Here is a 57671-nt window from a genome sequence, read left to right as displayed (position 1 = left end):
TCACAAACGACAACAAACGCCTGATCTGGTATCAGGGCGAAGAACACCTGATCGAAGAGCATCCGTTGTGCGACGGTGTCGACATTGTCAAATCTGCCGATCCGGACTGGCGTACCCTGAACCATGCCCATACCGCGATCACCATGCGCCCCGACAATCCCCATTACGGTATGGATGGCATCATCCGTCGTTGCGATCATTACGACGAACAAAGCCCCAACAGCAAATGCCAGACCAGCAGCGATGCTGTTTACGGTGAACTCAATCTGGCAAAATCCGCATCACCGGGCAGCCTAAGGCGCGGCACCTTCAACCCTGACTTCGTAAGCATGCTCGACAAAATGACCCATTTCATTGAAGTGTCACTGGAAGTCCCCGGAAAGACCGCAAATTGATGAACAGTCCTGATACTCCTACGACCGGATAGAAGTTCGCGAAGATATGACATTTGCCATTGATCGTTTCACCGGACAAAGCGGCCTGACATTGCGTTATGCCCTGCATTCTCCTGAAAATGCCCTTGGTCATGTCCTGATCCTTCAGGGACGTGGTGAATTTATCGAACGATATAACGAAACCGCACGCGAACTTGCCGAACATGGGCTTGGATGCGTCACCTTTGATTTTCGCGGTCAGGGCGGATCAACCCGCGAAGTATCCGAAAGCCACATGGGCTATGTCGGTGATGTCGGACATTATGTCGAAGATACCCATGATGTGCTCCGGAATCTGGCCGATCATCACGATATCCGCTGTGATCTGCTTCTGACCCATTCTACCGGTGGATTGGTCGGCATGCATATGCTGCTTGAAAAACCGAACCTGTTTGGCAGTGCTGTCATGATTGCCCCGTTCTTTGGACTTGGCGGGCCTGACTGGATTGCGCTTGCCGCACAGTTTCTGTCAGCCGGACTTTGTCGCTATGGATTCAACAAACAGTTCCTGCCGGGACAAAAGCTGCTTTCGCCATTGCAACCCTTTGCCGATGACAATCTCCTGACATCAGATCGTGCGCGCTATGAACGCAATGTCACCTGTTTGCAGGACAATCCCGATCTGGTGGTTGGCGGGGTATCGGCAGGCTGGCTTGATGCCTGCTTCCGGGCGCAGGCGGAATTGTCACGGCGCGTGTTACCCGACAATGACTTTGCGACCGCCACCCTGCCCCCAATTACCATGGTGCTGTCAGGCAACGATCAGGTGGTCAGCAACCGCGCCACACAGGAATTATTTGGCGATCACCCATCCGTCACCATGGTCGAAATCCCCGAAGCCCGCCATGAGATCCTTCAGGAAAGCGATCATTTGCGCGCTCTTTTCTGGCAGGCCTTCGACCAGCATCTGGTAAATCATCACCACAACTGGGCCCTGCCCCGTTTCTGACAGGCAATGTTCATCCTTAGACCACTTGCAGTATCCCCTTTTCAAACCGGTCCCGCCGGAAACGGCTCGGCGGCATGCCGCGGTGACGGGAAAATTGCCGGTTAAAATGCGATAGATTCTGAAATCCGGCCTCCTCCGCCACCCGATAGATCGGAAGGTCCGAAGACAGCAGCAGTGATACCGCCCGCCCCAGCCGCAACCCCATCAGATAATCCTGAACGCTTGATCCTGTATGGCGTTTGAAAAACCGGCGCAGGGTCCGTTCGCTCATACCGGTATGATCCGCGATTTGGCGGCTTCCGATTTGTTCGACATAGCGCAAATGCAGAATATCCAGCACCCGGCCAAGCCGCGTTGCCTCATGATAATCCGGCACCGTTGCGTCAAACCGCTCGGACGCCAGCGGGATCCGTTCCCGCGCATCCAGCAAAATCCGCAATACCTCTATCAGTAACAATAACCTATCAGCCGGATCACCTTCGTCAAACCGGGGGGTAAACGCCGCAACCTTTCGTGCAGTCAGGGCATCAAATTTCACCCCCCGCCGCGCATCTATCAGGACGGGTCGCAGTCGAGCAAATTCCGGCATGGTTGCACAAACATTATCGATCCACTCGGCCGTAAACCAGAATACAAAGGCCTGATGTGGCCGTTCGCCCGGCTTTGCCTGTAAATCAAGATCATAGGCTCCCATATCGATTTTTCCGGCTGCCGGGGGGGCCGCATTGTGCGAATGCCATGTATGGGGCAGGTTCGGGCCCAGCAACACCAGATCATCGTCACCGTAAGAACCAATATGATCCCCGACATAGCGTTGCCCTTCGCTTCCAAGCGTAAGGGTCAGTTCATACTCCGGATGGAAATGCCACTCGAACGGGATTGCACGCAGGTTCCGGTGCAGGCCGCGCCATGATCGGTCCGGTGCAATTTGCACATGCTCGAATAGAAGCTTCATTCAAATACCCGCTTATACGGCTATCACAATCGATTAATTTGGCCGAATAGTATCATATTATGTCCGCCCTGTCAGTGGGCGCAGTCATTGCAGGACCCTAGAATGGTTCCAACATCATGAACCATGCGGGAGGAAACAATCATGAGCATGCTGGCAAACGCAACCATGGCGACAATGGCCCCAATGGGCCCGAATGCAAACAGACCAGGCAATGCCTCGGTCAAGGAAGTCACCGGCACGCAATTGCGTGACCTTGAAAAAACGCTGCCGCTGCGCGTGCTATCTGATGCGGATTTCAAACACTGGCAGACCTATGGCTATGTTGTCGTGAAAAATGCAGTCCCGCAGGAACAGGTCAAAGCCACCGTCGATTTCCTTTGGGAATTTCAGGAAATGAACCCGAATGATCCGGCAAGCTGGTCACGGCCGCAAATGCGCGATCATGCCATGACCGAACTGAACAATTCCGGCATGGTCGAAGCCTATCACCATCAATCAATGTGGGATAACCGCCAGACACCACGGGTTTATGATGCCTTTGTCGATATCTGGGATCGGACCGATCTTTGGGTATCGATTGATCGCGCCAATCTTAATACCCCCAATGTTGGTGCGCGAGCCTTTGACGGTTTCATCCATTGGGACGCTGATACCAGTCAGAACCCGTTGCCGATCAATGTGCAGGGCGTTTTATCGCTGGTCGATACCAATGATGATATGGGCGGTTTCCAATGCGTGCCCGACCTGTTTGCCAATTTTGCCGACTGGCTTGCCACCGCGCCAAAGCATCGCGATCCATTCCGCCCGGACATCGCCAATATTCCCTATGAACCCAAACGCATCCCGATGCAGGCCGGTGATCTTTTGATTTTCAACAGCCTGCTTGCCCATGGCATTCGCGCCAACCGGTCCAACCAGACACGCATTGCGCAATATATTTCTATGGCTCCGGCAACACCCGAAGAACAGGAACTTGTTGATTGGCGGACCCAAAGCTGGTCGGAACGACTGCCAGCACGCGGTCACGCCTTCCCGGGTGACCCGCGCAATTGGGAACAGACGCGCTATGATCGTGCGAAACTGACCCCGCTTGGGGAAAAGCTTCTGGGTAAAGTTGCCTGGTAACAGAACAAAAAAACGCCCCGGATTTCTGGGGCGTTTTGTATTAGTTCGCATCAAGCTTTGCGATCAGTATGGCTTTCGTGTCCGCATCCACAAAGGCCGCCTCAAGGGCGGTACGCGTTATACCACGAAGCTCATTCTCGCTAAAACCAAACACATCTTTGGCGCGCTGATATTCCTCGGCCAATGTTGTGTGGAAGAACGGCGGATCATCTGATCCCAACGTAACCTTGACCCCGGAATCATAAAGCCTGCGCAAAGGGTGGGATGTGTAATCCGGATATACAGACAGGGCAATATTCGATCCGGGGCACACTTCCAGAACAATGCCGCGTTTCACCAGTTCTTCAACCAGTTTCGGGTCTTCGATGGATCGCACACCATGCCCTATTCGGGTCACCGGCAGTTTGTCGATTGCATCCCAGACACTTTGCGGACCTTCAATTTCACCGGCATGCGTTGTACATCCAAGCCCTGCATCGGCGGCAATTTTGTAGGCCGGGTAAAACGCTTCCTGCGAAAACATGCTTTCGTTCCCGCCCATGCCAAACCCGACGATATAAGGATGACCACACGCAACCGTATCAGCCGCCACGCCAATCGCCTTTTCCGGGCCGATATGGCGAACGCAGGTCATGATGATCCTTCCGATAATTCCGGTTTCCTTCCCGGCACGGTCAATCCCCTCAGCAACACCATTCAGATGATCATCAAAGGAAATTCCACATTCTAGCGCATGCGACGGCGAACAGAAAATCTCGACATAAAGTGCGCCGGATTTGGCCTGTTCTGTCAGGTACCAGTGGGTCAGATCGGCATAATCCTTTCCCGTGCGGATGGCCGCACTCGCCTTGTCAAAACTACCCAAAAATTCAGGAAAATTCGACCAGATATACCGATCCTGTTCATCATAAATCCCGTCCGGAAGATTAATACCGTTGCGGGCGGCGAATTTCCGAACCAACGCAGGCGTCAGCGCCCCTTCCATATGCAGATGCAACTCGGCCTTGGGAATGTGCTGTGTCATTTATGGGCGCTCCGGATCTTTTTATTTTCTTTCCTGATCCAGTTCTAACCTGAACAGCTTTGCCGGTCACGCCACAACCGTTTTCCCTCTGATTTTTTCTCAACTGATTTATCATCCACTGCCAAATCCACAAGCGGCCCGATATAGGGAGCAAATCGCTGCCATTTCCCGACAGCATCCCGATTGATTGGACGGCGCACCTGAATCATGCTGGCAGTACGGGCCGCCTTTTCCTCGCGATAGAATTCAAGACATTCCGGTCGCCAATCCAGTCCGCAATGCGCCAGATAGTCTCGTGCCATCTGCTCAGGCTCCGAGACAAGGTCCTCATAAGGCAGATCAAACAATGTCCCGTTTCGGTCGGTTTCAAACAGCACGGACATCAGTTTTTCGTAAGCCCGATAATAATCCGCCAGATCACCAAGATCATCGGCGTAGCGCATTGGGATGGCAAAGGGCGTGGTATAAAGCGACAGGCAGGTCGCCAGCGGATGGCGATGGGTGTGTAATATTGGCGCATCAGGGAATACACGCCGGATCAGCCCGACCCGCAGGAAATTGGCTGGTGTCTTATTGGTCACAAACTTCACATTCGGATCATAGGCACTCAGCGCCGCAAGATAACGTTTGCGAATCTCACCAATCATTTTGCCATCAAGGCGTTCCATCTGCTCCGAGATTTTACCCGTTCCCGTGATATCAACAACGATCTTTGAAAAATCGGCAATCTCTCCTGCTGCGAAAACATCGGGATGCGCCCCCAATATACGCTCGCTAAGCGTCGTTCCCGAACGTGGCAGACCAACGATAAAGATCGGCTTGGGACCGGTTTTCGCCATTATGTCTGCGGATATGGCACCCTTTCCATCCTCCCGCTTGGCTTCGGCCTTCACCAATTCACCGATACGCTCCATTTCAGCCAGCTCCATGGGCATATCAATCGGAGATACCTGGCGGTTTGCCTCATGTCCGCGACGATACCAGTCAAAAGCGGTTTCCATATTGTTTTCGGCCTCAGCCATACGTGCCAACGCAAAGCATGCTTGATAAATCTCACGCGCGGGGGCGTCATCCGAAAATGCGATCTTTGACAATGTATCGGCCGCCCCGACCGGCATGGCTTCCGGACGCAAAAAGGCAATATGCAGATAGGGTTGCGCACCAACATCGTCATAATCATCGATAAGCCTGATACATGCGGTTATTGCACGATCCACCATCCCCGACAGGGCAAGAACAGATGCCTGAAATATCCGCAACCCTTTGTCACCCGGTGCATCTGCAATCAGCTTGTCAAGCAGATCAAGCGCCTTTTGAATCATCTCGCAATGCATGTAAACACGAAGCAGCAGCCTGTGAACTTCGAGCAATCTTGGATACCCGGGTGCAATCCCTTCCAGAAGCCCGATTGCACGATCAATATTGGCAGAAACGCTGCGCCCTGAACCGAACCGTATTATTTCCTGACGGAAAAGAAGATCAGCCAGAATTTCCCTATAGGCCGGCTCCTTGGGCGCATTCAGATGCTTCTGCTCAATAATGTCGATTGTCGGTTTAAAGTCACCAGCGCGCTCTGAGAATTGCAACAAATTCTGGGCAACCGGTCCGAAATAACGGTCGCCGGGTTCCAAGTTGCGAAACAGACGACGTAACCTTTGACCTCCACGGGCAAAATCCGATCCCCGCATTTCCGCAACCGCCGTCATAATATGGATTTCGGTCCGTTTGGGATGGGTACATACGAGCTTCGCGCCGATGGATGCAGCTTTGTCGAATTGACCTGCCGACATGGCTTTTTTCATTTCGGCTGCAATATCTTTTTGTACCTGAGCCATCAGGACATCCCCAAACTAAAAGCACGATATAAATGAGTTGAAGTCACTTATATTGCACAACGCAGCCCCAATTTGGAAACAGAACATTCAGTGAGAAATGTCAAATTCAGGATGACACGGCGACTTTACGTCGCAACATTCTGATCGATGCCAAAAGCGCGCCGCCGACGATCAAAAGGCAGCCGACAATTACCGCCGGACTTGCATCGGCCTTGCCAAAGGCGATCAATAGAATCGTGCTGAGTAAGGGCGCACCATAGGAGGCAACGCCAAGTGCCTGTATGTCGCCGTGCTTGGTCCCGTAATCCCAGACAAAAAACGCAGCCCCCACCGGGCCAAGCCCAAGTCCGACAATCGCAAGCCACTGCCCGGTATCAGGCATGACCCAGATTTCAGTCACGCCATGCGTTATGAAGCCCAGCACTGCCGCCCCGGCGCAAAACCCGCAAACGGCTTCGACCGGAACATTGCGATAACGCCGGTTAAGCACCGAATAGCCCGACCACAGGATTGAACAAATCATCGCCGCCCCATAGCCAACGCCATAGGCCGGATCAAAATCAAAGCCCTGCCCTTTGGTTACCAAAACTGTCGCACCGCAAAGCCCAAGAGCCGCACCGGCAATGTGATACCAATGTAATCTTTCGCCCGGCAAAAGGGCCGAAAACAGCACAATGAAAAGCGGCCAGAGATAGGCAATCAGACTGGCATCAACCGCTGGCGCATTGGCCAAGGCAACGAAATAGAAAAAGTGATAGCCAAACAACCCGCCGACACCCAGCACCCAAGCACCAACCGGCTGCCTTAATGCCCCAAAAGCCGAAAAACCACTGCGCGCAATCCAGATGAAACTGAAAATTGCCGCAACGGAAAAACAAAGACTGACCAGCTGAAAAGGCGGGATGGTGCCGACTTCTGTTGTGAACAAAGCCAGCAATGACCAAAGCACAATCGCAATGCCTCCAATCATGGAGGCCTTCGTTCGATGATCAAGCAAAGTCATGGACGCCATCCCGGAGTTCAACTAAACGCAGCGGCGATTAAAGCAGGTCAGGATGAAAACGTCTTTGCCGAAACTCCGGATTTCATTCGAGTGAGATAAACCCGGAGGTCTTTAAGTTCGGCGGCGAAGCACAATCGGTGCATGCCCGAACCGCCGGGAAAAGGCGCGGGAAAACGCACTTTGATCGGTGAAGCCGACCTCGCGCGCGATATCTCCAAGCGGCACTGTATTTTTCGGATCATTCAGCATCGCATAGGCACGCTGTAATCGTTGTTCGCCCAGCCATCGCATCGGCGTTGTGCCCAGATACCTATGGAAAGCTGCAAATAGCGCACTTTCAGATTGCGCAGCGATCATCGCCATTTCAGGGATGCCGATTGGCTCGGAAAGGCGCAGCTCAATCCAGCCAAGCAGCCGTTGCAACTGCATCGGAATGCCCTGATCGGCATCAGCATCGCGGCCCTGTGCGGTTGCCGAATGGCCAAGTACCTCGCGCAAGGTTTTGCAAACAAAGGCGTTATCGGCAAAGGCACTTTCGCAGGTCGCAATCCCGGCGATATGCAGCAATGACAGATTTTCCGATTGCAGGTTTCCCTGCCCATCCGGGGAAATGCGCTGTATCCGTGATATCGCACGCCTTTGTTCAAGCCCCAGCAAAAGCGAGGTCAAGTGCCCTGCATATGCCGCGCCGACTTCAAGATAGGGCGACGCCCCTGCCTGATGCCAAAGCCTTTCAAGGCCGGTCTGTGACGCGACATCGGTATCGACATCAAGCACAAGAAACCGGTTCATACCCACCGCCCGATAGGCATGAGTATCCCCGGCCGGAACAAAAGCCAGCCTGCGGCCCGAAACACAACCACCGCGCCCCTCTATCTCAAGTTCAAGCATGCCAAGATCGGCAATGATGATCTGGTGAGAATCATCATGGCTGTGACTGGCAGCTTCAGACCGGTACTGGCGAAAACTTGTTTGCATTTCTGTTCCTGTTCAGGAGCCACACGATATGCGATTGCAGCAGTTCCGCAAAGCCCCTCGGCACCCGAAATCCGGACAAACAAAAATCCGGCGAGGCGTTTACCACGAACGCCTCGCCGGATTGCACCGGTCGCCCGGGAGGAAGTCCAAAACCCTATGAAAACAGTTCCCAGTTTTCTTCGACAATCTGCGGCAAACGTTCCATGGTTCCCGAAAGATGCTTTCGCATTTCCGAGCTGGCCAGATTTCCGTCACCAGACTGGATCGCTGCAATAACCGCCTTGTGCCCCTCAAGCACCGAAAGCATTTTGCCTGCACGCGGCAGATCAAGCATGCGAACGCGTGCCAGGTGGCCGCTTCGCGCCGTTACCTGCACATGCAGGTTGGACTGGTTCACACCGGTAAACAGGGCGGCATGAAACGTCTCGTCAAGCTGCTTAAACAGGTCGATCTGTTCGATATCGCCCGCAAGGGCTTCCTGCATTTTGATAATGCCCTTGGCTTTGACAACCGCGCCGGTTTCGCCCATTTCCGCCAATTGCCGAACCACTTCGCATTCCGCAGCAACTCGCAGAAAATGTTCCTCGCGAATGCGGGCGACATCTATCTTGGTTACAATGGTGCGCGACTGGGGATAAGACGCAACCAACCCGTCCTGTTCCAGACGCATGATGGCTTCACGCACCGGTGACTGGCTGACTTTGAAGCTTTCGGCCAGTTCCGCCCGGACCAGTGTTGTTTCTGGAGGAAGTGCCAGCGAAATAATCCGGCTTCTGATTTCCTCATAAACAAGTGCCGAGGCCGGAACATGCGCATTGGCCTTCATCCCGCCATCCTGAACAGGCATAAAACCGCCCATAAATGTGTTCATCTTCATTCAACTCCCCGGCAATTCCGCATATCCCTGCACCCTTCGGATCCCTAATTACATCAAGGCGTTGGGCAATAACAACGTCAAGCTTGGCACTGCCGCCATCAGAATGAAAAATACAGCCATAGCGATGAAGAACGGGATCGAAGCACGGGTATAAGCACCGGTTTTGACATCAAGAATACCGCAAACCGTAAACATGATGACCCCGACCGGGGGCGTCAAACCACCAAAGTTGATCAGTGTCACGATCAAAATCCCCATATGAACCGGGTCATATCCGGCATTGACCAGAACCGGCATGACAATCGGCGTGACCAGAAGAATATTGGCCGCCCCTTCGAGGAACATGCCGCTGATGACAAGAACCGCAACAACAAGGGTCAGGATCAGAACCGGGTTTTCGGTAAGCGTGGTGACAAATTCGGTGATCTGCTGGGGTGCACGTTCGATGGTCATGGCGTAGCCCAGAACGGCAGCCATAATGATCAGCAACATCACCATTCCAAGGTCGGAAACAGAGCCGGTCACCGCCTCGTGAAGCTTTTTCCAGTCAAGTTCCCGATACACAAAAAATCCGACACAAAGCGCATAAAAAACAAGAAAAGCGCCAGCCTCGGTCGCAGTAAACAGGCCGAACCGGAAACCGACAATCAGAATAACCGGAAAAGCCAATGCCCAGATGCTTTCCGAAAAGCTCGACCAAAGTTCTTTTGCACTCGGCACCGTTGGTAGATCGGGCTTGTAGCCATTTTTATGCGCCACAAACCAAGACGTGATCATCAGAACAATCGTCAGGAAAATACCCGGCAAAATACCGGCCAAAAACAAACGACCGATCGAAACCTCGTTCACAAACCCGAATAGGATTAAACCGATGCTTGGCGGAATGGTCGCGGTGATAACCGACCCGAAGGCCAGAACAGCAGCGGTCGACGCCTTGGAATATCCCTGCTTGATCATGCTGGGGCCCAGAAGGCGCGCCTCCATCGAGGCATCGGCAACAGCCGATCCTGAAATACCGCCCATCATGAAGCTTAAAACAATGGATACCTGTGCCAGCCCCCCGGCCATCCAGCCGGTCAGCAGACGGGCAAATTTGACCAGACGGAACGTAATCCCCGTCACATTCATCAGGTTTCCGGCAAGGATAAAGAACGGCACAGCCAAAAGCGGAAAGCTTTGTGTGGCCGTTACCATTTTCTGGATCACCACGGTTGGCGGCATGGCGCCAGTCAGAATGAAGACCGGCACCGAAGCAAGCGCCAGGGCAAAGGCGACAGGCATTCCGATGACTAGAAAAACCGTAAACAGTACTGCGATCAGTATCAGCATCAGAACAGCCCCTTGCTTCGAATTCGTTCGACAAGCTTAAACACCATGGTCCGCATCAAAAGGAGCAGACCGACAACCATCGAAGCATGGATGTAAGAGGCATGGATTTGCGTTGCGCCGACAAGACGGGGATGCATCAAAATCATGTTGCCCCACGCGTAATACAGCAGAAACGCAAGGAAGCTGATGATCACGACGATATTGAACAACTCGACCAGATCGCGTGCCTTGGGAGATATGTTGTCTTGCAGGATCTGAAGACCGAAATGCCGGTTTTCCTGCATGCCAATGTCAGCAGCCAGCATGCAAAGCCAGACAAAAATCAGCTGCGCCATTTCAATCGACCAGATAATCGGGGATCCCATGGCTCTGGCTATTGACGCAACGCCGACAAGAACGACGACCGCGACAAGCAGAATCCCGGCACAGGCAAACTCAATTTGCTTGAGCATGTATTCCATTCCATCTTGAAGTTTGAAGTGCGTTGCCCCGCATCCGGAACAACGCACATTCGAAAGGCACGTTACCGGTAACCGGGCAGTTAGCGGCCCAGCACTTTATTGACGATCTCGGCCTCTGCTTCGAGTTCGAGCAACTTGTAAACCGGTTTTACAGCTTCCTTGAACGGTGCAAGATCGACGTCGCTGACCTCAACCCCGCTTGCGGCAACATCTGCAAGGGCCTTTTCGCCAAGCTCGATGGTCAGCTGTGATGCATAGCGGCCATCCTCGACCGCAAGATCACGGACGATTTTCTGGTTTTCGGGGGAAATGTCATCCCATGCATCGGCACCGACGACCAATGCGGTAACAAGCTGAATATGGCCGGTCTTGGTCACATTCTTGATCACTTCATACAGTTTGGCATTCCAGATTGCAGTTGGCTGGGCTTCGGCACCATCAATCGTGCCTAGCTGCAAGGCAGTGTAAACTTCGCCCCAGGCAATCGGGGTTGGCTCGGCACCCATCGCGCGGATGGTTTCGATCCAGACTGGCGCACCGATTGTCCGCATCCGGACACCGGCAAGATCAGCAGGGCTTGAAACCGGGTGCTGCGTCAGGGCATGGCGCGCGCCCTGATACCAGTTGGATGCAATCATCACGAGGCCGGACTTCTCGCGAAGCTCGTCACCCCAGGCGATATATTCATCCGAAAGGGCAAATTTGTCGGCCTGCTCGTAATTATCAAACAGGAACGGTGCCGACATGATCGCCAGCGACGGAACGAAACTTGAAAGACGGGCAACATCGGTGACCGTTCCAATCGCGGCACCAGCACGGGCCTGATCGATCATCTCGGTGGTGTCGCCAAGCTGCGAGTTGTGGAAAACCTCGATTACCACTTCGCCATTGGTGGCTTTTTCCACATCAAGCTTGAACTTCTCAAGCCCCTGCCCCATCGGATCATTCGGTGCGAGAACAGTCCCGATGCGAAGCGTCGTTGCAGCCGTCGCAGGCATGCCTGCGGCAAGAGCCCCGGCAAGCACGGCGCAGATTCCAAGTGTTTTCACAGTAAAGTTCATTATGGAAGTCCTCCCGTTGGATTGGCGTTTTTGCCATTAATTGATATTTTAGTTTGTTTGAAATTTTAGATAGGCGAAATCAATCTTGTCAACTGATTTCTCAACTTGTTAAAATCAATAAAAATCAACAACTTAAATAGAATTCTCAATTGTTCAGGACGAAACTTGTAATAAAATTGGGAATGATTACCGCCCCGCTCCAAACGTGAAGCCGGTAATCCGGAGCCGCCATATTCTGTACAAAGCCCCATCACATTTACCGGTCATCTTCGACAGACACGAAATAATCCGCATTACACAGAACCGTGACTGAACCCTGCGTCAACACGACGCGTAAAACGTACAAAACAACAGGATCATACCGTGACAACGGATACCGGGCACGCGCACACCTCGACGCCCATTGTCGGGCAGCCAGTATCGGACAGCACCATTGCGCCCGGTCACACCATGCTTGTCCGCTACATTCTGTCGATGGCGGGCATGGCTTTCATTGATGTGTGTTTTTCCGGCGCTTATGTTCTCATCTCGGGCAACTTTTCGGTCATCTGGCGGGCGGCCATCATTAATGCCGTTATTCTGCTTGCCCTCAATACCGCCGGGGCAATTGTGATTTTCCAACCGATTTTGCGGATGATCAATGCACTGGCACTCAAACAGCCCATCAAACGCAGTACCGGCCTACGGCGCCTGCGCAAACTTCATGTTATTTCCGCAATCTGGGCCTTCATGGTCGGGCTTGCCTATTGCCTCGCCGCATTCGGCCTTGGCACCTTCAACGTCAATCAGGCCGACCTGCCAGAGGTTGATCTGGCAACCAAAATCTATGCCGCGTCATGGTTCAGCTTTGCTTATGCCGCACATTTTGCGATCTATGCGTTTTTCGCCTCGGCCGACTGTGCTGAGATCATCCGCAAACAAACGCATGATCTTTGGGGAATTGAATATCATCCCGGACGCGGGCGCATCGGATTACGCTTGGCCATTGTGATCCTGGCCCTGACCCTAATTTCATCGGTAGCCATTCTGCTTGATATTACGCTGTTTCGCGATATCCGTGCAGCACAGGGACTAAGCGTTGAGCAAGCCGTGATCCTTGATGTGATCGCAACGGAAACCGCCGCCGTTTTGTGTCTGTTCTTCATCAGCCGGACCCTCACCCGCCCGATCGGACAATTGACCGACGCCGTGCGTGAAATCGGCATAGGACAAACCACAACCCGTATCGCCGTCACCAGCGACGATGAAGTCAGCCGACTGGCATTCGAATTTAATCGAATGGCTGCGGGGCTGGAGGAAAAAGACCGAATGCGCCGAGCGTTTGAACGCTATGTCAGTCAGGATGTTGTCGAACTGGCCATGAAACGTGAACAAAGCGGCGATCCCCGCGCGGCCGGGGAGCTTCGCTTTGCCACGGTAATGTTTACCGACATCAGCGGCTTTACGCACCTGTCGGAGGATATGGAACCGGCTGATGTCATTGCCCTGCTGAACGAATATTTCGATCTGGTCAATGCACCGATCCGCAATCACCGCGGTGTGGTTCTGAACTATGTCGGCGATGCGCTGCATGCCGTGTTCAATGTCCTGCACGAAGACCCTGATCATGCTGCCAACGCAGTACGGGCGGCTATCACCATGCAAAACATCACCCGCCATCATAAATTCGCGAGCACCATGAACATCCAGACACGCATCGGTATCCATTCCGGGCCGGTGGTCGCCGGGCCTGTCGGATCGGGGGACCGGATCGATTTCACCATTCAGGGCGACACGGCCAATCTGGCATCGCGCCTTGAAGCCATGAACAAGGAAACCGGCACCGAAATTCTGGTCAGTGCCGCAACTCGCGAACTGGCCGGTGCGGTTACCAACGGAAAAATTGCCTTTAAAGCCTTGGGTTCCTTCGCCATTCGTGGCCGCCAGCAACCGGTTGACCTGTTCACCATTTCCGATGAACAAAATACACTTAACGATATCGCCAGTTCGCAGCGAAACACGTTATCCAGAATTTAGGCTTTTTTTGCCAAACCCCAATCCCATATGGTTTAATGAAAGAAGCCATTATCTTACAAGATGATGAGCCTTCGTGAGAGCAGGCAAATCTAAAAGCGGAGACGATTTTGACCTTCTGCGAGAAGTGCGATCAAATACCGGAAATTGCGCCAAGCGAAGGCCGCCTTTACCTTTGGCCACCCGTTGCACATACAACCGGTAAAATTCTTGCCAATATCAAGAAGTTTGGGCACCCGGCAGAAAAAAGCACATCCGTTGCAACGCTTTATCTTGATTATGTTCGTCCGGGCCTGCGCCCGCTGATTGATGCAATTTCCGAAAACCTGCTGCCCGAGGAAATCGCCGACACCAAGGCGTTGATTATGCCCGGCAAGGGGGAACCGCAACTTGACGACATTGCGCGCGTCACCTCGCTTGGTGCCATTCGCGCACAGATCGGTGCCGAATGGCTTGGTGATATGCTGCGGGAAAATCGCCTGAAATCCGTTTTCCAGCCAATTTTTGCCGTTGAAAACATCACAGAGCCCTATGCGCATGAATGCCTGATCCGCGGGACCGATAAAACCGGTAATGTCATCACCCCGGATAAATTGTTTGGCGCGGCTCAATCAGCCGATTTGCTGTTCCAGCTTGATCGGGCGGCCCGTGCGGCAAATGTCCGTAACGCGCACAAAGCGGGGATTTCGGGCAATCTGTTTATCAACTTCACACCAAGTTCGATCTACGATCCGGACTCCTGTCTGCGCACAACAATTGATGTGGTTGCGGAATGCGGACTGGATCGCAACAAGGTTGTCTTTGAAGTTATCGAAACCGAAAAAGTTCGGAGTATCGAGCATCTTGGCGCGATTTTGAAATCCTATCGCGATTCAGGATTTCGGGTTGCGCTGGACGATGTCGGATCGGGCTATTCGACCCTGAACATGCTGCCGCAACTGCAACCCGACATCATTAAAATCGACCGGGATCTGATCGACCATGTTGATCAGGATAAATACAAACAGGCCATCGTCAGCAAGCTGATTGCCTTGGCCAAGCAGCTCGACATTGACGTCGTTGCAGAAGGAATTGAACGCCAGGGCGAACTTGATTTCCTGACGGATCATGGCGTGGATTATGTGCAAGGGTACCTGCTTGGAAGGCCAAATGCCGTGCCCTTTGCCAGCGGCGCATAACACCCAATCCAATTCTTCTGCGACGCCATTTCTTGTCTGCAGGCACAGGGCATGGACGCCCTCGCAGTTATCGGGCGACGCTTCGGAATTTTGCCGGGGTCAGGCCGGTAAAGCTACTGAACCGCGTGGTCAGATGGGCCTGGCTTGAAAATCCGGTGGCATGCGCGATATCGGCAACCGACAATGCCGGATCACGCAACATCTGTTTTGCGGCCTCGATCCGGCGGCGCAGAACATATTTATGCGGCGCCTCGCCCACCGACTGACGGAACATGCGCGCAAAATGATAGGGTGAAAGCCCTGCCTCGGCCGAAATCTGCTCCAGCGAAAGCGGCTGATCCAGATTGGCCTCGATAAAGTCAAACACACGGCGCCTGATTTGCGGCGACAAGCCACCGCGTACCCGGAATTCCAGATCCCGTTTCGAGGAATAGCTGCGCAGCATATGCCCCATCAGCATCTGACCGGCACTGGACATTGCCATACGATCGGCTGGCGCATTCCAGTCCAGCGGCAACATCGCATGACGAATTGTCTGCTCGATCAGGGGATCGAGGAAAAAGGTCTTTTCAGGGACTTCGACAGCGTTGGGTTCGATATCAAATGCTTCGACCACCGCACGTTCCCATGCAGAATGCGGGATATAGAGGTGGAACAGCTCGACCTCACCATTCACCACCCAATCCGATGTCAGATGGGCAGGCATCAGGCAACAGCGTCCCGGTCCGCCACCGGTTAGCGGATCGGGTCCAATTTGCCGCTTAATGCCGGTGCCACCATTGACATACAGGCTGATGGTGTGATGGTCGGGATCGGTATAGCGGGTCATGACATCCGCATTGCGCCGCCAGTGTGCCGCCGAAATGCTGTCGCCAAAATCGCCCGCATTCAGCAGTTCGGCATCACCGATCAGCTGATTATAGACTTCAAAATTCTGGTATCGACCATTGGGCACAAACATCGGCACGTCCTGTTTCTGAGGCCTGATCATCGCATTGCGGCACCATATTGCAAAGCCCGTCGTGCGAATGGCTGTATTGAATTGCGCAAGATTGTGAAAAACACCGCAAGTTCGTGAAAGCCGTACATCACTCAAACAGTCTATAAACAGGCTTCGGATATGCCCCACATATCGTTCTCTCCCTCTCGCCACCGGAGTTTCCCGCATATCATGACCGCCCTGCTTTTTCTGATCGTTACAGCCTGCTGGGGATTTACCTGGTATGCGATCAAACTTCAGATCGGGCCGATCCCGATTGAAATGTCGATCTTCTATCGTTTTTTGCTGGCGGCCGTCGTGCTGTGCGGTTTTCTGATCCTGTCGCGCAAATGGCGGCCGGTTCCGTGGCGCGCCCATCCGTGGATCGTGCTTCTGGGCTGCGGGCTGTTTGGCATCAACTTTATCCTGATGTATTCGGCGACCGGCTACATCGCATCGGGTATTGTTGCGGTGATCTTTACCACTTCGACCATTTTCAACGCGCTTGGCAACTGGGCCTTTTATGGCCAGCGGCCGGGTCTGCGCTTTGTCTTCGGGGCGGCATTCGGCCTTGGCGGCATTGCATGTCTGTTTGCCAACCAGATTTATGCCCTGTCGCACAATCCGCATGCCATCACCGGCCTTTTGTTTGCCCTTGGCGGGACGGCGGTGTTTAGTATGGGCAACATGGTTTCGGTCAAACTGAACGCCATGGGCATTCCGAACCGTGATGCAGTTGCGCGTGGCATGGCCTATGGTGCCGTAATGCTGTTTATCTTTGCCATGCTGCGCGGGCAGACGCCGGTCCTGCCGACCGATCCGGTCTATATTGGCGGTCTTCTGTATCTCGCCATTCCGGGCTCGGTGGTTGCCTTCATTGCCTATCTCGCGCTGGTTCACCGTGTCGGTGCGGGGCGGGCGGCCTATGTCACCGTGCTGTTCCCGGTTGTCGCTCTGACCGTTTCCACCTTCCTAGAAGGCTATATCTGGACCCCGATTGGTGCCACCGGACTTGTCATGATCTTCCTTGGCAACATTACGATCTTTGCCCGCCTGCCCGGCGCAAAAACCAGAGCGGCCAAAGCAGCAGCAGAAGCCGCGAAGGCATAAATGAAAAGCGGCCACCGATGACCATACCGGCGGCAGTTTGCCATTTTGGGTGTGCTGATGCCAGACCTATGCCGGTTTGGCTTTGCTTCCCTGCCAGACTTCGGGGTTGATCATATGGATCGGATCGCCATTGGCATAGGCGACCACCTGATCGAAAATATCGCCAAACTGCATGTCCAGCTCGTCCTCGGTCACGAAGCCAACATGCGGGGTCGCCAGTACACTGGGATGGTTGGCAAAACGATCATCCGGGTCGGTCAGGGGCTCGGTATCGAGCACATCGACCGCAGCCTTTCCCGGCCGCCCGGCATCAAGGGCCGCCAGAAGCGCACCCTGTACCACCAGGCCTGCCCGCGATGTATTGACAAACAGGCTTCCGGGCCGCATCCGCGCCAGATCATCGCCGGTAATCGTGCCGCGTGTTTCCGGGGTCAGGCGCATATGCACCGTGATGATATCGGGTGCGGCAAAGAATGCTTCGCGTGACGCGGCAACATCCAGCCCGTCATCAGTAGCGGCCTTGCGCGATGCCTCAGACGCCCAGACCAGCACATTCATGCCGAACGCCTTGGCATAGCCCGCCACCACGCGCGAAATCTTGCCATAGCCGAGAATGCCGATCGTCCGCCCGCGCAGCGTCTTGCCGATCCCCATCTGCCACTGTCCGGCTTTGAGTGACGCGTTCTGTTCCACGATCTGGCGGGCGGATGCCATGATCAGCGCCCATGTCATTTCCGCCGCCGCATAGGACGGTGCCTTGCCCGCCCCCTGTTTTGAGCAGAGCAACACGCCACGTTTCGTGCAGGCACCGACATCAATATGCGGATAGGCGCTGCGCTGGCTGATCAGTTTTACACCCGGCAAATGTGCCAGCAATTCATCGGTGATTTTGGTGCGTTCGCGAAAAAGGACGACCGCCTCCGCATCGCCAATTGCGCCCGCCATATCGGCCGGATCATCATATTTCTGTGTGAGGATGGTTACGTCATGCCCGGCCAGTTTTTCATAGCACGGCAGATGAAAAATGCTGTCGAGATAGTCGTCAAGAATTGCGATCTTCATTCCAAATCCTGCCATGTTTTACCGTATGTAACGGCATTTATTCGCCGTGATCACGGCACTTTGGGCAATACTCGCATCACGGGAATAGCGGTGCAAGACAGATCGCCATGATCCAGTTTCATCGCCCTTTCCACCTTTGCTTTTCCTTCTGGTTTGACACGATGCGATCCTGCAAAAACCGTGAAAGCCGCCAAGCGGGATTGTGCCGATTGGCCAGAAGGCTGCGTTTCGCCGCGATGATATCGCCATGCCCTACCCCATAGATGTCCTGCAGCATCCAGTCTTCCATCGCCAGCATAGCCTCAACCTCGCGCAGGTTCCGCCGATACGCCGCGCGACGCGCACGCCAGTTGGTCCAACAACCCACCACTTTGGCCCACAGGCCATCGGACGTGCGGGTCACATCGGTTTTGGCCGCTATCGCCGGTTCGCATGAAATTTGCGCTGCCATGACCATCATCCTTTTCAAGTTTTTCCAATCACTGGTAGCATGACGATGAGGATTTCTTATTGATGAGACAAACGAGAAGATTTAACATCTTCCATTGGAAAAACTCACAAATTGGCAATCATACATGTCCTCCATGCCCGGAAATCTGCCAAATCTTGACCTTGATCTGGCACGTACCTTTGTCGCGATTTGTGAAACCGGCAATTTTTCGCGCGCGGCCGAACGGGTCAATCGCAGTGCCTCTGCCATCAGTCTTCAGGTCAAGAAGCTTGAGGAAATTGTCGGATGCAGCCTGTTTGAACGCGAAACCCGCCGGGTGCGACTGACCACGGATGGCGAGGTTTTACTGGGTTTTGCACGACGTCTCTTGCAGCTCAATGATGAAGCCATGTCGCGCTTCCGCACCCCGGATTTAGCCGGAAAAGTGCAGCTTGGCGTGCCCAATGACAATGGCATCATCGCCATTCCCGAAATCATGCGTCGTTTTGCCATCAGCCACCCGCATGTCGAGGTCGATGTGTTTCTGGGCCCAACCGCAAGCCTGCGCCAGCGCATTGCCGACGGCACCACCGATATCGCCGTTTTCAGCTATAACCCCGAACTTGATCCGCAACCGCCAATCCATAGCGAACCGCTTGTCTGGCTTGGTGCACGCAACGGAATGGCGGTTGAAAAACGGCCACTTCCGGTCGCACTGGCCGAACCGGGATGTTATTGGCGAGCGATGGCACTGCGTGCGCTTGACGAAGCGGGGATCAATTACCGCGTTGCCTATACCAGCGAATTTTGTCAGGCCCAGATTGCCGCAACCGAGGCCGACCTTGCCATCTGCCCGGTCCCGATCAGCGTGATTTCGGACCGCCTGATCCACCTTGATGCCCGCCACGGACTGCCCGATCTTGGCGAATACCGCATGACCTTGGCCAAACGCCCCGGCACCGGCCCGGCCGAGGATGCGCTGGCGGAGCATGTCGTGGGCAGTTTTAAAATGGCGGCAGAGCGCGGCATGCGGCTTTTTGCCTGAGCTTTTTTGCCATCCGGCGTTGATGTCCGAATCTGGCCAGCCAGCCACGCCAGCACGCTTTAACATCCATTCCGTCACCACCCCATTTTGACGGATCATGGATATGAGCACGGATACCTGGATTGCCCTTTACCCGGAATATGATCGCGACCGCAGACTGGTTCGCCGTATTCCGGAAAGCCCCAAAACACCGCCGCGCCCACCCGAAAAACGAAAGGAATCCAACGGCCTTGCTCCGCGCATGGATGGGCGGAGTTGGTTGATGTTGATTGTGCTTTCGGTACTTTGGGGCGGGTCGTTTTTCTTTACCGAGATCGCCCTTGTCGATTTGCCACCCTTTACCCTTGTCTTGGGGCGGGTGGCGATTGCGGCGATGATCCTGTGGTGGGTGGTTCTGCTGCGCGATATCGAAATCCCGCGCGACCCGCGCATATGGTTGAGCTTCCTTGTCATGGGGGCGCTTAACAATCTGATTCCCTTTTGCCTTATCGTCTGGAGCCAGACCCATATCGCAAGCGGCCTTGCGGCGATCCTGAATGCGACGACGCCGCTTTTCACCCTGATCATTGCGCATCTGGCGACCAAGAATGAAAGGCTGACGCGGCGTAAAGTGATTGGCGTGCTGACCGGTTTTGCTGGTGTGGTGATCGTGATCGGCCTGCCTGATGCGGTTGTGACAGCGATTGAGCCCGGCGGGGCGAGCAGCGCGTCGGAGGATGTTTTCGCCCTCGCGTCGTTTGCTCCATTTGCCCCTGTCGCGGTGCTGATCGCCGCAATTTCCTACGGCTGCACCGGGGTGTTTGCGCGTCGGTTCAAAGACACCCCGCCGATCCTGACCGCGGCGGGACAAACCAGCGCATCGACCCTGATGCTGATCCCGATCTGTATACTTATCGATACACCCTGGAACCTGTCGTTTCCAAAAACCGACACCATCCTTGCCGTGCTGGGCATTGCGGCATTTAGCACAGCACTTGCCTATATCCTGTATTTCCAGCTTCTGAAACGTGCCGGGGCCAGCAACCTTCTGCTCGTCACCTTCCTGATCCCGGTTAGCGCGATTTTGCTAGGCGTGCTGTTCCTCGGCGAAACGCTGGCGCTGCGACAGATTGGCGGGATGGCCGTGATCGGATTGGGGCTTGCCGTGATTGACGGGCGGCTGATCAGGCGCAAAGGGGGCTTGCGAAAGTCTCCGGCTTAACCAGCAGGGCAGAACAGCGAGGTTGCGAGTGTAAACCAAATGCAACAGACCGTAAACCAAACGCAACACCCTGCTCGCCTGCCCCCCTTTTCTGCCCCCTATAACGCCCCCTGAAAAAGTTCTTGATTTGTTCTTTTGTTTGTGGCATAAGAGAAAAATCAACGGGAGAAATGCACCCGGACCAAAACCCGCAAGGCCTTGTGCCTCGCGGGTTTTTGCGTTTCGGGCTGGATGAAAGAGGTGATCAGGATGCAGGGACAAAGACACAAAGCGGGCGGCGGAGCGACCCGCAGGATATTGGTCGGAGGATGGCGGAGCCATTATGGCGGCGTTCTGTAAGGGGGCTAACCCGGTCATTTGTCATGACGGGAGAGGTGCGTCTTTTTGGCAAGGGAGCGTTAAATTCGCCGGGAGCGGCGGCAATGGCAGCATGGGCGGCAGCGAGCAACAGTGATTTGGGGCCCGCCGACGATGGACAGATGGGGGCCGTGCGCCCGAAGACCGTCTGTTGGTGAGAACAGCGCATGCCCGAGATTTGTCCGGGCTTCACTGGTTGCCGGAAATGTCGCCAGGGCGTGAATGGCAGCCGTCAGCAGCCGTGAGCGGTTGCCCGTTGACGGCGGACAAGTGGGTGCTAAGAGCCCGAATACCGCCTGCTGTCGGGAATGATGCAAGCCCGAGGTTTGTCTGAACGCTAGGGTGACACGTTGTTGCCGGGACAGGAAAGTGATCGAGGTGGGCGGTGCGCCCGGCGGTGGTCCATTGGCGAGGTTGGTGAAGGCCCGGAGTTTGTCCGGGCCTCGGTGGTTGCGACATATCGGGTTTTGGGTGGCGTCTTGTTTCCGGGTGAACCGCTGGCACTCCGCCAGATTGGCGGGATGGAGATTATCGGTTTGGGGTTGGCAGCAAGTGACGGGCGGCTGCTGTCAGCCCGGAAAACAATTCATCACACAAACCGGATCACAGGTATTCTGGCCCACCAGCTACAAATAAAACAAAACATTCGCACAATAAACTGAAAAGCAAAATTTCGTAACTAATGCATATCAAGAAAACGAATAATTTTTAAATTGCGTTGCACGCTAAATACAATGAGCGCACGATGAATTTGTTGTTCATTATTTTTTGTCTGGCACATCAAAATTCATACAATACTTGAATAATATGCTTATGGCCTGTGCTTTCCTGTCGATCTGCTTGCCCGACATCCTTCCGGATCATCCGGTTGCAGCGCAAAGAAGATGCGTGCCGTCGCGCACCAACGGATCGGCAGAAACTTTTAACTTCATCAATATTGGCGTTTGCGTGGTCCTGCAAAAGACGACGAAGCGGCAAATATGCCCGCTTCGACGACGCACCAATATTCAGTCCGGGACCCCACATGACAACCACATTATCAACCACCACCCAGAATGCCGAAAATGTTGTCCAGATGCACGCGGGCCCACATTCCGCACACCAAGACACCCCCACCACGCCAACCGCGATTGTCTATTGCGAGGGCAATTTCGGATTGCCCGACGGCAAAACCGCCAACGGGCTGATCCGGCATTCCGAAAAATATGAAATTCTTTCGGTCATCGACAGCACACAGGCAGGCCGTGATGCCGGTGAAGTCCTTGACGGAGAAACCAATAAAATCCCGATTTTAGGCAGCCTGGACGATGCATTTGCCGCCCACCTGCCTGTGCCGGATTATTTCATCTATGGCATGGCCCCGGCAACCGGGATGCTGTCCGCAACAGAACGCCAGATCGTTCTTGATGCGCTGAAACGTGGCATGAATGTCGTGAACGGGCTTCATGAATTCCTGAATGACGATCCCGAATTTGTCGCCGCGGCGCGCGCAGGCAATGTCGCGATCATCGATATCCGCAAACCCCGCCCCAAAAACGATCTGCGCCTGTTTAGCGGCAATATAGACAAGGTCACCTGCCCGCGGATTGCCGTGCTTGGCACGGATTGCGCGATTGGCAAGCGAACAACCGCAAGCATCCTGACGCGCGCCCTGATCGCGCGCGGCATCAATGCGGTCATGGTCACAACCGGCCAGACCGGGATGATGCAGGGGTCGCGATATGGGGTTGCCCTTGATGCGGTGCCGTCGCAGTTTTGCTGTGGCGAGCTTGAAGCAACCCTCATCGATGCCTTTACGGGTGAAAACCCCGACATCATCATTGTCGAGGGCCAGGGCGCGCTCAGCCATCCGGCCTTTTGCACCTCGGCCTTTATCCTGCGCGGCAGCGTTCCGGACGGCGTTATTTTGCAGCATGCCCCAAAACGCGCGCATCGCTGTGACTTTGACCAGATGCCGATGCCCGAACCGAAATCCGAAATCAGCCTGATCGAAGCGTTTTGCGACACCAAGGTCATCGGCCTGACCATCAATCACGAGGATATGAGCGACAGCGAAATATCGGACAGCATCCTGTTTTATCAGAAACAGCTCGGCATTCCTGTCACCGATGCGCTTGCCCGTCCGGTCGAGCAGCTTGCGGAAATGGTCCTGTCGTCCTTCCCCGACCTGCAAAGGAAGCTGATTCTCAGCGTGCAGTGAGCATGCCGGGACTGGTCATCGACCTTGATAAAATCCATCACAATGCAAAAACACTGGTCATGCGCCTTGGGGCGCATGACATTTCGGTCACCGGGGTGACAAAGGCATTTTGCGGCGCGCCGCAACTGGCAAAGGTGTTACTGCGCGCGGGCGTGACCTCGCTTGGCGATTCCCGGATTGAAAATATCGAACGCCTGCGCGAAGCCGGGATTGACGCCACGATCACCCTGATCCGGTCGCCAATGATCAGCCAGGTTGACCGGGTCGTCGCCGCCGCCGATATCAGCCTGAATACCGAACCCGCCGTGATCCACGCCCTTTCGGCAGCGGCCCGAAAGGCCGGTAAACAGCACGGCATTATCCTGATGGTCGAACTCGGCGACCTGCGCGAGGGGATCATGCCGTGCGATATCGAAAACATCCTGCAATCCTTGCGCAGACTGCCCAATATCAACATCATCGGCCTTGGCACCAACCTTGCGTGCAGAAGCGGCATATCGCCCGATGATGACAATATGGCAAGTCTGTCTGCACTGGCGGAGCATATCGACGCCGGGGATGCCGTGAATGCCACGAATGCCGGGGGTACCGAAGCTGGACCGTTCATGCCGCCCCTGTCCGTTATTTCGGGCGGCAATTCCAGCAATCTGGACTGGTTTTTCGCGGGCGGCACGGTTGGCCGGATCAATAACCTGCGGCTGGGCGAAGCCATCCTGCTTGGCCGTGAACCGCTGCATCGCCAACCGATCCCCGGCCTTCATACCGATGCGATCCGGTTGATCGCCGAGGTTATCGAAAGCAAGACCAAGCCATCAAAACCGTGGGGCACAGCGGCACAGACCGCGTTCGGGACGCCCGCCGCGATAGATGACACCGGGGATATTTTCCAATCAATCCTTGCCATCGGCCAACAGGATGTCGACCCGAACGGCCTGCGCCCGCCGCACGGCATCAAAATCCTTGGCGCCAGCAGCGACCATCTTGTGCTCGATACCGGGGAGCACCCGGTCCCGGTCGGCACGGAAATAGCGTTTATGCCCGATTATGCCGCCCTTCTGCGGTGCATGACCTCGCCCTATGTCGATACGACCTATATTGGCAAGACGGCAACACCGCGATCAGTCTTCAAATCCGTCCCGGTTTTTCAGGGATAAATGACGAAAACAGGGGGATAAATCCCCCTGCGCGTTATCCTTCGAAATAATAACCCTGATCGATATCGGCCAGTAATCCGGCCTCTGTCGGGGACCACTCCAACTGCCGACGGGTGATGTCACTTGCCGCCGGGCAATCGCGACCTAGACCGCGCGCACATAGGCCAGAAGCCCGATGACCGATGTCACGACAAGCGGCTTTTGCGTGTCCTCTATCGCCTCGCCAAGGGCGGCAAGGTGTTTGAGGCTTGAAGCCCATTCCAGTTGCACAACTTCTCATCGGCGTCATACGCATAATGCGCATCATTCCATTGACTACCGCACCCGAAATGCGCATAATGCGCATATACTCTGATGGAAGGAGCCTATGGACAGCAAAACCATCCTGAAAAGGCTTCAGGCGGACGGTTGGGAAATCGTGCGCACGAAGGGCAGCCACCATCAATTGAGCCACCCGACAAAGCCGGGGAAAGTGACGGTCCCGCATCCGAAACGCGATTTGCCGATTGGCACCATCAAAAGCATTGAAAAGCAATCCGGGGTGAAGCTGCTTTAGGCAGCCTCCCGGAAGCACCGCAAAATTGATGAAGCTTGGGCATCCAAGTGGAGAAAGCGAAATGAAACAGACCTATTGGGGCTTGGTCCACAAAGACGGCGGCAGCGATTTCGGAATTTCCTTTCCGGATTTTCCGGGCTGCGTCAGTGCGGCATCAACCATGACCGAACTGGTTGAAATGGGCACCGAGGCCCTGACCCTGCATATCAATGGCATGCATGAGGACGGCGAAACCATCCCCGCCCCATCGCCGATGATCGAACTGCCGAAAGACGCCGACGGGATCGTTGCGATTACCGTCGCCGTGCCGGGCAAGAAGCGCCGGATCAATTTGACCATTGATGCCAATCTGATTGACCAGATTGAAGCGAAGCATGGCAAGGGAGCGGTTTCGGGGTTTCTGGAGGATGCGGCGCGGAAGGCGCTTTAGTCCGTCTCCTTTAGAGAGATTGTTCTATTGCGGCATTTTTTGAAATTATTGAGCAACATTTTATCGCGTGCTTTCTTTCTCCAAACGACGAATCAGGTCATTTCCTTCTCGTGATAAGTTGATGAGATCGTCCGTAGCTTTGTTTGCCTGAACCAAATACTTACTCGCCTCCTGTCGGATAGAAATTGTATCTTTCTCAATATTTTGAGATTCTATTTCTTCAGCACGGTTGTGGCACATATTGAATTGATTAAGATTACCGAGTATTCGAGTTCTTATGATAGCAATGTTGGTAATGTATTTTCGCAAATCCCCTCTTAACTCTGGAGATAGACGAATTGAGTATTCTCGATTTCGTCCGAAAACAGCTAATTCAGCGTCTATTAAAGCCAGAAGATCTTGATGGATTGCTTGGCTCCTTTCACGAGCTTCAGCAAGCTGATCAATTGTTGACTTCAAGTTGCGAATAATGTCGATACTCAGGTCAATAAAGTTATTAGTCCACTCCGATTTTAACTGCTTTGACTGTATCGATCCTAACGCATAAGCACCTATAATAGATAGAACTAGCCCAACAATCGTTCCCCAAAAGTAATCACTAAAGAATATGGCATATAACTGCTTTTCCAACAGAGCCCCCAATCAATAACAAAACGCCATCAATATATATTCTATCACTTTCAACCAAAAGCAGAATTCTTATTAGAAAACCCTCAAGTAAAATCAGATAAAATATTGATATTGTTCATGAAAATTTGATTTCGGTATTTCATCCTTGGCTACCATTTACACATTCTCGCACATTGATACTCGAACAAAAAAGTTCGAATATCTTTTGATAAATACGTTGTATTAGGGAAAACATCTTACGACCGTAAAAGGAAATCAATCCAGTAACGGAGAATGGAAATGCACTTTATTTATCCCGTGGACTTAAGCGACGATGGCGCGGATGGTTTTCTTGCCGTTGTGCCCAATGTCACCGGCTGCGCAACGGATGGCGCAACAGAGCACGAAGTCTTACGCGAAATCGCCGATGCGCTTGATGAAGCCATTGCGGCGGCCATAATCGCCAAGGAAGACATTCCCCTTCCCTCTCCCGCCAAGGGCCACCCCACGGTGACGCTGGGTATGCTTATGGCGGCCAAAGCCGCCCTTTACATCACCATGCGCGAAACCGAAACAAACAATACCGCCCTTGCGGCAAAGATGGGACTGGCCGAAACCGAAATCCGCCGGATGCTTGATCCGCGTCACGCAACGAAGATCGGGCGATTGGAAGACGCGCTTGCCTTGTTGGGGCGGAGGATTTCGGTGGTGGTGGAGGCGGCTTAGTTGGGGCGTTTTGGATAGAACAAGCAGGAAATAAATCTGCCACCTTTTTTGAATTCGCAATATATTGCAGATACTTATCGAAAACGACCTTGGCACCTTTGTTCACCTTGGATTTACGCGGCATGGGTAGCCTGTCCATAAGAGTAGAACCCATTGCAACCGCTTGACGCAGCTTCATTGTTACCGAACAATCCTTCCGGGCGGATTGATACAATGGGGAAGTTATGGACAAAATTGGGGACTGGTTGAACAGCGTGCCTTTGGTGGGTATTGCTAGCGCTTCGTTTGCAGTAGGTATTTTGTATGGCAAGGGACTGCCGTGCGTTGAATGGGAAACGCTTATCGCAGGAGGTCTCGGGTTAACAGGCGGCAGCTTTGCCTACTACGCGGCCAGAGTTCAATTGAGAACAAACGAACGAAATAATACCTTTGCAGCCAAAGTGATAGCACGACAGCATACCCTCAAAATTGGTGAGCAACTTCGCTTTGCGATCAGACTTGACGAATACCCAGACATATATGTGCCTTATTGCAACAGCCTGACTAAAGATGTCGAAAGACTGATTGAGGCAGTAACAAATAAAGGTCCATTTGAAAGTAAACTCGCAAATGCAATCGCCAATCTGGCAGATGCAAATTCTGCCTGGATTTCGGCAACCACGTTTTTTGATAACGGAAGCGAAGACCCTGCCGAGATGCAGGAGGAACCCCGATACAGCTTTAAAGAAGTGAAACAAAAAACTAGCGAAATCGAAAAGGCTATGGACGGACTATACGCAGTCATTTACTAGCGCCGACTTATCCAAGGGAACAACACGGTTTAACGGGTGCATAAGCAAGCAGTCTTGAAATGGCGACGCGGCCAATGCAGTCCTTTTGAACTGCGCGTCTGCACCAGCGTTCCAGCTTGGCGCATAACATCGGAATGTCTTTGCCATCGCCATCGCCGAGGAAAATCCGTTCGTGGCATTCCCATGACCAAAGCATCCCCGCGGGCCCTATCGGGCACGACAGCGGGCAAACGACGGCTCCCGTCACAGGGATGACTATCCCTCCATCAGGCAAGCGCCGACAAGGTTATCGAGCGAATAGGAAGACCAGCCGGAATGACCAGAAACCATCATGCCGGAATAGGCCGTCTCCCCCCTCGCCACCGTCCACCACCTAGACTGGTTTGCCAAGGCGTATCGCCGGACAGCAAACCAAATCACCGCTCAGGTAAACAAACCGGAGGGAATTGTAAAAACCAGCCTTTGGGCTGCTTTTTATCCTTGGGCTTTGCCCGGCGGACCGTTGCGCTGTGCACAACGTCTCTCGAAAGCTGCGTGCCTCGCTTTCTCGCGAACCCACGGGGGCAAGCCCGATCCAAGGAAACCAATTTAAAACCCCCTCAGGCGGAGCCATGAGGGGGTTTTTAATTGGTAGCCGAGGAGGGACTTGAACCCCCGACACGCGGATTATGATTCCGCTGCTCTAACCAGCTGAGCTACTCGGCCACAGAGTATGTATAGGGTATCTATTCTGCGGGTTCCGTAAGCGCCGGAACGGGGCGGTTTTTACGTCAGGGAACCGCCCCCGTCAAGCGCCTTTTTGACGTTTGACGGAAAAAAGATATCCACAAAACCCTTCCATAAACCTTGGGACGAACGGTTCCCGCCCCTATCCCCACCCGCAGCAGGAAGCGATTGTCAGTCAGGGGTGCCATAGGCCTGATAATAATGCTCTTTCCGGCGTGTCGCGTCGTAATCAAGATAAACCGCAAGCGCGATCATATAAATCGCCACCACCAGATGGAAGAACAGGGCAAAGGAGGTTTCAAGCCATGCATAGGTCGGGGGTATGGAAATGCCCGGCACCATTCGCACAACCGTCGCGGCAAGATATACCCAGCCAATCAGGTGGGCCAGACGGCGTTTCCAGCGGCGCGGCACAATCGCGTGCCGTGCGGCGCGGAAGGTGCTTATCACCATGAACAGCAGAACGGCAATCTGCAAAGGCGACGCGTAGGAGTAGCTTAGGCCACCATCCTGCCAGAGATGGGCGGCAGGAAGCCACGTCACAGGAACGGTGCGTTGCACATACTGTCCCGCAACCCGAAAACCGTACAGGCCGGTCAGCAAAGCCATGAATAAAATATAACACCACCGGATCATGTCTATCCCCCGTCAGACATTCCGTGGCCAACCTGCATGCGAAAAGCACGTCGCATCTTTTTATTATCGGGGTTCCCCGAATATTGTTGCGCACATCATAGCACAGTCAGGAACGCGAAAGAATCTTAATTACCGCAACGCAAAAGAAAAGGCCGGGATGGATCAGAGCCGTCATTCCGGGCGACGCGGCGCGCAGGCCCGGAATCCATATCCCATTGGAATAGAATGGATTCCCGCTTTCGCGGGAATGACGATCTGAGTGGAAATGCGTCGTCAGCAGCCTGAAGATCAGGCCGCTGTTGGCGCATGGGATGCCAGAAGTTCCTGACGGGTGATCCAGCCGCCGCCCATTACCCGGTCGCCGGCATAGAAGACTCCCGCCTGCCCCGGTGCGATGCCGAACTGCGGGTCATGCAGTTCGATGCGGGCAGCACCCGGCCCTTCGGGGTAGATGGTGGCCGGGGCCGGGGCCATGGCGGAACGCAGTTTGACTTCGACCTCGACCCCGTTCGGGTCAATCGCGTCACCATCAAGCCAGTTCAGTTCCTTGACATAGACCATCTGGATCGCAAGGGCCGATTTCGGGCCGACCACGACCTGCCGGGTTTCGGGCAGGAGTTTGACGACATAAAGCGGTTCGGCCGTGCCACCGATGTTAAGACCGCGCCGTTGGCCAATCGTGTAATGGATCAGGCCGCGATGATCACCCAGCACATTGCCATCCAGATCAACGATCTGGCCCGGTTCACCGGCTTCGGGGCGGAGCTTTTCGACCAGACGGGCATATTTGCCATCCGGGACAAAGCAGATGTCCTGACTGTCGGGCTTGTCCGCCACTTCAAGGCCGAATTTGGCGGCAAGCGCACGGGTTTCGGCCTTGCTCATCAGATGGCCCAGCGGGAAGCGCAGGAAATCGAGCTGTTCCTGAGTGGTGGTGAACAGGAAATAGCTTTGATCGCGATTGGGATCGGCTGCACGGTGCAGTTCGGCATGGCCGTTGACGCCGAGTTTGCGCTGCACGTAATGGCCGGTCGCCATGCAATCGGCGCCAAGGTCATGCGCGGTTTCCAAGAGATCGCGGAATTTGACCGTCTGATTGCATTTCACACACGGGATCGGGGTTTCGCCGCGCATATAGCTGTCGGCAAAATCATCGATCACTTCTTCGCGGAAGCGTGATTCGTAATCGAGCACGTAATAGGGAATGTCGATATCCTCGGCCACCTTGCGCGCATCATAGATATCGCGCCCGGCACAGCAGGATTTGGCGCGTGACGGTGCATTGGCCCCCATATCGTAAAGCTGAAGGGTAATGCCGACCACGTCATAGCCTTCGGACTTCAGAAGGGCCGCAACGGCGGAGCTATCGACCCCGCCCGACATGGCAACAACCACGCGGGTATCTTTTGGGGCTTTGTCAAAGCCAAGAGAGTTCATTTTTCCCACCCATCCGCGGGTCAAGGCCGCGGCGACAAGAAGTTGATGTAAAATAGCGATGGGTGACGTTCAAACCACCCGTGAATTCATGTTGGGGCATATATAAGGCATCTGCGCCTATTTTGCCAGATCAAGCCCCATCTGCCAGAAATCGGCTTCAAGGCGGCTTGCCTTGGAGAAGATTTCCGTCAACCCCGCGATCCTTGCATCCCCACCGCGGGTTTGCACGGTATGTTCCAGAAGATCGATTTCGGCCTTTGCCACATCCTGGAATTCGGTCGAGGCATACATCTCGATCCAGGGGCGGTAGGGATTTCCATCGAGCCTTGTATCAGAACTTGCCATCAGGCGGTTTGCGATTTCGGCATAGCCAACCATACAGGGCATCAGGGCGACCTGAAGATCAACCACATCGCCCCGTCCGCCGCAATCAAGCACATAGCGGGTATAGGTGATGCAGGCGCGCGCCTCTGGCTCCGCCAAGATGTCGGCCTCAGACAGGCCCCAGCCTTTGCAGAAGTCGAGATGCAGGCTCATTTCCATATCAAGGATGGCGTGCACGGTGCCGGAGAACTGGCGCATGGCACGCAGATCATCGGCCTTATAGGTCGCGAGTGCATAGGCACGGGCAAACTGGATCAGGAACAGGTAATCCTGAATAAGGTAGTGCTTGAAGGCGGCCTCTGGCAGGGTTCCGTTGCCAAGCTGTTTGACGAAGTCGTGGCAGACATAGGTTTGCCACGCATCGGGGGCATTGGCACGCAGTCGGCCAAACAGGCTTTGGGCCGGGATGATATCGGTGAAGGTGTCGGTCATGGTTGTCAAAGCCCCTGCCCGTGGTGATGCCAAAATACGGATAAAACAAAGCCAGCCTGCGGAAGGATCCGGGCTGGCTTGTATCGATGCGGGTTCTGCTGTCTGGATTCCCGCCTTCGCGGGAATGACGTGTTAGCAGGTCCTAATCGTCGCGTTCATCGATCCATGCCATCTGGATGGCTTCGAGGATCTTCTCGTTCGATTTCGCGGGATCGTCGTCAAAGCCGTCAAGTTCACAGATCCATTTATGCAGATCGGTATACCGCAGATTGACGTTATCCTTGTCGGGATGGGCTTCTTCAAGCTCGATCGCGATATCCTGAATATCTGTCCAGCGCATGGGTGTCCCCCTTTTGGCTTGGGCGGAAATCTTGGTGTTACTTGTCAACCATCATGTTGCGCGTGGCAGACGGCAGCATGACGCGCAGGCCGTCGAGCTCGTCGCTCATGATGATCTGACAGCCAAGGCGCGAGGTCTCGGTCAGGCCGAATGCGAGGTCGAGCATGTCTTCCTCGTCTTCGCTTGGCTCGTCGAGCTTGTCAAACCAGCTATCGTCAACAACGACATGGCAGGTCGAGCAGGCCAGCGATCCTTCGCAGGCACCTTCAAGGTCGATGCCATTCTTGTGGGCAGCTTCCAGAACGGACAGACCGTCGGCAACGTCAAATTCCTTTTCGGTGCCATCGGGTTCAACAAAAACGATCTTAGGCATCTGTGCCTTTCTCCTCGGTAATACTTTTTCGTTCGATCTCTGGTCCGACCTGACCTTGGCGGTTGCACGGGACAATCGCCGCAGTTGGCCGGTTTGTCAATTATGTCTGGTCCCTAATTCACCTGATCGACATTGCGACCGGCAAGGGCCTGACGGATGCGGGCGTCCATACGGGCCTCGGCAAAGGGACGCGATGCGTCTTCCAGGGCCTCGGCCTGTTCGTTGATAAGGTCACGATCCTCGCCCGACATGGCGGCTTCGAGTTTGGCAATCGCGGCTGCGATATTGTCTTCGTCTTCGGATGTCAGAAGTGCTCTGTCGGCATTCATTGCGGCCTGCACGGCCAGAACGTTGCGGCGTGCTTCGACCCGGGCTTCGGTCAGGAGGCGCATTTCCATATCCTCGCGCGCATGAACCATGCTTTCGCGCAGCATATTGGCCATATCAAGCTCGTTAATGCCATAGGTCGGCTTGACGGCGACTTCCTGTTCGGTGCCGGTGGTTTCCTCGCGCGCCGAGACAGTCAGAAGACCGTCGGCATCGACATTAAACGTCACCTTGATGCGTGCAGCGCCAGCCGCCATTGACGGAATACCGGTCAGCGCGAAGCGCGCAAGCGAGCGGCACTGATCGACCATTTCGCGTTCGCCCTGCACCACATGGATCATCATGGCCGACTGGCCATCCTGATAGGTGGTGAATTCCTGTGCCTTGGCGACCGGGATCGGGGTATTGCGGTCAATGACCTTTTCGACAATCCCGCCCATTGTTTCAAGGCCGAGCGACAGGGGCGTGACGTCGAGCAGAAGGTTGTCCGAGCCACCTGTCAGGGCCTCTGCCTGCAGCGCGGCACCAAGGGCGACGACCTCGTCCGGGTCGATATCGGAAAGCGGGTCCTGTTCGAACAGATCAGCGACGGCCTTGCGGACGGCGGGCACACGGGTCGAACCGCCGACCAGCACCACGCCCTTGACGTCATCGGCCAGAATATCGGCGTCATCAAGGACCTGTTCGGTGATCGCAATCGTGCGCGATACCAGTTTGGCAATCATCGCATCGAACGCGGCACGGGTGACTGTGTGGGTGGTGTCCGCGCCACCGAGCGAGACGGTAACGCTGGTTTCATCGGCATCGGTCAGGGCTTCCTTGACCTTGCGAGCGGTTTTAAGCAGGCGTTTGGCATCCGACGCATCGAGATCATCGGTGGTGCCGCCGTCTTTACGCTCCGCCAGAAGATGTTCGGCAATGGCGTGATCGAAATCATCACCACCGAGTGCGGCATCGCCCCCGGTTGCCTTCACCTGGAAGACGCCCTTTTGCATTTTAAGCAGGGAAATATCAAACGTGCCGCCGCCAAGATCGTAGACGGCATAAAGGCCCTCCGCCCCGTTATCGAGGCCATAGGCAAGGGCGGCCGCGGTTGGCTCGTTCACCAGACGCAGGACTTCGATCCCGGCCAGACGGGCGGCGTCCTTGGTCGCGGTGCGCGCGCCATCATCGAAATAGGCCGGAACGGTGATGACCGCCTTTTCGACAGGCTTGCCAAGGCTTGCCTCGGCACGCGCGCGCAGGGCACGCAGGATATCGGCGGAAACCTCTACCGGGGTCAGGACGCGGTCGCCGACATTGAGCCGCACCATCATCGGTTCACCCGATTTTTCGGCGTCCTCAGCCGGGACTTCGACATGATAGGGCAGCGTGCCGGCGATGGATTTGACATCAGCAATGCCACGGCCCATCAGGCGTTTGACCGACGATACGACGCGATTGGCATTGTCGTTGATCTGATCACGGGCCGCCTCGCCCACCACCGGATCGGCATCCGCGCCATAATAGACGACAGACGGCACGATGGCATTGCCACCGGATGTATCGCGGAGCACCTCGGGTTTTTCATCGTTCGAGATCGCGACGACGGAGTTCGTCGTGCCCAGATCGATGCCAACCGCAAGCTGGCGTTCATCTTCGTGGGGCAGCGGCGTCTGGCCCGGTTCGTGGATCTTTAGCAAAGCCATGAATTCTATCCGTTCTTTTTAAATGATCAGGCGGCGGCAAGACGCGATTTCTTCGCGCGCGCTTCCTCGGTCATTTTCATCAGGTATCTCAGCCGGGTTGTCAGTTTTTTGGCCCGGTCATATGCGTTCTGTTCGAGTGCGTCGGCAACGTCCTTTTCACACGCACGGGCGGCCTTGCGGGTATCCTTGATCATGGTGTCGACCGCGTTGCGGTCATCGGCATCATGCAGGGCTTCGCGCATTTCCATGGCTTCCATCAGAAGCTCCGGATCGTTGACCGTGTGCCCCTCGCCGCCTTCGGGTTCGTGGCCTGCCAGACGCAGAAGATATTCGGCACGTGCAACCGGGTTTTTAAGGGTTTCGAACGCACCGTTAAGGGTTGCCGCCTGCTGGGATGATAATGCCTGTTCGCGGGCGGATTTTGATGCAAAGCGGTCAGGATGCAGCAATTGCTGCTGCTTGAGATACGTTGCCTCGATCGCATCGACATCGATGATGAAGGTGCGTTTAAGCCCAAAGCGCGTGAAATGGTCAAGCTGGCCCGGGGGCTGAATGGCATTGCAGGTTTCGCAAAACAGGGAAGTTGCCCCGACCGGGCCCTTGCAGGACCAGCAGACTTTATGCTGCGGCTGTTCTGCGGTGCGCGTTTCTGAGGTACCGGTGTTGCTCACGCTATGCACTTTCGAGATTTAAAAACAAACGACAAAACGAATAAAGACGGACGTCAGATGCCGGAAAATAATGACAAAAATAACGGCGACCGCCCCTTTGTCAGTCGATGGCCCCGACGATATCGGTCGATATCACCGGGGCCATGACAGTCAGAAAGCAGGGAAAACCCGGCGGGCCGTCAGACGTGGAAGGATTCTCCGCAGCCGCAACGCCCCTTTTCATTGGGGTTACGGAACACGAAACCTTCTTCCATCTTGTTGACCTCGTAATCCATCTCGGTGCCAAGCACGAACATGATGGCCTTGGGGTCAATCAGAAGCTTCACGCCATCCTCCAGCTCGACGACTTCTTCGAAGCCCGATGCATCATCTGCATATTCAAGCGTGTAGGACAGACCCGAGCACCCTTTGCTGCGCACGCCAAGGCGGATGCCTTCGGACGGTTTGCCGCGGCTATCAAGCAACGCCTTGATATGAACAAGCGCCTCCGGGGTGACACTGATCGGGGACGGTAATGCCATAGTCTTCTCCTGAATTCCCGAAAACGAGCGGGGTCGTGAAGCTGCTTATTCAGCAGCTTCGACTTCGACCTGACCGTTTTTGGTTTTGTAGTCGGCGATCGCTGCCTTGATGGCATCTTCTGCCAGGATCGAGCAGTGAATCTTCACCGGCGGCAAAGCCAGTTCTTCGGCAATCTGCGAGTTCTTGATCGATCCGGCTTCGTCAAGCGACTTGCCCTTGACCCACTCGGTGATCAGCGAGCTTGACGCAATTGCCGAACCGCAACCAAACGTCTTGAACTTTGCATCCTCGATGATCCCGTCTGCGGTCACCTTGATCTGCAGTTTCATAACGTCGCCACAGGCCGGTGCGCCGACCAGACCGGTACCGACAGACGTTTCGTTCTTGTCCATCGAACCGACATTGCGCGGGTTTTCGTAATGGTCGATCAGCTTTTCACTATAAGCCATGGTAAAAGTCCTCCTAAAAGTCCTGTTTCTCTCTCACGAGAAGGAATAGTTCGTTACGCTTAGTGTTCAGCCCACTCGATCGACTTGATGTCGATGCCTTCCTGGGCCATTTCCCAAAGCGGGCTCATTTCACGCAGGCGCTCGACCGCAACGCAGATTGAATCAATCGCCTGATCAAGCTCTTCGCGGGTGGTATAGCGACCGATGCCGATACGAAGCGAGGTATGGGCGAGTTCTTCGTCAACACCGAGCGCACGCAGAACATAAGACGGTTCCAGCGAGGCAGAGGTACATGCCGAACCCGACGAGACCGCAATGTTCTTGATGTCCATCAGAAGGCTTTCGCCTTCGACATAGGCAAAGGAAACATTGAGGTTGCCGGCAACGCGCTGCGTTTCATCACCGTTCAGGTAGATGTCGGCAAGGCGGTCACGGAAACGCTTCATGGTGTAGTCCCGCAGCTCCATGATGCGGGCATTTTCTTCGGCCATTTCGTTCATGGCGATGTCGCATGCCTTGCCCAGACCAACGATCAGCGGGGTCGGCAGCGTACCGGAACGCATGCCGCGTTCCTGACCACCACCGGTGATCTGTGCGATGACGCGAACGCGCGGACGACGGCGGACATAAAGCGCACCAATGCCTTTCGGGCCATAAATCTTGTGGCCGGAAATCGACATCAGGTCGATTTTCATCTCGTCAACGTCGAGCGGAATCTTGCCAACGGCCTGCGCGCAGTCGGTGTGGAAGAACACACCACGTTCGCGGCAGATTTCGCCGATTTCTTTCAGCGGCTGGATCACGCCGATTTCGTTGTTGACCGCCATGACGGACACAATCGCGGTTTCGTCGGTGATCGCGGCCTTGAGCTGTTCAAGGTCTATCAGGCCGTTATCCTTGACGCCAAGATAGGTGACTTTGAAACCTTCCTGTTCAAGGTGACGGGCACTGTCGAGCACGCATTTATGCTCGGTCACGACCGTGATCAGGTGCGGCTTTTTCTTGCCGTAGAACTTCATCACGCCTTTGAGCGCAAGGTTGTTCGATTCAGTCGCACCCGAGGTGAAAATGATCTCTTTGGACGAGGCACCAATGATCTTGGCGACCTGGTCACGTGCGACCTCGACCGCGTCTTCCGCTTCCCAGCCAAAGCTGTGGTTGCGCGAATGCGGGTTACCGAACTTCTCGGTGAAGTACGGCAGCATGGTTTCCACCACGCGCGGATCGGTCGGCGTCGTTGCCTGGTAATCCAGATAGATCGGCTTTGCTTTAAGCTCGTTCATAGTTAAGGCTTCCTCACTCACTCTTTTTCAGGCAGCGTGGCGCGCACTTTTCTTACGCACTGCATTGCCCCGCATCCGGCTCCAAACGCGGATAAATGTATCAATCTCGTCATCGGTGGTTTCCAGTCCCAGACTGACCCTTATGGCCGATCCGGCATCGGTAACCCCCATTTCCTTCAATACGTGGCTTTCACGTACCTTGCCTGATGAACAGGCTGATCCCGAACTGATCGCAATCCCTGCAAGATCCATGGCCATAACCTGGGTTTCCCCCGGCATGCCCGGCAGGATCAGGCAACTGGTATTGACCAGTCGATCCGTTCCTTTTCCGGCGATCAGAAGCTCGGGAGCTTCTGCTGCCAAAACCGTTTCCAGACGGTCACGCAAACCGCGGATTTCGTCCATTTTCGACCGGGTGGCCTCGCACCGTTCGGCCGCAGCGCCAAAGCCCGCGATCCCGATGGTATTTTCCGTACCACCCCGTCGGTATTTTTCCTGCCCGCCGCCGCAGATTTGCGGCACCAGCATCACGCCGGGCGCGATAGCCAGGGCACCGACACCTTTGGGTCCGCCGATCTTGTGGGCCGAAATCGACACCATATCGACCAGAAGCTGGCCCATATCGACCGGCATGCGGCCCAATGCCTGAACGGCGTCGCAATGGACCTTTGCGCCATATTCACGGGCCAGCAGGCCGACTTTGGCAACCGGCTGAATGACGCCGGTTTCGTTGTTGGCCAGCATCACCGAAACCAGAACCTTTTGGCCGGCATCGGATGCGGCGCGCAGCATGGTTTCAAGGGCGGCCAGATCAATGACGCCATTGGCATCAACCGGAATGCGTTTCGCATCCGACCGGGCTTCGATCACCGAAGGATGTTCGACCGCACTGGTCAGCACGGTGACATCCTCAAGCCCGTTCAGGGCCAGATTGTTGGCCTCAGTACCGCCGCTTGTGAAAATCACGCGTTCGGCGTCACCACCAACCAGATCGGCAATCCTGCGCCGGGCATGATCGACGATCTTGCGGGCCGCACGACCGGATGCATGAACCGATGACGGGTTACCCGCGACGTCCATCGCCACAAGCATCGCCTGCCGTGCTTCGTGGCACAGTGGCGCGCTGGCGTTGTAATCAAGGTAAACCGGGTTGGTCATCAGTTTAAAATCATCCTTATTCGCATTCTCTTATTCTGCCCTCGATATAGAGGACAAGTTACTGGGCCGCAACCTGGCTCGGCTCTTTGATTTTCGTGGTCCGCGGTTCGAACATCCGGGTCGATCCGGAAACACGGCGATCCACAACGTCGGCCAGGCTGACAGAGGCCAGATAAAGATAAATCTGGTTGCCAAGTTCTTCCCACAATTCATGGGTCAGACACCGGCCCTGATTGGATTTGCAGCCCTTTGGCGATCCCGACTTGCAGCGGGTTGCACGGATCGGCTCGTCCACGGCCAGGATCACGTCGGCGATGCGGGTATCCTCGGCGGTGCGGGCGAGCAGATAACCGCCACCCGGACCACGCACGGAACGGACAAGCCCGCCTTTGCGCAATTTGCCAAAAAGCTGTTCCAGATAGGACAGGGATATTTCCTGACGGTCCGCAATATCGGCAAGCGCGACCGGCCGGTCCCTGCTGCTATCAGCGAGATCGACCATCGCCATCACGGCATAGCGGCCTTTTGTACTCAGCTTCACGGTTCGTCCTCCTACCTGTCGATCAAGACCCGACCTGACGGGTAACGATCACAAGCTCTGTATTTCCTTTATGGGCGATCAACATGTCGATTTGATGCCCCTGTCTGTACCTGCCCGATTTCGGGCGGAACAAAATCACTCGGATGCCGCAACAATCCGCGGCTTTGCCGGTTTATCCGCACCGGCAACAGTGCCCGCCTTGTCGGCTTCGAGGGCGGCAACCTGATTGCGCAGCGTCTGGACTTCGCGTCCGAGTTCTTCAAGAGCGCGGGCAACCGGATCGGGCAGATCGCCCAGCGGCGTGCCATAGGCACAGAAACGATCATCTTTTTCCCGGCGTACGATGCGGGCGGGAATACCGACCACGGTCGCACCTTCGGGGACTTCGGACAGCACGACGGCGTTGCCGCCAACACGCGCATTCTTGCGAACGATGAACGGACCAAGGATTTGCGCGCCAGAACCGACAATCACCCCATCTTCAAGCGTCGGGTGACGTTTCAGCCCGCGTTGGCCGTCGCTATTGACACTGGGCGACGTCCCGCCAAGGGTTACCCCCTGATAAAGGGTCACATCATCGCCAATCTCGGCGGTTTCGCCAATCACGACCCCCATACCATGGTCGATAAAGAAGCGTTTGCCGATGGTCGCACCGGGGTGAATTTCAATCCCGGTAAGCCAGCGCAAAATCTGTGACAGGAAGCGTGCGGTTAAACGGAAACCGCGCTTCCACAGCCAGTTTGTGCCGCGATATCCCATGATGGCATGGAACGCAGGATAGCTGATCACGACTTCCCAGCGGGAACGCGCCGCAGGATCACGGGCGATCATCGCGTCTATTTCCTGACGAATTAGCTTGAACATCGGGCTGTCCACTGTGTAATTAGTAGCTTCGATTCCCGGCAGCCGACATCGTTGCCCGCAGCGCGAACCGCGCAAAACGGACAGCAATGATGCCATCGGGTTAGCCGGAATATAGGATAACCGAGTAACCTGGTCAAGTATTTGCCCAAAGCAATTTATGCACAAAAACGAAAAAACCTACAAAAATACTCGGATATATTCTTCACTCACCCCATTCCATTCGTGGACAGGAGCAGTCTGATCCATGCCTGAGGTCATTTTTAACGGCCCCGAAGGCCGCCTTGAAGGTCGCTATCACCACAATGGCGCAGACGATTCGCCCATTGCACTTATTCTTCATCCGCACCCCCAGCAGGGCGGCACGATGAACAACAAGCTGTGCTTCAACATGTTCAACATGTTCAAGGATCGCGGCTATTCGGTCATGCGTTTCAATTTCCGCGGTGTCGGACGCTCGCAGGGCGTTTATGACCAGGGGATCGGCGAATTGTCGGATGCGGCATCCGCACTCGACTGGATGCAGACCTATAACGCCAATGCACGCGCAACCTGGGTTGCCGGTTATTCGTTCGGTTCGTGGATCGGCATGCAGCTTTTGATGCGCCGCCCGGAAATCGACGGCTTTATTTCGGTTGCGGCCCCGGCCAGTGAATATGACTTCACCTTCCTGGCCCCCTGCCCGTCATCCGGGATCATGATCCACGGGTCACACGACACCAACATCCCGCTGTCTTCGGTCAACAAGCTTGCCGACAAGCTGAATGCCCAGAAAGGCATCGAGGTTGATATGTGCACCATCGAAGGTGCCGATCACTATTTTGCCAAGCAGCAGGACGAAGTGATCAAGAAAACGGCTGCCTATCTGGACAAGCGCAGCGCGTAATTACGCGCCGCCAGCCAAAAAGACCAAAGGCCGCCTGATCAGGCGGCCTTTTTTTATTACAATGAACTCTTAAACAATTTTCTTTCATCACTCTGTCCGGATGCTACGCTCAACAAGCGTTCATAAACCCTCCATCTAAAATAGAGGCTCTTGATCGGATGATCAGTGAGGATAAGTATCTAGAACGAATTGTTGCTGGCATTCACAGCGCCACAAGCGAAGGTGCTGACGTAACATGGAATGAGATCATTGATGACAGGCAATTTGACGTTACCGTCCGGTTTCAGATTGGAACTATGCGATATCTCGTTCTTGTGGAAGTGAAGAACAAAAACAGGAAATCCTCTGCCTCAGAAATTGAAGCCTTCGTAACAAAGACGAGGGACTACAACTCCAACAAATCAGTTTTTGTTACCGCAGCAGGATTTCAATCCGGAGCTATTAAAGTTGCACAGAAACACGGTATCGAGCTCTTTACCGTTAAATTCAACCAAGAAAAATTCGTACTCTCCGAAGCGCAAAGCCATGTATTGATACGTCATAGAAAAGCTCAGACCAGCGAAGAAATGAAAATCGAACTTGGCCCACCAACACCGGTAGAAATAATCACTGACATTGTTTTGCACTACACAAGCGGCAAGAAAGCAAAACTCCCGCAGGACCCCTCCCAACTAGAGTATTACGTTGCCAATACAGTTCTTAGCGACGGAAAAACAATTGACCAAGTCATTAGGGAAATCCCTATCGATTTTGATAATTCAAATGGCAATGAGTCGCATTTAATTAAATTTCCTGCACCAACGTTTGCGAAACCGATTGATGATTATTTTTTTCCGAAAGGATCCATACAATCTCTGGAGTTTAAGATCACACGATCAATGGGACACCCTATTCGTGGGAATACACAGATAGAGCCAAGCGCCTTTTCTCATCCTGTGGTTTATAAGAACGCATTAACCAACGAGGAAATTGAACTACAACTTGACCAACTTCCCCTAGGTGACAAGCAACTCTCTATCGGGAAATTTTACTTTCAAGTCCACCCGCTGATTTACTATTACTGCAATAACATCACAGACGATGAACAAGAAATGTTCATCGTGGAGAGCTTCCAAAATAGACGACTCCTCACCACACAATTTCGCCAGCACACAAAGTTTTCCAATCGCTATATACCCGTTGCACACAAACCCACGATCAAACGACTGGAACGCAGGCTAAGTGACTTCAAGAGAAACCGGCATTTAGACTGAAGAGACAGGGTGCAGCGCCTTATATAACAGCCCCCCGCAACAAGGATGCGGAACACCGGTTGTCCCCGGAAAGCTTAGCGGCAGATCGCAAAGGTGGCGTACCGCCAGATAACCGAAACATTCGGCCTCGACCGCGTCGCCATCCCAATCCAGTTCATCAACGGATCGCACCGGAACACCCAGCCGATTATTCAAATGTTCCATCAGATAATCATTGTGCCGCCCGCCCCCGCAGACAAACCATTGCAGGGGGGCAGATGGCAGATGATTTACCCCGGCAACGACTGCGGCCACCGTGCATTGCGCCAGTGTTGCCGCCCCGTCGGCAACGCCCAGCTTTGCCTCTGCCACCAATCCATCAATGCGGGATGCTATATCCTCGCGATCAAGCGATTTGGGCGGGATGCGGTCGAAATACGGGTCTTCGAGAAATCTGACTTCGATCATCGGGTCCGGCAGGCCGGATGCGGCGGTTGCACCATTCAGGTCAACCGGCGTGCCGGTATGGCGCAGCATCCAGTCGTCAATGCGTGCATTACCCGGTCCACAATCAAAGGCCAGCAGTTCTTCGTTCGGGCCGATCCATGTCACATTGGAAACGCCCCCGATATTGAGAACCGCGACCGGCATATCAACACCGGCACTTTTCATCAGTGCCGCATGATAAACCGGGGCCAGCGGCGCACCCTCGCCCCCGGCGGCAACATCGGCCAACCTGAAATCGGCGACAACCGGAATGCCGGCTTTTTCGGCCAGCATATCGGGTGTGCCGATCTGGCGCGTGATCCCCGATGCCGGTTCATGAAACACGGTCTGGCCATGAAACCCGATCACGCCGATTTCAGAGGGTGAAATCGATGCACGATCCAGCAACATGTTAACGGCATCAACATGCACAAGCGTCAGATCGTCGGCCACGACATGTTCGGTATTGGTGGCACTGCGATTGCCAAAGCAGGCGCGCATGCGTTCGCGCAATTCGGGGCTATACGGCACGAAAACGGCATGACCGGTACGCCTGACTTCGACGCCATCGGTTTCAATCAATGCCGCATCCACCCCGTCAAGGGATGTGCCGCTCATCATGCCGATGGCCTTGATCCAGCCGGTTGTCATTTTGTACTCCATTCCCGTATGCGTTTTTGCGTCTGTTGGTACTGCAAGAGCGCAGATTAAGCCCGATTTATCGCGAAATCGTTACCATGCATTGCAAACAGGGCGTCGATGCGTTGCCGTGGGGATATTTTCTGTGCTAGATCATCGCGTCCGCCCTTTGGGGTGCTCGTATTTTTACACTCACAACCAACATAGCGCAAAAACCATGACTGAACTGAAGTCTGATTTTCTCCGCGTCATGAATGACCGCGGTTACATCCACCAATGTACTGATCTTGAAGGGCTTGATGCCTATGCGTCAGAAAAAAAGGTGGTGTGCTATGTGGGCTATGATTGCACTGCAGACAGCCTGCATGTCGGGTCGCTTGTTTCGATCATGATGCTGCGCTGGTTGCAGAAAACCGGCCATAAGCCGATTGTCCTGATGGGCGGCGGCACGACCCGCGTTGGGGATCCGACCGGCCGCGATGATGCCCGCCCGGTTCTGACCGATGAAATCATTGCCGCCAACATGGCCGGGATCAAAAAGGTCTTTCAGCAGTTCCTGACCTTTGGCGATGGCCCGACCGATGCGGTCATGGTCAACAATGCCGATTGGCTCGACAAGATCAATTACATCGAATTCCTGCGTGATTTCGGGCGTCATTTTTCGGTCAACCGGATGCTGAGCTTTGATTCCGTCAAGCTGCGTCTGGAACGTGAACAGTCGCTGAGCTTCCTTGAATTCAACTATATGATCCTGCAGGCCTATGACTTTGTCGAACTGCAGCGCAAATATGGCTGCGTCCTTCAGATGGGCGGTTCGGACCAGTGGGGCAATATCGTCAATGGCGTCGAGCTTGGCCGTCGCGTTGACGACAGCGCATTGTTTGGCCTGACCACACCGCTTATGACCACCGCATCAGGTGCGAAGATGGGCAAGACGGCGTCGGGTGCGGTGTGGCTGAACGAGGAACGCCTGTCGGCCTATGATTATTACCAGTTCTGGCGCAACAGCGAAGACGCCGACGTCATTAAGTTCATGCGTCTGTTCACCGAGCTGTCGCTTGAACAGATCGAAGAATACGCGAAGCTTGAAGGGGCTGGCATCAACGAAGCCAAGAAGATTCTGGCATTCGAGGCCGTCAAGCTGTGCCGCGGTGAAGAAGCCGCCCTTGCGGCAGCGGAAACCGCGCGCAAGACGTTTGAGGAAGGCGTTCTGGCCGACGATCTGCCGACTGTCGAAGTTCCGAAATCGGAAATCGAGGCCGGTATTCCGGCATTTGATCTGTTCCGCCGTGCCGACCTTGCCAAATCGGGGGGCGAAGCACGTCGCCTGATCAAGGGTGGTGGTGCCAAGATCAATGACGAGAAAGTCGATGATGAAAACATCACCATTGGCGGGGAAGCCATCAATGCCGATGGTGTCATCAAGCTTTCGGCGGGCAAAAAGCGCCACGTTCTGATCAAGCCGGTTTAATCCAGCTATCCGGTCTTATCGGATGGGAAATCAAAGGCCCCGGGCATACGTCCGGGGCCTTTATCTTATCCCGGTTCGGCCCCGGTGATCAGGTTGCGGAACACGCCAGGCACAAAGGTCGATAGCGGATTGACCGTGACGTCGGGGTCTTCAAGTGCGCCTTCGATGGTGTAGGTCGGGGCGAAAATGCCGCCGCCTTCCTCCCCCACCAGCAAATCGCCCAGAAGCGGGATCGCGCCAAGGGCGGAATTCAGCGCATAGATCGGCACAATCGAGCCTGCCAGCCGGATTTCGGATTTGGCCAGATCAATCGACCCATTGCTGGTCACGCCAACCGCCGATCCGTTGGCGGCGAATTTGCTAAGCGAGAGCACATCATTGGCATAGGTGAAATCGCCGTTCAGTTCGGAAAACGCAATCCCATTCCCACCCAGCACATCGGCAAGCCCGGTAAGCGACGCAGCACCAAGCACGCGGGCGGCAAGCGGTGCGTTCACCGCACGAAAGGCGGTAATATTGACCTTGCCGGTGAAGGGTTGCGACCATGTGCTGTCATCGACCGTGCCCTCGATGGTCAGTGCCCCGCCCAGCAGGTTTTCATAAAGATCGACTGCACGCAGGAATTTGCCCGCATCGTCGCTGGTCAGGCGCACGTTGCGCGTTTTCGGGTCCTTGCGTTCGACCTGGGCAAAGACATTGGCGCGATCTCCCATCATTCCGTTCAGGACAAGACCATCCCATTCGTCACCAACAACGTGAATGGATCCGTCAATTTCATCAACCAATTCACCATTGGCCATGATCAGCTGATCAATGGACAGGAAGATATCGGTTCGCCCGCCGGTCCGGGATGCGTTTTGGCCGATGCCACCGCTATTGGGGCTTTCGGCGGGGCCGGGTTCGCGCGGGGCATCGTCATCACCGACAAGCCATGGCTGGGCATCGGCCTGCCGGGCGGTGATTTCAATTTCGCGGTTTTCGCCCGTCTGATGCAAAAGGATTGATCCATCGCGCAGAACCGGACGTTCACCCTTGATCAGGAAGTCGGCTGCTTCGAGGCGGATGTCCATCGCATCGAAATCCCCCGCCGGGCTTGCGGTTTGTTCCGAACCATCCGCCGGTTTATCTTCGACAAACGGACGCAGATCAAACTGTTTGCCCTTCAGGTCGACCAGAAGTTTGCCGCCCTGATCAACCGTAATGGCACCTGCAATCGCAAGGTTTTCGCGAAACCGCGTATCGGTCAGATTAACCGTGAATTTATCCGCAATCGGGCTATCACCGCGCCAGCGGCCCTTGGCCTTGGCGACCAGTTCGGGTGCCATCAGATTAAACGACCGCACTTCACCCGCCCCATTGGCCTTGACGGTGAGATCGAAATCAAGGCTGGCATCCTGCCCCGGCGTTTTATGATAATCGACCATATCAAGCGCAATATCAGCCGCTGACAGGCTGGTTTGCGCCTTGATGGCGACCTCGTTGCTGCGCAGATGTTCGATGGTGACCTTGCCGGTCGCGACACCGCTTAGATACGGATCAGCAGCAAAACCGACCTGTTCGAGTACGGCGAGATCAAGATCGCCTTCAAGGTCATAGTGGCTGATGACGGGGGTATCGTCGGCAAAGCTTTCGACCCATTTAATGTTGGTTCGCCCCTTGCCTATCGCGGCCTCGCCCGACAGTTCCAGCCCCTTGGTATTGACCTGCAATTCAAAGGTGCCATCGGAAATATCAAGGTCGCGGAACGCATCGGTAATGGCGGCATTTTCGATGCGGGCGGCAGCGGCGACTTCGACATCATCGAAAGACAGGTCTTTGAGCAACGGGAAATGCAGTTTGACGCGGGTTGCCTGTTCGCCTTCGACCTGTGCGGGATTGATGCCAAGCTTGGTTGCGAAACCAAGCGGCTCTTCGTCGATCATTTCAAGCGCATTGCGTGCCCCGCCATGGGCGACGATTTCGAAATCGGCCATTTCGCTGTCGGTATCGAGCTGCGAGAAAACAAGCGTTGCCTCGTCCACGACGATCCCGTCGGCTTCGCCTTCATTAACAAAGATGCTGAAGCTTGACTGATCAAACTCCGCCCGACCGCCTGCGCCCAGAACCGATGGCATATCGCCAAGGTAATGCACGGTAACGCCGGTCATGTTCATTTCGCCGTCCAGATGATCGACAACGATATTGCCGGTTTCGTCCTGATGCAGTCTGGTGCGCAGTTCGGCCTGATGAACAATGCCCTCGGTCAGGTTTTCGACCACCCAGGTGCGCGCGTTATCGCCAATAGTTTCGGGCCACAATTGCGGCAGATCGTTGGTCCGCACATCGGTTGCCGTCGCGGTGATATCGATGGCCCACTGGCCAAGCGGGTTTATCGCCTGCCCTTTCAGGACCGCCGCGGTTTCGCCAGCCTCGATCCGGACATCATCAAAGCTTAGCCGACCGGGCACGAAACTTAACCCCACCTTGCCACCAGTGACGTGATAGGCCGCAACCATTGGGGCGGGAAGATCGACCCGGCCTACACCAAGGTCAAGATCGGTACCAAGTTCGATGACACTGCCATCCGCGCCAAGCTTTGCCGTAAGCCTGCCGGATACCGGGACATCAACCCCGGCCAGATCAATAAACGTATCCGATATGCTGGTCAGGTTTGACGGGATCACTTCGCCAATATCGGCCACCATGTCGATTTCCTCGACCCGGCTGTCATATTCGGCCGAGACATTGACATCGGTTGATACCAGCCCGGCATTGACCTTCATCGTTGCTTCGGCGTGAATGCCCATCGGCTTGCGCGACAGACGGATATCGGCAGATGGTGCCGCCCAGACAAGATCAAGGGCCTCGTCCCATACTTGAAGATCCGCGCCAGATACGCCGAAGCTTTCGAAATAGGCGGCGGCGGGAAAATCGGCCATCTCGCCCGACAGGATCGCGACAATTTCGCGCATGGCCGCACTGCCATCGCGAATACCGCGTTGCGCATCGCTAAGTGATTGATCGGGTTCGGTCCCGGTGCCTTCCGATGGCGACGGCAGAGGCATATTCACGCCCGGCTGTTCGGCATTGTTGCCGCTGGCATCACCGGATGCCGGGGCGCCTGGATTGTTTTGTGCCGGTTTTGGCGCTGTTTCGGGTTCAGGTTCTGTTTTGGGATCAGGGACTGGCAGGGATTGCAGCGGGGCTTCGGCCTGTCCTTCGGGATTATAGCCGATATCGATCTGGCCGTTGGCGTGCCGGACCAGACGCAATTTCGGTGCGATCAGGTTCAGTTCCCGCAGGGCCAGAACCCCGTCAAACAGCGCCTTGCTGGAAAACACCACGTCGGCCTCGGGCACATGGAGCATTTCACTTCCTGCCCCGTCGCGCACCGACACATCCTGAAGACGGATATCAAACCGTTCTTCCCATCCGCGCCAGAACAGGACCATGTCGCCGACTTCGAATTTGGTGTCACCGCTGCTTTCATTCAGTTCGGCAACCACATAAGGTACCAGCCGATGCAGGGAAACCGGGCCCTGCGCGATACGCCAGACCAGAACACCGGTGAAAACGCCGACAAAAAGGATCACGGCCGCAAGAAACAGCCCACACCAGCCAGTAAAGATTTTGATGCGACGCACCTGCCTAAAGATCCCGAATTTGCGATGCCATGAATGACATTTCCAATCAATGTAACAACGCCGTCAAGCCAATGATGTTTCCCGGCCTGCGAAAAACCCAATAAATGTAAACTGATACTGTTTCCCTGTCCCCTTTTTGGTATCGTCGGGGGCATAAGGAAACCTTTCCGTGTCATGTCGCGTGCGTGGCCGGATGCCCGAGATATCCTGCGTTGCGTCACGAAGCCAAGGGATAGCCCGGTTTTACGTCCAAGAGCAATAACAAGAGCAACACAAGGAAAGCAAAAAGTGTCTCTTTCCTGGATTACGCCAGATTTGCCGAAACCCTTCGATACCGATCGTTGCAATAACGGTTTCGAAAGATGGTCTGCGCTTGCCGATCGCCCCGCTTTCGAGCATCTCGCACAACAGATTGGCGATATTGCGGCCAACAAACCAAAACGCGACGTTCTGGCCGCGATGTTTGGCAACAGCCCCTATCTTGGCAATCTGTGTCTGCGCGATCCCGATATCATCTGTCTGGTGTTTGATCAGGGGCTTGACGTTGCCTTTGACGCGGCCCTTGATCCAGTGCGCAAAAGTGCGGACGCCGCCCAGACCGATCAGGCGACAACCATGATGATGGTACGCAAGGCAAAACGCCGGGCGGCCCTTGTGATTGCCATGGCCGATATCTGCAAGGCGTGGTCGCTTGATAAAATCACGAGCGCAATTAGCACCACGGCCGAAGTGACCCTTGAATTCGCACTGGCCCATTGCCTTTCGGCGACGGCAAAGCAGCGCAAATTTGACCTGCCCCATCCCGACGATCCGCTGCGCGATTGCGGGATCTTTGCGATTGGCATGGGCAAGCTTGGCGCCAAGGAGCTTAACTATTCATCCGATATCGACCTGATCTTCCTTTATGATCACGAGGTCGTCACCTATATCGACCATGACCGTCTGCAACAGGACCTTGTGCGTATGGTGCGCGACGTCACCCGCATCATGGAAGAACGGACCGGCGACGGGTATGTTTTCCGAACCGACCTGCGCCTGCGCCCCGATCCGGCATCAACACCGCCGATCCTGTCGATGCTGGCGGCTGAAACCTATTACGAGACGGTCGGGCAGAACTGGGAACGTGCGGCAATGATCAAATCACGGATCGTTGCAGGCGACAAGAAATCAGGGGATATATTCCTTGAAATATTGCGCCCATATGTCTGGCGCAAGCATCTAGATTTCCTTGCGATCCAGGATATTCATTCGATCAAGCGTCAGATCAACGCCCATAAAGGCGGCAGCAAGGTCGTTATTCCCGGTCATAACATCAAGCTTGGCCGCGGCGGCATTCGCGAGATCGAATTTTTCGCCCAGACCCAGCAACTGATCTGGGGCGGGCGTGCCGTCGCGCTGCGCTGCAAGGCGACCTGTGATGCGCTTCGCGAACTGACCAAGTTCGGGCAGGTGTCCGAACAGGTTCGCGATGAAATGCTGGCGGCCTATGAGTTTTTGCGCACGGTCGAACACCGTTTGCAGATGACCAACGACCATCAGACGCAGACCCTGCCCGAAACCGAGGAAGGGTTGCATGCGCTTTCGACCTTCCTTGGTTATGACACGCTTGATGGTTTCAAGGCCGATCTTCTGCATCACCTGCGCAAGGTCGAAAGCAATTATGCCGAATTGTTCGAAGACGATATTCCACTTGCGGCAGCAGATGGAAACCTTGTCTTTACCGGCACGGAAGATGACCCTGAAACACTTGAAAATTTGCGCCATATGGGTTTCGAGAACCCGACCAATGTTTCGGTCACGGTGCGGGGATGGCATCATGGGCGGTATCGCGCCACCCGGTCACGACGTGCGCGTGAAATCCTGACCGAACTGATGCCGACCCTGTTAAAGGCATTATCGCAAACCACCAACCCTGACATGGCGTTTCGGGCGTTTGACGAATTCCTCAAAGGTCTGCCTGCGGGGGTTCAGCTTTTCTCGCTGGTGACGGCAAATCCGGAATTGCTGGAACTTCTGGCACAGATCGCAGGCACAGCGCCGCGCATGGCCAAGTATCTGGGGCGCAATGCCGGGGTTCTTGATTATGTCCTGATGTCGGGTTTCCACGACGAACTGCCCGATGCCGACACGATGCTGGATGAACTTAACACCCGGCTTGCGCGCGAGGATATGGTCGAAGACTGGCTTGATACCGCACGGCGCTGGGCCAATGATCAGAAATTCCGTATTGATGTCCAGACCATCCAGAACCGCCATACCCCGCATCAGGCAGGACGGGCATTGGCCGATGTTGCCGATGTCGCCATTCGGGCGCTTTTCCCGCGCATTGCCGATGATTTTGCGCAAAAGCATGGCAAATTTGATGACGGCGGACTTGCCGTCTTTGCGCTTGGCAAACATGGCGGGCAGGAACTTTCGCCCGGTTCTGATCTTGATATGATCTTTGTCTATGAGGTGCCCGAGGATGCCGAGGAATCAAATGGCGAAAAGCCGCTTAGCCCCGGCCATTATTACATCCGGCTGAGCCAGCGTTATATCAACGCGCTTTCGGCACCGACGGCCGAGGGGGTTCTGTTTGAAACCGACCTTCGCCTGCGCCCAAGCGGCAATAAGGGGCCGCTTGCCACCCATTTCAAAAGTTTCGAGGCCTATCAGCTTAACGAAGCCTGGACGTGGGAGCATATGGCACTAACGCGCCTTCGTGCGGTTTATGGCCCGCAGGCCCTGTGTGACAGGGTTATGGAAACCACCAATGCGGTCTTGCAGAAAAAACGCAATCCCGATGATCTGCTGCGTGATGTTTATGACATGCGCAACCGCATGGATGCGGGCAAAGGCGATAGTCATCCCTGGGCGATCAAGATGCGGCGCGGCGGACTGGTTGATCTGGAATTCATTGCGCAATATCTGCAACTGGCGCATGCGCACACCCATCCCGAAATCCTGTCACCGACCACGCGCGAGGTGTTTAAGAACCTTGGAAGTGCGGGCATTCTGGATGGTGAGGAAGCCGCATTCCTTGCCAATGCCGGGTCGTTCTGGCTGGCGTTGCAGGCGATCCTGCGCCTGACGACCGAAGGACCGTTTGAGCCGAAAAATGCCAGCACCGATTTGCGGCGCATGCTGGCGCGCGCCGGGCAGTGCGATGATTTTGATGCGCTTCAGGTCAAGCTTGACGAAACCGCAACGCGGATCAAGGCCGTCTATGACCGGCTGATCACCGAACCGGCAGAAAAACTTCCGCCGCGTTCAGAATGATCCGAGTGATCCGGATGAATTGGCAATGCTTATAAGGCTTTGTAATTTGGTACGCAGATATTGGCGAAACTTCCTGACATGGCTTTCCGAAGCCGGTCAGGGACATGAAACTTTGAGCAAGGATAAAAAAATGACACTTGATGTTGGTGACAAGGCCCCCGATTTCGACCTGCCGACCGATGGTGGCGGTTCGGTAAAATTATCGGACCTTAAAGGCAAACCGGTGGTGATCTATTTCTATCCCAAGGACATGACACCGGGCTGCACAACGGAATCCTGCGAGTTTCGCGATGCCGAACCCGATTTCAGTGCGGTCAATGCCCAGATCATCGGCATTTCCAAGGACAGTGCCGATCGTCACGACAAGTTCAAGGCCAAGCATGATCTGAACTTTATCCTCGCATCGGATGAAAACAGCACGACCTGCGAGGATTACGGCACCTGGACCGAAAAAAGCATGTATGGCAAAAAATTCATGGGAATCGAGCGCAGCACCTTTGTCATTGATGGTGATGGCGTGATCCGCAATGTGTGGCGCAAGGTAAAGGTCAAGAACCACGTCGCCGACGTCCTTGCCGCCGTCAAGGCGTTGTAATTTCCTGCCCTGCCCTTGCGAATAGGACCGGTCGGATGAAAATCCGGCCGGTTTTGCATTTTTTGTAACGTTCAAAAGAATATAGTTTTCAAGCACCTAATAAACCACAGGCTTATTCAATATATTGCCTTGCCTTGTTTGTCGGGCTAAGAATCCGGATATGGGAGTTATGGGTGTAGCGATTTGCACTTCCTGGCGTATGGCGAATGACCGGGCAACCGGCAAGGCAGGGTATAATAATGAGCAAGAATGTTATCGATCTCGACGATCAGATGCTCGCCGATTTCCGTGATGAAGCGAACGACATCGTCAACAGCATTGGCGTGCATCTTCAGAATGCGCGCAGCAAAGCCGATCCGGCGATCCTGACAGCAATCCAGCGCGAGATTTTCAATCTTCGTTACAAGGGCAAGTCGGTCAATGCGCCGCTGGTCAATCTGACCAGCCACCGTCTTGCCGATTATGCCACGACATGCCGCGAACTGACTGAAGAAGCGATTGCCGATATTCAGGCCTTTATCGACAAGATCGAAGGGCTGCTTGATGGCGACGTCACCGGTGGCGGTGCAGATTCTGCTGAATTCGTACGTGAACTACCGTCCAAACGCGCGCCTGATATCGACCCGGCGTGGCTGAAAAAAACCAATGTCGAGGCGCTTCTGGTTATTCCGCAGCGTTCCATGTCCGCGATTGTCGAACGTGAACTAGCGGCCTGCGGCTATCGCTGTTCAGTGACGCAAAGTTCATTCGAGGCGATTGAACTTGCCGTGCGCACCCGCCCGGATTTCATCATTGTTGCCAAAACCATTGATGAACTTGGCGGTGTTGACGTTGCCAGTGCGTTGCAGGCCATGCCGAAAACCCGCAACATCCCGACCGCGGTTCTGACATCGGATGCGCCAAACCATCCGTCGCTTCGGGACCTGCCCTGCCGGACCGCCATTATCCGTAAGGGCCCTGCCTTTGGCGAGGATCTGGCCGAGGCACTGGCGCGCTTCAACATTACCTGATCGGCAAACAATACCGTTTTTGATAGGGCGACCGTGATTTTCCGGTCGCCCTTTTTCGTACCATCGCCATGCCGGGATTGACCCGCCTTGGCGCACATGGCACAGAAAGCCGGTAATTCTTCATGTTCCGGAAAAGCCCCATGTCCCGCCTTACCCTTGCCGAAGCTGCCAAACGTGCCCTTATGACGGCGGACGCCACGGAAAAAGCCGATGTCACCGCCGAAATGGCGGCAATGTGGCGCAATGGTGAGATTACCGAGGTTGGCTCAACCGATCTGCCTGACCGCCCGGGCCGTCCGGCAAAGCCCGAACTGCTGCCGCCCAACAAAATGCCCAAGCGCAAAAAGGGCAGCGTTCAGGGGCGCATCGGGCTTTTGCATGCGTTGGCGCATATCGAACTTAACGCCATCGATCTGGCGTGGGATCTTTGCGTGCGTTTTCCCGAAGCCGATATGCCCCGGCATTTTCATGATGCCTGGGTTCAGGTCGCCGATGACGAGGCGCGTCATTTCAAGATGATCAACAAACGTCTGGGTGAAATGGATGCGACCTATGGCGATTTGCCGGCCCATGATGGCCTGTGGCAGACATCGATGGATACGGCCTATGACATTCTGCCGCGTCTTGCCGTGGTGCCGATGGTGTTTGAGGCGCGCGGTCTTGATGCCACCCCGCCGACCATCGAACGGTTGCTGTCGCATGGTGATACCGAAAGTGCGCGCATCCTTAAAATCATCGCCCATGATGAAATCGCCCATGTCGCGGCGGGGCGGAAATATTATGAATATGTCTGTGATCAGCGCGGCCTGCCCTATTACACGACATGGCATGACATGCTGCGCAAACATTTCCGCGGGCCGCTAAAACCACCGTTTAACGACGAAGCCCGATATGAGGCCGGAATGCCGCCCGACTATTATCAGGACTATGTTCTGGAGCTTCCGGGCGAGGATGACTAGGTCCTGACCCTAGGAAGCTTTTATCGCGTTCCTTGATACAGCGCAAAGTTTAGAACCACATCAACCTATACCCTTCCTGCGCGTTTAATGCGTGCCCGCGTTTTCGGGCATAAAGTCATTCCGCAAGGAGGATACGAGCATGCCTGCTACCATGAAGGCCGCCGTTGTGCGGGAATTCGGCAAACCATTGTCGATCGAGGAAGTCACCGTCCCCAAACTCACGCCCGGCAAAATTCTTGTAAAGATCGAGGCATCCGGCGTTTGCCATACCGATCTTCACGCTGCCGAAGGCGACTGGCCGGTCAAGCCGAACCCGCCCTTTATCCCCGGCCATGAAGGTGTGGGCATCGTTGCCGAAGTTGGCGAAGGTGTTACATCGGTCAAGGAAGGCGACCGGGTTGGCGTGCCGTGGCTGCATTCGGCCTGCGGGCATTGCCACCATTGCATTACCGGCTGGGAAACACTTTGCGGTGAACAGCTTAATACCGGTTATTCGGTCAATGGCGGCTTTGCCGAATATGTCCTTGCCGACCCGAACTATGTCGGCCACCTGCCCGACCCGCTTGAATTCGGTAATGCCGCACCGGTGCTTTGCGCCGGGGTTACGGTTTACAAGGGGCTTAAGGAAACCGAATGCAAACCGGGTGAAACCGTTGTCATTTCCGGTGTCGGCGGACTTGGCCACATGGCCGTACAATATGCCAAGGCGATGGGCATGAAGGTGATTGCGGTTGATATCAGCCCGGACAAACTGAAACTTGCCAAGGACCTTGGTGCGGATTGGGTTTTGAATGCCAAGGAAACCGACGTGGTTGCCGAAGTGCAAAAACAGATGGGTGGTGCGAATGGCGTGCTGGTCACCGCCGTTTCCAAATCTGCCTTTGCGCAGGGTGTTGGCATGCTGGGCCGTCATGGCACCATGGCATTGTGCGGCCTGCCGCCCGGCAAGTTCGAGCTTGATATCTTTGATACCGTTCTGTCGCGCAAAACCATTCGCGGTTCCATCGTCGGCACACGCGCCGACCTTCAGGAAGCACTTGAATTTGCGGGCGATGGCAAGGTGCATTCGCACTTCACCACCGAACCGATGGAAAACATCAATTCGATCTTTGATCGCATGCGGGCCGGTACCATTGATGGCCGTATCGTGATGTCGATCTGATCAATCACGATCACGGGCCCACAGCGGCACGGAGAAAGCAAAAGGGTCGCCCTATCCGGCGCCCCTTTTTGTTTTATGGCGATGATTACAAATCTAGACCGCTTAGCGGGTCTTCGCTGTAATAGCGGACCGGCACCGCGCCCCCGACAATAGCGCCAATCCGTTTGATCCAGCGATTGATCCCGTCATAGGGGGTCATATCCAGATCGGCCTCATGTGCCAGATGGGTGTAGGCATAGACCGCGATATCCGCGACCGAATAGCGGGCATTTGCAAGAAAATCATGATCGCGCAAATGCCGGTCAAGCATGCCTAAAACCTGTGTGGCCTTGGCCCGGCGTAACGGCAGTTGCCCGGCATTCCGGTCATTCTTCCCCGTCAGGTTCCAGTAACGCAGGCAGGCTATGGTTGCCTGTATATAATCGGTTTCAAAAAACAGCCACTGACAGACCTTGGCGCGCTTAAAGGCGTCCGAGGGCAAATAATCCGTTCCGTCCGCCAGATAAAGCAGAATGGCGTTGGATTCAGCAATACAGCGCCCATCATCAAGTTCCAGTACCGGAACCGCCCCCGCCGGGTTCATTTCATAGAACGCATCGGTATGGCTTTCGCCGGTAAAAATCGAAACCCACTGTGTCTGGTATTCAAGGCCAAGATGGCCGCAAAGCTGGCGTATCTTCCACGCATTCTGTGATCCGGCGTAATCATGAAGCTTCATCAGATGAAACCTTTCAGACAAGGAAATAGCGTTCCGGCACATGATCCGCCGATTGGCATTCGCTATAATTCGGGATTATCGGGAATCAGAACCTAAAGGATCAGGCGGCTTTCGTGACCATCGCCGCCTCGTGATCGAGCAGCCAGCGTTTGCGATCAAGACCGCCGGCATAGCCGGTCAGGGTGCCATCCGATCCGATCACCCGATGGCACGGTACGATGATTGATACCGGGTTCAGCGCATTGGCACGCGCCACCGCCCGCACGGCTTTCGGATTGCCAAGGATATCGGCCTGCCCGGCATAGGATCGGCTTTCACCGCTGGGGATCGCAATCAGGGCATCCCAAGCCGCTTTCTGAAAATCGGTGCCGATCATCCGGATATCCGCCATTGGCAAGGGCATGAGACGACCGACAAAATAACCATCCAGCCAATCGGTGACGGATTTTGGGGCAACACCGCCTTCGTGCCAGTCGACATTTTTAAAACGTCGTGTCTGGATCGTGTGCAGGCGGGCATCGTTGTTTTCGAAATCCAGATGCACAAGTTTGCCATCCACCGTCGCAAGGCTGAGCTTGCCAATCGGGCTGTTGTAACGGGCAATGTCGATGCGGGTTGTCATGGTCATTTCCCTTTCTTTGGTGGCTTGGACTTAGGCTGGGGCTTTGGCAGATGGTCCTGTTCAAGTGCCGACCACAAATATTGCGCAGCATAGGCACGCCACGGGCGCCAGCGTTCTGCATGCTGTTCCAGTGGCTTGGGCTTTGCCGGGCCCCCACCGATTTCAGATGCCTTCAGGATGCCAAGGTCCGCCGCCGGGAAGGCGTCCGGGTCGCCAAGCCCGCGCAGGCCGAAATAATTCAGCGTCCACGGGCCGATCCCCTTTGTTGCGGCCATTTCTGCCAGGATATCATCGCCCGATTTGCGGTCACTGTCGGGATCGGCAAACAGATCGATGATATCGGCAAGCGTTTGCGCACGGCGTGTTGTCAGCCCGATGGATATCAATTCCTGTTCCTGCAGGGTTTCTGGTTTCGGGAACAGATGGGTGATGCCGGTTCCGGCAATCAGGTTTTCAGGCAGGGCTTCGCCAAAGCGTGCCACCAGTCGCCCGGCCAAGGTACGGGCGGCGGCAACCGATACCTGTTGGCCCAATACCGCCCGGATCGCCAGTTCAAACCGGTCCCAGCATCCCGGCACACGCAGACCGGGGCGATTATCGACCAAGGGACGCAGCAATTCATCATCAGCAAACAGGGCCGTGATCGAGGGCACATCGGCATCAAGGTCAAACAACCGCCGCACCCGCCCCCCGATTTCAAGCACGGCGTCACGCGCCGGGCCGCGCAGGATGACTTCCACCCCACCCTGATCGGCAGCAAACCGGCATATCATCAGACCGACGGCATCATGGATGCGAAAACCACGGGCATAGGTGCGGTCGCCCACCGCCTCCAGCCCCGGAATGGCGCGTGCCCGAAAGAATGTCAGAAGGTAGTCGGCATCAAAGGGCTGGCGTGCGCGCAGGCGCAGGATCAGATCATCGCTTTTGGGAGCGAATGGATCATTATCGTTTTTATCTGACACGGGTTCTGCCTTTATACCGCGCCGGAACGCGGTTGGTGCGTGGCCATAGGCCGTTTTCATCGCATCGTTGAAGCGGCGCAAACTGCCAAAGCCGGCAATATCAGCAATTTCCGTCATCGACAGGTTGCTATCGACAATAAGCTGGCGTGCGCGCAGCAGTCGGCGTGCCTTGGCATGGTCCTGCGGGGTGACGCCGGTATGTTCCTTGAAGATACGGCGCAGATGCCGATCCCCGACGCCAAGCCGCCCGGCAAGCTGTTCGACCGATCCGGTTTCAAGGGCACCTTCCTCGATCAGCCTTACCGCACGAGCAACGGTGGCGTGAACCCCGGCACTGGCCGGGGA

General features: G+C 55.0%; 54 protein-coding genes and 1 tRNA gene (1 of these 55 running past the window's edge). 22 read left to right on the top strand and 33 right to left on the bottom strand.

Annotated elements, in window-relative coordinates:
* Together TH5_RS17650 and TH5_RS17645 are read left to right on the top strand one after the other, a co-directional pair.
* On the top strand, positions 1 to 395 hold the 3' end of the coding sequence (locus TH5_RS17650) for an alpha/beta hydrolase (RefSeq protein ID WP_114122953.1). The gene continues 910 nt to the left of window position 1, outside the view; only the last 395 of its 1305 coding nucleotides appear in the window; the start codon falls outside the window, past its left edge; its stop codon occupies positions 393 to 395.
* A gap of 46 nt (positions 396 to 441) precedes the next feature.
* On the top strand, positions 442 to 1383 hold the full coding sequence (locus TH5_RS17645) for an alpha/beta fold hydrolase (RefSeq protein WP_114122952.1): 942 nt from the start codon (positions 442 to 444) through the stop codon (positions 1381 to 1383).
* 16 nt (positions 1384 to 1399) lie between these two features.
* Here TH5_RS17645 and TH5_RS17640 read toward each other — a convergent pair whose 3' ends face one another.
* Positions 1400 to 2338: a helix-turn-helix domain-containing protein gene (locus tag TH5_RS17640; protein ID WP_114122951.1), complete on the bottom strand. Its 939-nt coding sequence runs from the start codon at positions 2336 to 2338 to the stop codon at positions 1400 to 1402.
* 141 nt (positions 2339 to 2479) lie between these two features.
* Between TH5_RS17640 and TH5_RS17635 the strand changes: the two genes are divergently transcribed.
* Complete coding sequence (locus TH5_RS17635) at positions 2480 to 3463, top strand: phytanoyl-CoA dioxygenase family protein (protein ID WP_114122976.1); 984 nt, start codon at positions 2480 to 2482, stop codon at positions 3461 to 3463.
* Positions 3464 to 3503: 40 nt separating this feature from the next.
* Here the strand turns inward: TH5_RS17635 and TH5_RS17630 are convergent, their stop codons facing one another.
* The 8 genes from TH5_RS17630 to TH5_RS17595 form a co-directional block, all read right to left on the bottom strand.
* Positions 3504 to 4487 carry an adenosine deaminase gene (locus TH5_RS17630; protein ID WP_114122950.1) on the bottom strand — a complete coding sequence of 328 codons (984 nt, stop codon included), beginning with the start codon at positions 4485 to 4487 and terminating at the stop codon, positions 3504 to 3506.
* Between the two features lie 44 nt (positions 4488 to 4531).
* Positions 4532 to 6322, bottom strand: coding sequence for a tetratricopeptide repeat-containing sulfotransferase family protein (locus tag TH5_RS17625; RefSeq protein ID WP_114122949.1), 1791 nt, complete (start codon positions 6320 to 6322; stop codon positions 4532 to 4534).
* Positions 6323 to 6428: 106 nt separating this feature from the next.
* Entirely contained in the window at positions 6429 to 7325 is an 897-nt protein-coding gene (gene yddG / locus TH5_RS17620; RefSeq protein WP_114122975.1) for an aromatic amino acid exporter YddG, read from the bottom strand.
* Positions 7326 to 7436: 111 nt separating this feature from the next.
* Positions 7437 to 8303 carry an AraC family transcriptional regulator gene (locus TH5_RS17615; protein ID WP_114122948.1) on the bottom strand — a complete coding sequence of 289 codons (867 nt, stop codon included), beginning with the start codon at positions 8301 to 8303 and terminating at the stop codon, positions 7437 to 7439.
* A gap of 154 nt (positions 8304 to 8457) precedes the next feature.
* Complete coding sequence (locus TH5_RS17610; protein WP_244204962.1) at positions 8458 to 9180, bottom strand: GntR family transcriptional regulator; 723 nt, start codon at positions 9178 to 9180, stop codon at positions 8458 to 8460.
* 48 nt (positions 9181 to 9228) lie between these two features.
* A complete protein-coding gene (locus TH5_RS17605; RefSeq protein WP_114122947.1) occupies positions 9229 to 10509 on the bottom strand; it encodes a TRAP transporter large permease in 1281 nt (426 codons plus the stop codon).
* Positions 10509 to 10961 (bottom strand): TRAP transporter small permease, encoded by a 453-nt coding sequence (locus TH5_RS17600; RefSeq protein WP_114122973.1) that lies wholly within the window; start codon positions 10959 to 10961, stop codon positions 10509 to 10511. Before TH5_RS17600 ends, TH5_RS17605 begins: the two co-directional genes overlap by 1 nt.
* Positions 10962 to 11050: 89 nt before the next feature.
* Positions 11051 to 12031: a C4-dicarboxylate TRAP transporter substrate-binding protein gene (locus tag TH5_RS17595; protein WP_114122946.1), complete on the bottom strand. Its 981-nt coding sequence runs from the start codon at positions 12029 to 12031 to the stop codon at positions 11051 to 11053.
* A gap of 363 nt (positions 12032 to 12394) precedes the next feature.
* Between TH5_RS17595 and TH5_RS17590 the strand changes: the two genes are divergently transcribed.
* Together TH5_RS17590 and TH5_RS17585 are read left to right on the top strand one after the other, a co-directional pair.
* A complete protein-coding gene (locus TH5_RS17590; protein ID WP_147250129.1) occupies positions 12395 to 14047 on the top strand; it encodes an adenylate/guanylate cyclase domain-containing protein in 1653 nt (550 codons plus the stop codon).
* Between the two features lie 107 nt (positions 14048 to 14154).
* Complete coding sequence (locus TH5_RS17585; RefSeq protein WP_114122944.1) at positions 14155 to 15222, top strand: EAL domain-containing protein; 1068 nt, start codon at positions 14155 to 14157, stop codon at positions 15220 to 15222.
* Between the two features lie 67 nt (positions 15223 to 15289).
* On the opposite strand, the gene TH5_RS17580 is transcribed toward TH5_RS17585, so the two are convergent.
* Positions 15290 to 16183 (bottom strand): helix-turn-helix domain-containing protein, encoded by an 894-nt coding sequence (locus tag TH5_RS17580; RefSeq protein WP_244204961.1) that lies wholly within the window; start codon positions 16181 to 16183, stop codon positions 15290 to 15292.
* A 210-nt stretch (positions 16184 to 16393) separates the two neighbouring features.
* Between TH5_RS17580 and TH5_RS17575 the strand changes: the two genes are divergently transcribed.
* A complete protein-coding gene (locus TH5_RS17575) occupies positions 16394 to 17311 on the top strand; it encodes a DMT family transporter (RefSeq protein ID WP_114122942.1) in 918 nt (305 codons plus the stop codon).
* A gap of 66 nt (positions 17312 to 17377) precedes the next feature.
* Here TH5_RS17575 and TH5_RS17570 read toward each other — a convergent pair whose 3' ends face one another.
* A complete protein-coding gene (locus tag TH5_RS17570; RefSeq protein ID WP_114122941.1) occupies positions 17378 to 18373 on the bottom strand; it encodes a D-2-hydroxyacid dehydrogenase family protein in 996 nt (331 codons plus the stop codon).
* A gap of 118 nt (positions 18374 to 18491) precedes the next feature.
* Positions 18492 to 18824: a hypothetical protein gene (locus TH5_RS17565; RefSeq protein WP_147250128.1), complete on the bottom strand. Its 333-nt coding sequence runs from the start codon at positions 18822 to 18824 to the stop codon at positions 18492 to 18494.
* A 124-nt stretch (positions 18825 to 18948) separates the two neighbouring features.
* On the opposite strand from TH5_RS17565, the gene TH5_RS17560 reads away from it, so the two are divergent.
* The 4 genes from TH5_RS17560 (at position 18949) to TH5_RS17530 (ending at position 24760) form a co-directional block, all read left to right on the top strand.
* Complete coding sequence (locus TH5_RS17560) at positions 18949 to 19848, top strand: LysR family transcriptional regulator (RefSeq protein ID WP_114122939.1); 900 nt, start codon at positions 18949 to 18951, stop codon at positions 19846 to 19848.
* 103 nt (positions 19849 to 19951) lie between these two features.
* Positions 19952 to 21049: a DMT family transporter gene (locus TH5_RS17555; protein WP_114122972.1), complete on the top strand. Its 1098-nt coding sequence runs from the start codon at positions 19952 to 19954 to the stop codon at positions 21047 to 21049.
* A gap of 1381 nt (positions 21050 to 22430) precedes the next feature.
* Complete coding sequence (locus tag TH5_RS17535; protein ID WP_114122936.1) at positions 22431 to 23606, top strand: N-acetyltransferase DgcN family protein; 1176 nt, start codon at positions 22431 to 22433, stop codon at positions 23604 to 23606.
* A gap of 2 nt (positions 23607 to 23608) precedes the next feature.
* Positions 23609 to 24760 carry an alanine/ornithine racemase family PLP-dependent enzyme gene (locus TH5_RS17530; RefSeq protein ID WP_208638479.1) on the top strand — a complete coding sequence of 384 codons (1152 nt, stop codon included), beginning with the start codon at positions 23609 to 23611 and terminating at the stop codon, positions 24758 to 24760.
* Positions 24761 to 24904: 144 nt separating this feature from the next.
* Here the strand turns inward: TH5_RS17530 and TH5_RS26070 are convergent, their stop codons facing one another.
* Positions 24905 to 25030, bottom strand: a complete 126-nt coding sequence (locus TH5_RS26070; RefSeq protein WP_279627764.1) for a hypothetical protein — start codon at positions 25028 to 25030, stop codon at positions 24905 to 24907.
* A 97-nt stretch (positions 25031 to 25127) separates the two neighbouring features.
* Between TH5_RS26070 and TH5_RS17520 the strand changes: the two genes are divergently transcribed.
* Entirely contained in the window at positions 25128 to 25316 is a 189-nt protein-coding gene (locus tag TH5_RS17520) for a type II toxin-antitoxin system HicA family toxin (RefSeq protein WP_114122934.1), read from the top strand.
* Between the two features lie 61 nt (positions 25317 to 25377).
* On the top strand, positions 25378 to 25746 hold the full coding sequence (locus tag TH5_RS17515; protein WP_114122971.1) for a type II toxin-antitoxin system HicB family antitoxin: 369 nt from the start codon (positions 25378 to 25380) through the stop codon (positions 25744 to 25746).
* A 60-nt stretch (positions 25747 to 25806) separates the two neighbouring features.
* On the opposite strand, the gene TH5_RS17510 is transcribed toward TH5_RS17515, so the two are convergent.
* A complete protein-coding gene (locus tag TH5_RS17510; protein ID WP_147250127.1) occupies positions 25807 to 26376 on the bottom strand; it encodes a hypothetical protein in 570 nt (189 codons plus the stop codon).
* A gap of 279 nt (positions 26377 to 26655) precedes the next feature.
* Here TH5_RS17510 and TH5_RS17505 point away from each other — a divergent pair, with 279 nt between their 5' ends.
* Both TH5_RS17505 and TH5_RS17500 read left to right on the top strand, forming a co-directional pair.
* Positions 26656 to 27081: a type II toxin-antitoxin system HicB family antitoxin gene (locus tag TH5_RS17505; RefSeq protein ID WP_147250126.1), complete on the top strand. Its 426-nt coding sequence runs from the start codon at positions 26656 to 26658 to the stop codon at positions 27079 to 27081.
* Positions 27082 to 27305: 224 nt separating this feature from the next.
* A complete protein-coding gene (locus TH5_RS17500) occupies positions 27306 to 27872 on the top strand; it encodes a hypothetical protein (RefSeq protein WP_114122931.1) in 567 nt (188 codons plus the stop codon).
* Positions 27873 to 28500: 628 nt separating this feature from the next.
* Here TH5_RS17500 and TH5_RS17495 read toward each other — a convergent pair.
* From TH5_RS17495 to cysE, 14 genes are all read right to left on the bottom strand, one after another.
* Positions 28501 to 28577 (bottom strand) — tRNA-Met (locus TH5_RS17495).
* 192 nt (positions 28578 to 28769) lie between these two features.
* Positions 28770 to 29207: a hypothetical protein gene (locus TH5_RS17490; protein WP_114122930.1), complete on the bottom strand. Its 438-nt coding sequence runs from the start codon at positions 29205 to 29207 to the stop codon at positions 28770 to 28772.
* A 315-nt stretch (positions 29208 to 29522) separates the two neighbouring features.
* Positions 29523 to 30671 carry a tRNA 2-thiouridine(34) synthase MnmA gene (gene mnmA / locus TH5_RS17485; protein ID WP_114122929.1) on the bottom strand — a complete coding sequence of 383 codons (1149 nt, stop codon included), beginning with the start codon at positions 30669 to 30671 and terminating at the stop codon, positions 29523 to 29525.
* A 117-nt stretch (positions 30672 to 30788) separates the two neighbouring features.
* The gene (gene tenA, locus TH5_RS17480; RefSeq protein ID WP_114122928.1) at positions 30789 to 31487 is read right to left on the bottom strand and encodes a thiaminase II; all 699 of its coding nucleotides are present in this window, start codon (positions 31485 to 31487) and stop codon (positions 30789 to 30791) included.
* A gap of 142 nt (positions 31488 to 31629) precedes the next feature.
* Positions 31630 to 31827, bottom strand: a complete 198-nt coding sequence (gene iscX / locus TH5_RS17475; RefSeq protein WP_007091921.1) for a Fe-S cluster assembly protein IscX — start codon at positions 31825 to 31827, stop codon at positions 31630 to 31632.
* A gap of 37 nt (positions 31828 to 31864) precedes the next feature.
* Complete coding sequence (locus TH5_RS17470) at positions 31865 to 32200, bottom strand: ferredoxin family 2Fe-2S iron-sulfur cluster binding protein (RefSeq protein WP_062952122.1); 336 nt, start codon at positions 32198 to 32200, stop codon at positions 31865 to 31867.
* A 113-nt stretch (positions 32201 to 32313) separates the two neighbouring features.
* Positions 32314 to 34215, bottom strand: coding sequence for a Fe-S protein assembly chaperone HscA (gene hscA / locus TH5_RS17465; RefSeq protein WP_114122927.1), 1902 nt, complete (start codon positions 34213 to 34215; stop codon positions 32314 to 32316).
* A 26-nt stretch (positions 34216 to 34241) separates the two neighbouring features.
* Positions 34242 to 34886 (bottom strand): Fe-S protein assembly co-chaperone HscB, encoded by a 645-nt coding sequence (gene hscB / locus TH5_RS17460; RefSeq protein WP_114122926.1) that lies wholly within the window; start codon positions 34884 to 34886, stop codon positions 34242 to 34244.
* A 179-nt stretch (positions 34887 to 35065) separates the two neighbouring features.
* On the bottom strand, positions 35066 to 35407 hold the full coding sequence (locus TH5_RS17455; protein ID WP_062952119.1) for a HesB/IscA family protein: 342 nt from the start codon (positions 35405 to 35407) through the stop codon (positions 35066 to 35068).
* A 45-nt stretch (positions 35408 to 35452) separates the two neighbouring features.
* Entirely contained in the window at positions 35453 to 35857 is a 405-nt protein-coding gene (iscU, locus tag TH5_RS17450; RefSeq protein ID WP_114122925.1) for a Fe-S cluster assembly scaffold IscU, read from the bottom strand.
* A gap of 59 nt (positions 35858 to 35916) precedes the next feature.
* The gene (locus tag TH5_RS17445; RefSeq protein WP_062952118.1) at positions 35917 to 37140 is read right to left on the bottom strand and encodes an IscS subfamily cysteine desulfurase; all 1224 of its coding nucleotides are present in this window, start codon (positions 37138 to 37140) and stop codon (positions 35917 to 35919) included.
* Positions 37141 to 37167: 27 nt separating this feature from the next.
* A complete protein-coding gene (locus TH5_RS17440; protein WP_114122924.1) occupies positions 37168 to 38298 on the bottom strand; it encodes a cysteine desulfurase family protein in 1131 nt (376 codons plus the stop codon).
* Positions 38299 to 38356: 58 nt separating this feature from the next.
* Positions 38357 to 38839 (bottom strand): Rrf2 family transcriptional regulator, encoded by a 483-nt coding sequence (locus tag TH5_RS17435; protein WP_062952116.1) that lies wholly within the window; start codon positions 38837 to 38839, stop codon positions 38357 to 38359.
* Between the two features lie 135 nt (positions 38840 to 38974).
* Positions 38975 to 39703: a serine O-acetyltransferase gene (gene cysE / locus TH5_RS17430; RefSeq protein WP_114122923.1), complete on the bottom strand. Its 729-nt coding sequence runs from the start codon at positions 39701 to 39703 to the stop codon at positions 38975 to 38977.
* A 244-nt stretch (positions 39704 to 39947) separates the two neighbouring features.
* Between cysE and TH5_RS17425 the strand changes: the two genes are divergently transcribed.
* Positions 39948 to 40586, top strand: coding sequence for an alpha/beta hydrolase (locus TH5_RS17425; protein WP_114122922.1), 639 nt, complete (start codon positions 39948 to 39950; stop codon positions 40584 to 40586).
* A 158-nt stretch (positions 40587 to 40744) separates the two neighbouring features.
* On the top strand, positions 40745 to 41839 hold the full coding sequence (locus tag TH5_RS17420; RefSeq protein WP_114122921.1) for a restriction endonuclease: 1095 nt from the start codon (positions 40745 to 40747) through the stop codon (positions 41837 to 41839).
* On the opposite strand, the gene TH5_RS17415 is transcribed toward TH5_RS17420, so the two are convergent.
* Entirely contained in the window at positions 41831 to 42955 is a 1125-nt protein-coding gene (locus tag TH5_RS17415; protein WP_114122920.1) for an anhydro-N-acetylmuramic acid kinase, read from the bottom strand. The genes TH5_RS17420 and TH5_RS17415 overlap by 9 nt on opposite strands.
* Positions 42956 to 43160: 205 nt before the next feature.
* On the opposite strand from TH5_RS17415, the gene tyrS reads away from it, so the two are divergent.
* Positions 43161 to 44414 carry a tyrosine--tRNA ligase gene (tyrS, locus tag TH5_RS17410; RefSeq protein WP_114122919.1) on the top strand — a complete coding sequence of 418 codons (1254 nt, stop codon included), beginning with the start codon at positions 43161 to 43163 and terminating at the stop codon, positions 44412 to 44414.
* A 65-nt stretch (positions 44415 to 44479) separates the two neighbouring features.
* Here the strand turns inward: tyrS and TH5_RS17405 are convergent, their stop codons facing one another.
* A complete protein-coding gene (locus tag TH5_RS17405; protein WP_114122918.1) occupies positions 44480 to 48037 on the bottom strand; it encodes a YhdP family protein in 3558 nt (1185 codons plus the stop codon).
* 288 nt (positions 48038 to 48325) lie between these two features.
* Here TH5_RS17405 and TH5_RS17400 point away from each other — a divergent pair, with 288 nt between their 5' ends.
* From TH5_RS17400 to adhP, 5 genes are all read left to right on the top strand, one after another.
* A complete protein-coding gene (locus TH5_RS17400; RefSeq protein WP_114122917.1) occupies positions 48326 to 51295 on the top strand; it encodes a bifunctional [glutamine synthetase] adenylyltransferase/[glutamine synthetase]-adenylyl-L-tyrosine phosphorylase in 2970 nt (989 codons plus the stop codon).
* A gap of 130 nt (positions 51296 to 51425) precedes the next feature.
* Positions 51426 to 51890, top strand: a complete 465-nt coding sequence (bcp, locus tag TH5_RS17395) for a thioredoxin-dependent thiol peroxidase (RefSeq protein ID WP_114122970.1) — start codon at positions 51426 to 51428, stop codon at positions 51888 to 51890.
* Between the two features lie 239 nt (positions 51891 to 52129).
* Positions 52130 to 52900, top strand: a complete 771-nt coding sequence (locus TH5_RS17390) for a response regulator (RefSeq protein WP_114122916.1) — start codon at positions 52130 to 52132, stop codon at positions 52898 to 52900.
* Between the two features lie 140 nt (positions 52901 to 53040).
* Positions 53041 to 53859, top strand: coding sequence for a ferritin-like domain-containing protein (locus TH5_RS17385; protein WP_114122915.1), 819 nt, complete (start codon positions 53041 to 53043; stop codon positions 53857 to 53859).
* A 139-nt stretch (positions 53860 to 53998) separates the two neighbouring features.
* Positions 53999 to 55021 carry an alcohol dehydrogenase AdhP gene (gene adhP, locus TH5_RS17380; RefSeq protein ID WP_114122914.1) on the top strand — a complete coding sequence of 341 codons (1023 nt, stop codon included), beginning with the start codon at positions 53999 to 54001 and terminating at the stop codon, positions 55019 to 55021.
* Between the two features lie 85 nt (positions 55022 to 55106).
* Here the strand turns inward: adhP and TH5_RS17375 are convergent, their stop codons facing one another.
* From TH5_RS17375 to TH5_RS17365, 3 genes are all read right to left on the bottom strand, one after another.
* Positions 55107 to 55739 carry a glutathione S-transferase family protein gene (locus tag TH5_RS17375; protein ID WP_167443584.1) on the bottom strand — a complete coding sequence of 211 codons (633 nt, stop codon included), beginning with the start codon at positions 55737 to 55739 and terminating at the stop codon, positions 55107 to 55109.
* A gap of 100 nt (positions 55740 to 55839) precedes the next feature.
* Positions 55840 to 56367 (bottom strand): methylated-DNA--[protein]-cysteine S-methyltransferase, encoded by a 528-nt coding sequence (locus TH5_RS17370; protein WP_114122912.1) that lies wholly within the window; start codon positions 56365 to 56367, stop codon positions 55840 to 55842.
* The coding region (locus TH5_RS17365) for a DNA-3-methyladenine glycosylase 2 (protein ID WP_147250125.1) at positions 56364 to 57671 on the bottom strand (1308 nt) is incomplete at its 5' end. The genes TH5_RS17370 and TH5_RS17365, both read right to left, overlap by 4 nt.

Source organism: Thalassospira xianhensis MCCC 1A02616 (assembly GCF_003326475.1).
GTDB classification, from domain to species: domain Bacteria; phylum Pseudomonadota; class Alphaproteobacteria; order Rhodospirillales; family Thalassospiraceae; genus Thalassospira; species Thalassospira xianhensis.
Note: the sequence above shows the minus strand (reverse complement) of the source record. Positions and strands in the feature narration are given on the sequence as shown.

Bases quoted from the DNA above. Each gene is read 5' to 3' on its own strand.
- iscX (WP_007091921.1), bottom strand. From the start codon at position 31,827: ATGCGCTGGACAGATATTCAGGATATCGCGATCGAGCTTGAAGAAGCC.
- TH5_RS17580 (WP_244204961.1), bottom strand. From the start codon at position 16,183: ATGTTTGTGCCCAATGGTCGATACCAGAATTTTGAAGTCTATAATCAG.
- TH5_RS17470 (WP_062952122.1), bottom strand. From the start codon at position 32,200: ATGCCTAAGATCGTTTTTGTTGAACCCGATGGCACCGAAAAGGAATTT.
- TH5_RS17385 (WP_114122915.1), top strand. From the start codon at position 53,041: ATGTCCCGCCTTACCCTTGCCGAAGCTGCCAAACGTGCCCTTATGACG.
- TH5_RS17515 (WP_114122971.1), top strand. From the start codon at position 25,378: ATGAAACAGACCTATTGGGGCTTGGTCCACAAAGACGGCGGCAGCGAT.
- adhP (WP_114122914.1), top strand. From the start codon at position 53,999: ATGCCTGCTACCATGAAGGCCGCCGTTGTGCGGGAATTCGGCAAACCA.
- TH5_RS17605 (WP_114122947.1), bottom strand. From the start codon at position 10,509: ATGCTGATACTGATCGCAGTACTGTTTACGGTTTTTCTAGTCATCGGA.
- cysE (WP_114122923.1), bottom strand. From the start codon at position 39,703: ATGTTCAAGCTAATTCGTCAGGAAATAGACGCGATGATCGCCCGTGAT.
- tyrS (WP_114122919.1), top strand. From the start codon at position 43,161: ATGACTGAACTGAAGTCTGATTTTCTCCGCGTCATGAATGACCGCGGT.
- TH5_RS17370 (WP_114122912.1), bottom strand. From the start codon at position 56,367: ATGACCATGACAACCCGCATCGACATTGCCCGTTACAACAGCCCGATT.
- TH5_RS17390 (WP_114122916.1), top strand. From the start codon at position 52,130: ATGAGCAAGAATGTTATCGATCTCGACGATCAGATGCTCGCCGATTTC.
- TH5_RS17555 (WP_114122972.1), top strand. From the start codon at position 19,952: ATGAGCACGGATACCTGGATTGCCCTTTACCCGGAATATGATCGCGAC.
- TH5_RS17505 (WP_147250126.1), top strand. From the start codon at position 26,656: ATGCACTTTATTTATCCCGTGGACTTAAGCGACGATGGCGCGGATGGT.
- TH5_RS17500 (WP_114122931.1), top strand. From the start codon at position 27,306: ATGGACAAAATTGGGGACTGGTTGAACAGCGTGCCTTTGGTGGGTATT.
- TH5_RS17630 (WP_114122950.1), bottom strand. From the start codon at position 4,487: ATGACACAGCACATTCCCAAGGCCGAGTTGCATCTGCATATGGAAGGG.
- TH5_RS17440 (WP_114122924.1), bottom strand. From the start codon at position 38,298: ATGACCAACCCGGTTTACCTTGATTACAACGCCAGCGCGCCACTGTGC.
- TH5_RS17375 (WP_167443584.1), bottom strand. From the start codon at position 55,739: ATGAAGCTTCATGATTACGCCGGATCACAGAATGCGTGGAAGATACGC.
- tenA (WP_114122928.1), bottom strand. From the start codon at position 31,487: ATGACCGACACCTTCACCGATATCATCCCGGCCCAAAGCCTGTTTGGC.
- TH5_RS17600 (WP_114122973.1), bottom strand. From the start codon at position 10,961: ATGCTCAAGCAAATTGAGTTTGCCTGTGCCGGGATTCTGCTTGTCGCG.
- TH5_RS17595 (WP_114122946.1), bottom strand. From the start codon at position 12,031: ATGAACTTTACTGTGAAAACACTTGGAATCTGCGCCGTGCTTGCCGGG.
- TH5_RS17565 (WP_147250128.1), bottom strand. From the start codon at position 18,824: ATGGCAGCGCAAATTTCATGCGAACCGGCGATAGCGGCCAAAACCGAT.
- TH5_RS17425 (WP_114122922.1), top strand. From the start codon at position 39,948: ATGCCTGAGGTCATTTTTAACGGCCCCGAAGGCCGCCTTGAAGGTCGC.
- TH5_RS17575 (WP_114122942.1), top strand. From the start codon at position 16,394: ATGACCGCCCTGCTTTTTCTGATCGTTACAGCCTGCTGGGGATTTACC.
- TH5_RS17610 (WP_244204962.1), bottom strand. From the start codon at position 9,180: ATGAAGATGAACACATTTATGGGCGGTTTTATGCCTGTTCAGGATGGC.
- TH5_RS17570 (WP_114122941.1), bottom strand. From the start codon at position 18,373: ATGAAGATCGCAATTCTTGACGACTATCTCGACAGCATTTTTCATCTG.
- TH5_RS17635 (WP_114122976.1), top strand. From the start codon at position 2,480: ATGAGCATGCTGGCAAACGCAACCATGGCGACAATGGCCCCAATGGGC.
- TH5_RS17530 (WP_208638479.1), top strand. From the start codon at position 23,609: ATGCCGGGACTGGTCATCGACCTTGATAAAATCCATCACAATGCAAAA.
- mnmA (WP_114122929.1), bottom strand. From the start codon at position 30,671: ATGAACTCTCTTGGCTTTGACAAAGCCCCAAAAGATACCCGCGTGGTT.
- TH5_RS17640 (WP_114122951.1), bottom strand. From the start codon at position 2,338: ATGAAGCTTCTATTCGAGCATGTGCAAATTGCACCGGACCGATCATGG.
- TH5_RS17490 (WP_114122930.1), bottom strand. From the start codon at position 29,207: ATGGCTTTGCTGACCGGCCTGTACGGTTTTCGGGTTGCGGGACAGTAT.
- iscU (WP_114122925.1), bottom strand. From the start codon at position 35,857: ATGGCTTATAGTGAAAAGCTGATCGACCATTACGAAAACCCGCGCAAT.
- TH5_RS17560 (WP_114122939.1), top strand. From the start codon at position 18,949: ATGTCCTCCATGCCCGGAAATCTGCCAAATCTTGACCTTGATCTGGCA.
- yddG (WP_114122975.1), bottom strand. From the start codon at position 7,325: ATGACTTTGCTTGATCATCGAACGAAGGCCTCCATGATTGGAGGCATT.
- TH5_RS17420 (WP_114122921.1), top strand. From the start codon at position 40,745: ATGATCAGTGAGGATAAGTATCTAGAACGAATTGTTGCTGGCATTCAC.
- TH5_RS17415 (WP_114122920.1), bottom strand. From the start codon at position 42,955: ATGACAACCGGCTGGATCAAGGCCATCGGCATGATGAGCGGCACATCC.
- TH5_RS17625 (WP_114122949.1), bottom strand. From the start codon at position 6,322: ATGGCTCAGGTACAAAAAGATATTGCAGCCGAAATGAAAAAAGCCATG.
- bcp (WP_114122970.1), top strand. From the start codon at position 51,426: ATGACACTTGATGTTGGTGACAAGGCCCCCGATTTCGACCTGCCGACC.
- TH5_RS17520 (WP_114122934.1), top strand. From the start codon at position 25,128: ATGGACAGCAAAACCATCCTGAAAAGGCTTCAGGCGGACGGTTGGGAA.
- TH5_RS17615 (WP_114122948.1), bottom strand. From the start codon at position 8,303: ATGCAAACAAGTTTTCGCCAGTACCGGTCTGAAGCTGCCAGTCACAGC.
- TH5_RS17455 (WP_062952119.1), bottom strand. From the start codon at position 35,407: ATGGCATTACCGTCCCCGATCAGTGTCACCCCGGAGGCGCTTGTTCAT.
- TH5_RS17645 (WP_114122952.1), top strand. From the start codon at position 442: ATGACATTTGCCATTGATCGTTTCACCGGACAAAGCGGCCTGACATTG.
- TH5_RS17445 (WP_062952118.1), bottom strand. From the start codon at position 37,140: ATGAACGAGCTTAAAGCAAAGCCGATCTATCTGGATTACCAGGCAACG.
- TH5_RS17535 (WP_114122936.1), top strand. From the start codon at position 22,431: ATGACAACCACATTATCAACCACCACCCAGAATGCCGAAAATGTTGTC.
- hscA (WP_114122927.1), bottom strand. From the start codon at position 34,215: ATGGCTTTGCTAAAGATCCACGAACCGGGCCAGACGCCGCTGCCCCAC.